Source organism: Mesorhizobium sp. RCC_202 (assembly GCF_041355295.1).
Lineage (GTDB): Bacteria > Pseudomonadota > Alphaproteobacteria > Rhizobiales > Rhizobiaceae > Mesorhizobium.
In genome coordinates this window covers 501927-556688 of the sequence record NZ_JBFUPO010000003.1, presented here as the reverse complement: position 1 = coordinate 556688, position 54762 = coordinate 501927, and the positions used below count along the sequence as shown (strand labels likewise).

Annotated in this window: 58 protein-coding genes (2 of these 58 running past the window's edge); 26 read left to right on the top strand and 32 right to left on the bottom strand. The window is 63.5% G+C overall.

Features of this window, described 5'->3' with window-relative positions; all coding sequences use genetic code 11:
- Nucleotides 1-1735, bottom strand: the 5' portion of a protein-coding gene (locus AB6802_RS10185) for a pseudouridine synthase (protein ID WP_371009942.1). It extends 341 nt beyond the left edge of the window; the window shows 1735 of its 2076 coding nt (coding positions 1-1735); its start codon is at nucleotides 1733-1735; the stop codon falls past the left edge of the window.
- A gap of 181 nt (nucleotides 1736-1916) precedes the next feature.
- On the opposite strand from AB6802_RS10185, the gene AB6802_RS10180 reads away from it, so the two are divergent.
- Both AB6802_RS10180 and AB6802_RS10175 read left to right on the top strand, forming a co-directional pair.
- Nucleotides 1917-2369, top strand: a complete 453-nt coding sequence (locus tag AB6802_RS10180) for a nucleoside deaminase (RefSeq protein ID WP_371009941.1) — start codon at nucleotides 1917-1919, stop codon at nucleotides 2367-2369.
- 93 nt (nucleotides 2370-2462) lie between these two features.
- Nucleotides 2463-2990, top strand: a complete 528-nt coding sequence (locus AB6802_RS10175) for a dihydrofolate reductase family protein (protein ID WP_371009940.1) — start codon at nucleotides 2463-2465, stop codon at nucleotides 2988-2990.
- 130 nt (nucleotides 2991-3120) lie between these two features.
- On the opposite strand, the gene AB6802_RS10170 is transcribed toward AB6802_RS10175, so the two are convergent.
- The 3 genes from AB6802_RS10170 to AB6802_RS10160 form a co-directional block, all read right to left on the bottom strand.
- A complete protein-coding gene (locus AB6802_RS10170) occupies nucleotides 3121-3795 on the bottom strand; it encodes a hypothetical protein (protein ID WP_371009939.1) in 675 nt (224 codons plus the stop codon).
- 204 nt (nucleotides 3796-3999) lie between these two features.
- Nucleotides 4000-7053, bottom strand: coding sequence for an isoleucine--tRNA ligase (gene ileS, locus AB6802_RS10165; protein WP_371009938.1), 3054 nt, complete (start codon nucleotides 7051-7053; stop codon nucleotides 4000-4002).
- 253 nt (nucleotides 7054-7306) lie between these two features.
- Entirely contained in the window at nucleotides 7307-8104 is a 798-nt protein-coding gene (locus tag AB6802_RS10160; RefSeq protein WP_371009937.1) for a MipA/OmpV family protein, read from the bottom strand.
- Nucleotides 8105-8310: 206 nt separating this feature from the next.
- Here AB6802_RS10160 and AB6802_RS10155 point away from each other — a divergent pair, with 206 nt between their 5' ends.
- Nucleotides 8311-8865, top strand: a complete 555-nt coding sequence (locus tag AB6802_RS10155) for an HdeD family acid-resistance protein (protein ID WP_371009936.1) — start codon at nucleotides 8311-8313, stop codon at nucleotides 8863-8865.
- 9 nt (nucleotides 8866-8874) lie between these two features.
- Here the strand turns inward: AB6802_RS10155 and AB6802_RS10150 are convergent, their stop codons facing one another.
- Both AB6802_RS10150 and AB6802_RS10145 read right to left on the bottom strand, forming a co-directional pair.
- On the bottom strand, nucleotides 8875-9858 hold the full coding sequence (locus tag AB6802_RS10150) for a bifunctional riboflavin kinase/FAD synthetase (protein WP_371009935.1): 984 nt from the start codon (nucleotides 9856-9858) through the stop codon (nucleotides 8875-8877).
- Nucleotides 9859-9957: 99 nt separating this feature from the next.
- Nucleotides 9958-10806 carry a TIGR01459 family HAD-type hydrolase gene (locus AB6802_RS10145; RefSeq protein WP_371009934.1) on the bottom strand — a complete coding sequence of 283 codons (849 nt, stop codon included), beginning with the start codon at nucleotides 10804-10806 and terminating at the stop codon, nucleotides 9958-9960.
- A 281-nt stretch (nucleotides 10807-11087) separates the two neighbouring features.
- Here AB6802_RS10145 and AB6802_RS10140 point away from each other — a divergent pair, with 281 nt between their 5' ends.
- The 3 genes from AB6802_RS10140 (at nucleotide 11088) to AB6802_RS10130 (ending at nucleotide 15840) form a co-directional block, all read left to right on the top strand.
- The gene (locus AB6802_RS10140) at nucleotides 11088-12959 is read left to right on the top strand and encodes a pilus assembly protein TadG-related protein (RefSeq protein WP_371009933.1); all 1872 of its coding nucleotides are present in this window, start codon (nucleotides 11088-11090) and stop codon (nucleotides 12957-12959) included.
- Between the two features lie 188 nt (nucleotides 12960-13147).
- Nucleotides 13148-15118 carry a pilus assembly protein TadG-related protein gene (locus AB6802_RS10135; RefSeq protein ID WP_371009932.1) on the top strand — a complete coding sequence of 657 codons (1971 nt, stop codon included), beginning with the start codon at nucleotides 13148-13150 and terminating at the stop codon, nucleotides 15116-15118.
- An 89-nt stretch (nucleotides 15119-15207) separates the two neighbouring features.
- Nucleotides 15208-15840: a LysE family translocator gene (locus AB6802_RS10130; protein ID WP_371009931.1), complete on the top strand. Its 633-nt coding sequence runs from the start codon at nucleotides 15208-15210 to the stop codon at nucleotides 15838-15840.
- Nucleotides 15841-15952: 112 nt separating this feature from the next.
- Here AB6802_RS10130 and AB6802_RS10125 read toward each other — a convergent pair whose 3' ends face one another.
- Both AB6802_RS10125 and AB6802_RS10120 read right to left on the bottom strand, forming a co-directional pair.
- A complete protein-coding gene (locus AB6802_RS10125; protein ID WP_371009930.1) occupies nucleotides 15953-16816 on the bottom strand; it encodes a dienelactone hydrolase family protein in 864 nt (287 codons plus the stop codon).
- Between the two features lie 35 nt (nucleotides 16817-16851).
- Nucleotides 16852-17676 (bottom strand): DUF2189 domain-containing protein, encoded by an 825-nt coding sequence (locus AB6802_RS10120; RefSeq protein WP_371009929.1) that lies wholly within the window; start codon nucleotides 17674-17676, stop codon nucleotides 16852-16854.
- A 226-nt stretch (nucleotides 17677-17902) separates the two neighbouring features.
- Here AB6802_RS10120 and AB6802_RS10115 point away from each other — a divergent pair, with 226 nt between their 5' ends.
- Nucleotides 17903-18409 (top strand): CAP domain-containing protein, encoded by a 507-nt coding sequence (locus AB6802_RS10115; RefSeq protein WP_371009928.1) that lies wholly within the window; start codon nucleotides 17903-17905, stop codon nucleotides 18407-18409.
- Between the two features lie 43 nt (nucleotides 18410-18452).
- Here AB6802_RS10115 and AB6802_RS10110 read toward each other — a convergent pair whose 3' ends face one another.
- The 3 genes from AB6802_RS10110 to AB6802_RS10100 form a co-directional block, all read right to left on the bottom strand.
- Nucleotides 18453-19985, bottom strand: coding sequence for a DHA2 family efflux MFS transporter permease subunit (locus AB6802_RS10110; protein WP_371009927.1), 1533 nt, complete (start codon nucleotides 19983-19985; stop codon nucleotides 18453-18455).
- Between the two features lie 292 nt (nucleotides 19986-20277).
- Entirely contained in the window at nucleotides 20278-21453 is a 1176-nt protein-coding gene (locus AB6802_RS10105; protein WP_371009926.1) for an HlyD family secretion protein, read from the bottom strand.
- On the bottom strand, nucleotides 21450-21923 hold the full coding sequence (locus AB6802_RS10100) for a MarR family winged helix-turn-helix transcriptional regulator (RefSeq protein ID WP_371009925.1): 474 nt from the start codon (nucleotides 21921-21923) through the stop codon (nucleotides 21450-21452). Before AB6802_RS10100 ends, AB6802_RS10105 begins: the two co-directional genes overlap by 4 nt.
- 186 nt (nucleotides 21924-22109) lie before the next feature.
- On the opposite strand from AB6802_RS10100, the gene AB6802_RS10095 reads away from it, so the two are divergent.
- Nucleotides 22110-22943 (top strand): GyrI-like domain-containing protein, encoded by an 834-nt coding sequence (locus tag AB6802_RS10095; RefSeq protein ID WP_371009924.1) that lies wholly within the window; start codon nucleotides 22110-22112, stop codon nucleotides 22941-22943.
- Nucleotides 22944-23082: 139 nt separating this feature from the next.
- Here AB6802_RS10095 and AB6802_RS10090 read toward each other — a convergent pair whose 3' ends face one another.
- From AB6802_RS10090 to AB6802_RS10075, 4 genes are all read right to left on the bottom strand, one after another.
- Nucleotides 23083-24018, bottom strand: a complete 936-nt coding sequence (locus tag AB6802_RS10090; protein WP_371009923.1) for a GNAT family N-acetyltransferase — start codon at nucleotides 24016-24018, stop codon at nucleotides 23083-23085.
- A 317-nt stretch (nucleotides 24019-24335) separates the two neighbouring features.
- A complete protein-coding gene (locus AB6802_RS10085; protein ID WP_371009922.1) occupies nucleotides 24336-25472 on the bottom strand; it encodes an alanine racemase in 1137 nt (378 codons plus the stop codon).
- A complete protein-coding gene (locus tag AB6802_RS10080; RefSeq protein WP_371009921.1) occupies nucleotides 25469-26749 on the bottom strand; it encodes a D-arabinono-1,4-lactone oxidase in 1281 nt (426 codons plus the stop codon). Before AB6802_RS10080 ends, AB6802_RS10085 begins: the two co-directional genes overlap by 4 nt.
- Nucleotides 26750-26762: 13 nt before the next feature.
- Nucleotides 26763-27950 (bottom strand): MFS transporter, encoded by a 1188-nt coding sequence (locus tag AB6802_RS10075; RefSeq protein WP_371009920.1) that lies wholly within the window; start codon nucleotides 27948-27950, stop codon nucleotides 26763-26765.
- Between the two features lie 122 nt (nucleotides 27951-28072).
- On the opposite strand from AB6802_RS10075, the gene AB6802_RS10070 reads away from it, so the two are divergent.
- Nucleotides 28073-28699 carry a TetR family transcriptional regulator gene (locus AB6802_RS10070; RefSeq protein ID WP_371009919.1) on the top strand — a complete coding sequence of 209 codons (627 nt, stop codon included), beginning with the start codon at nucleotides 28073-28075 and terminating at the stop codon, nucleotides 28697-28699.
- Between the two features lie 217 nt (nucleotides 28700-28916).
- On the opposite strand, the gene AB6802_RS10065 is transcribed toward AB6802_RS10070, so the two are convergent.
- Nucleotides 28917-29816, bottom strand: a complete 900-nt coding sequence (locus AB6802_RS10065; RefSeq protein ID WP_371009918.1) for a LysR family transcriptional regulator — start codon at nucleotides 29814-29816, stop codon at nucleotides 28917-28919.
- A gap of 107 nt (nucleotides 29817-29923) precedes the next feature.
- Between AB6802_RS10065 and AB6802_RS10060 the strand changes: the two genes are divergently transcribed.
- On the top strand, nucleotides 29924-30685 hold the full coding sequence (locus AB6802_RS10060) for an SDR family NAD(P)-dependent oxidoreductase (RefSeq protein ID WP_371009917.1): 762 nt from the start codon (nucleotides 29924-29926) through the stop codon (nucleotides 30683-30685).
- Between the two features lie 57 nt (nucleotides 30686-30742).
- On the opposite strand, the gene AB6802_RS10055 is transcribed toward AB6802_RS10060, so the two are convergent.
- Nucleotides 30743-31594, bottom strand: coding sequence for a hypothetical protein (locus tag AB6802_RS10055; protein ID WP_371009916.1), 852 nt, complete (start codon nucleotides 31592-31594; stop codon nucleotides 30743-30745).
- 73 nt (nucleotides 31595-31667) lie between these two features.
- Between AB6802_RS10055 and AB6802_RS10050 the strand changes: the two genes are divergently transcribed.
- The 3 genes from AB6802_RS10050 to groL all read left to right on the top strand — a co-directional run bounded on the left by AB6802_RS10050 (nucleotide 31668) and on the right by groL (nucleotide 34715).
- Nucleotides 31668-32465 carry a class I SAM-dependent methyltransferase gene (locus AB6802_RS10050; RefSeq protein WP_371009915.1) on the top strand — a complete coding sequence of 266 codons (798 nt, stop codon included), beginning with the start codon at nucleotides 31668-31670 and terminating at the stop codon, nucleotides 32463-32465.
- 233 nt (nucleotides 32466-32698) lie between these two features.
- A complete protein-coding gene (gene groES / locus AB6802_RS10045; RefSeq protein ID WP_006203049.1) occupies nucleotides 32699-32995 on the top strand; it encodes a co-chaperone GroES in 297 nt (98 codons plus the stop codon).
- A gap of 64 nt (nucleotides 32996-33059) precedes the next feature.
- Nucleotides 33060-34715: a chaperonin GroEL gene (gene groL / locus AB6802_RS10040; protein ID WP_371009914.1), complete on the top strand. Its 1656-nt coding sequence runs from the start codon at nucleotides 33060-33062 to the stop codon at nucleotides 34713-34715.
- 58 nt (nucleotides 34716-34773) lie between these two features.
- On the opposite strand, the gene AB6802_RS10035 is transcribed toward groL, so the two are convergent.
- A complete protein-coding gene (locus AB6802_RS10035; protein WP_371009913.1) occupies nucleotides 34774-35676 on the bottom strand; it encodes a LysR family transcriptional regulator in 903 nt (300 codons plus the stop codon).
- Between the two features lie 132 nt (nucleotides 35677-35808).
- On the opposite strand from AB6802_RS10035, the gene AB6802_RS10030 reads away from it, so the two are divergent.
- The gene (locus AB6802_RS10030; protein ID WP_371009912.1) at nucleotides 35809-36678 is read left to right on the top strand and encodes an EamA family transporter; all 870 of its coding nucleotides are present in this window, start codon (nucleotides 35809-35811) and stop codon (nucleotides 36676-36678) included.
- A gap of 127 nt (nucleotides 36679-36805) precedes the next feature.
- Here the strand turns inward: AB6802_RS10030 and AB6802_RS10025 are convergent, their stop codons facing one another.
- Nucleotides 36806-37414 (bottom strand): TetR/AcrR family transcriptional regulator, encoded by a 609-nt coding sequence (locus AB6802_RS10025; RefSeq protein ID WP_371009911.1) that lies wholly within the window; start codon nucleotides 37412-37414, stop codon nucleotides 36806-36808.
- 112 nt (nucleotides 37415-37526) lie between these two features.
- Between AB6802_RS10025 and AB6802_RS10020 the strand changes: the two genes are divergently transcribed.
- Genes AB6802_RS10020 through AB6802_RS10010 form a run of 3 tightly spaced genes read left to right on the top strand, consistent with a single transcriptional unit; the run spans nucleotide 37527 to nucleotide 39409 of the window.
- Complete coding sequence (locus AB6802_RS10020; protein ID WP_371009910.1) at nucleotides 37527-38537, top strand: NAD(P)-dependent alcohol dehydrogenase; 1011 nt, start codon at nucleotides 37527-37529, stop codon at nucleotides 38535-38537.
- 28 nt (nucleotides 38538-38565) lie between these two features.
- Nucleotides 38566-38994 carry an OsmC family protein gene (locus AB6802_RS10015; RefSeq protein WP_371009909.1) on the top strand — a complete coding sequence of 143 codons (429 nt, stop codon included), beginning with the start codon at nucleotides 38566-38568 and terminating at the stop codon, nucleotides 38992-38994.
- A gap of 34 nt (nucleotides 38995-39028) precedes the next feature.
- Complete coding sequence (locus AB6802_RS10010; RefSeq protein ID WP_371009908.1) at nucleotides 39029-39409, top strand: nuclear transport factor 2 family protein; 381 nt, start codon at nucleotides 39029-39031, stop codon at nucleotides 39407-39409.
- A gap of 79 nt (nucleotides 39410-39488) precedes the next feature.
- Here the strand turns inward: AB6802_RS10010 and AB6802_RS10005 are convergent, their stop codons facing one another.
- Both AB6802_RS10005 and AB6802_RS10000 read right to left on the bottom strand, forming a co-directional pair.
- A complete protein-coding gene (locus tag AB6802_RS10005; RefSeq protein ID WP_371009907.1) occupies nucleotides 39489-40004 on the bottom strand; it encodes an OsmC family protein in 516 nt (171 codons plus the stop codon).
- A 56-nt stretch (nucleotides 40005-40060) separates the two neighbouring features.
- Nucleotides 40061-40486, bottom strand: coding sequence for a GFA family protein (locus tag AB6802_RS10000; RefSeq protein WP_371009906.1), 426 nt, complete (start codon nucleotides 40484-40486; stop codon nucleotides 40061-40063).
- On the opposite strand from AB6802_RS10000, the gene AB6802_RS09995 reads away from it, so the two are divergent.
- Entirely contained in the window at nucleotides 40485-41690 is a 1206-nt protein-coding gene (locus AB6802_RS09995; protein WP_371009905.1) for a cupin domain-containing protein, read from the top strand. The two genes, AB6802_RS10000 and AB6802_RS09995, sit on opposite strands and share 2 nt — an antisense overlap.
- On the opposite strand, the gene AB6802_RS09990 is transcribed toward AB6802_RS09995, so the two are convergent.
- The 6 genes from AB6802_RS09990 to AB6802_RS09965 form a co-directional block, all read right to left on the bottom strand.
- Complete coding sequence (locus AB6802_RS09990; protein ID WP_371009904.1) at nucleotides 41687-42298, bottom strand: LysE family translocator; 612 nt, start codon at nucleotides 42296-42298, stop codon at nucleotides 41687-41689. The two genes, AB6802_RS09995 and AB6802_RS09990, sit on opposite strands and share 4 nt — an antisense overlap.
- A 75-nt stretch (nucleotides 42299-42373) precedes the next feature.
- Nucleotides 42374-42736 (bottom strand): YkgJ family cysteine cluster protein, encoded by a 363-nt coding sequence (locus AB6802_RS09985; RefSeq protein WP_371009977.1) that lies wholly within the window; start codon nucleotides 42734-42736, stop codon nucleotides 42374-42376.
- Nucleotides 42737-42788: 52 nt separating this feature from the next.
- A complete protein-coding gene (locus AB6802_RS09980; RefSeq protein WP_371009903.1) occupies nucleotides 42789-42956 on the bottom strand; it encodes a hypothetical protein in 168 nt (55 codons plus the stop codon).
- Nucleotide 42957: 1 nt separating this feature from the next.
- Nucleotides 42958-43365: a hypothetical protein gene (locus AB6802_RS09975; RefSeq protein WP_371009902.1), complete on the bottom strand. Its 408-nt coding sequence runs from the start codon at nucleotides 43363-43365 to the stop codon at nucleotides 42958-42960.
- On the bottom strand, nucleotides 43365-43592 hold the full coding sequence (locus AB6802_RS09970) for a hypothetical protein (RefSeq protein WP_371009976.1): 228 nt from the start codon (nucleotides 43590-43592) through the stop codon (nucleotides 43365-43367). Before AB6802_RS09970 ends, AB6802_RS09975 begins: the two co-directional genes overlap by 1 nt.
- A 338-nt stretch (nucleotides 43593-43930) precedes the next feature.
- Complete coding sequence (locus AB6802_RS09965) at nucleotides 43931-44140, bottom strand: cold-shock protein (RefSeq protein ID WP_371009901.1); 210 nt, start codon at nucleotides 44138-44140, stop codon at nucleotides 43931-43933.
- A 541-nt stretch (nucleotides 44141-44681) separates the two neighbouring features.
- Here AB6802_RS09965 and AB6802_RS09960 point away from each other — a divergent pair.
- Nucleotides 44682-45125 (top strand): hypothetical protein, encoded by a 444-nt coding sequence (locus tag AB6802_RS09960; protein ID WP_371009900.1) that lies wholly within the window; start codon nucleotides 44682-44684, stop codon nucleotides 45123-45125.
- A 123-nt stretch (nucleotides 45126-45248) separates the two neighbouring features.
- Here AB6802_RS09960 and AB6802_RS09955 read toward each other — a convergent pair whose 3' ends face one another.
- Complete coding sequence (locus AB6802_RS09955) at nucleotides 45249-45908, bottom strand: glutathione S-transferase family protein (protein ID WP_371009899.1); 660 nt, start codon at nucleotides 45906-45908, stop codon at nucleotides 45249-45251.
- A 167-nt stretch (nucleotides 45909-46075) separates the two neighbouring features.
- On the opposite strand from AB6802_RS09955, the gene AB6802_RS09950 reads away from it, so the two are divergent.
- Nucleotides 46076-46255, top strand: coding sequence for a CsbD family protein (locus tag AB6802_RS09950; RefSeq protein WP_371009898.1), 180 nt, complete (start codon nucleotides 46076-46078; stop codon nucleotides 46253-46255).
- Nucleotides 46256-46320: 65 nt separating this feature from the next.
- Here AB6802_RS09950 and AB6802_RS09945 read toward each other — a convergent pair whose 3' ends face one another.
- Nucleotides 46321-47451: a metallophosphoesterase gene (locus AB6802_RS09945; RefSeq protein WP_371009897.1), complete on the bottom strand. Its 1131-nt coding sequence runs from the start codon at nucleotides 47449-47451 to the stop codon at nucleotides 46321-46323.
- A 127-nt stretch (nucleotides 47452-47578) separates the two neighbouring features.
- On the opposite strand from AB6802_RS09945, the gene AB6802_RS09940 reads away from it, so the two are divergent.
- Nucleotides 47579-48172, top strand: a complete 594-nt coding sequence (locus AB6802_RS09940; RefSeq protein ID WP_371009896.1) for a hypothetical protein — start codon at nucleotides 47579-47581, stop codon at nucleotides 48170-48172.
- Nucleotides 48173-48376: 204 nt separating this feature from the next.
- Here AB6802_RS09940 and AB6802_RS09935 read toward each other — a convergent pair whose 3' ends face one another.
- The gene (locus AB6802_RS09935) at nucleotides 48377-48931 is read right to left on the bottom strand and encodes a TetR/AcrR family transcriptional regulator (RefSeq protein WP_371009895.1); all 555 of its coding nucleotides are present in this window, start codon (nucleotides 48929-48931) and stop codon (nucleotides 48377-48379) included.
- 129 nt (nucleotides 48932-49060) lie between these two features.
- On the opposite strand from AB6802_RS09935, the gene AB6802_RS09930 reads away from it, so the two are divergent.
- On the top strand, nucleotides 49061-49804 hold the full coding sequence (locus AB6802_RS09930; RefSeq protein WP_371009975.1) for an NIPSNAP family protein: 744 nt from the start codon (nucleotides 49061-49063) through the stop codon (nucleotides 49802-49804).
- Here the strand turns inward: AB6802_RS09930 and AB6802_RS09925 are convergent.
- Together AB6802_RS09925 and choX are read right to left on the bottom strand one after the other, a co-directional pair.
- The gene (locus tag AB6802_RS09925; RefSeq protein ID WP_371009894.1) at nucleotides 49790-50617 is read right to left on the bottom strand and encodes an alpha/beta fold hydrolase; all 828 of its coding nucleotides are present in this window, start codon (nucleotides 50615-50617) and stop codon (nucleotides 49790-49792) included. The two genes, AB6802_RS09930 and AB6802_RS09925, sit on opposite strands and share 15 nt — an antisense overlap.
- Nucleotides 50618-50634: 17 nt before the next feature.
- Entirely contained in the window at nucleotides 50635-51573 is a 939-nt protein-coding gene (gene choX / locus AB6802_RS09920) for a choline ABC transporter substrate-binding protein (RefSeq protein ID WP_371009893.1), read from the bottom strand.
- An 86-nt stretch (nucleotides 51574-51659) separates the two neighbouring features.
- On the opposite strand from choX, the gene betI reads away from it, so the two are divergent.
- From betI to AB6802_RS09900, 4 genes are all read left to right on the top strand, one after another.
- Complete coding sequence (gene betI / locus AB6802_RS09915) at nucleotides 51660-52310, top strand: transcriptional regulator BetI (protein ID WP_371009892.1); 651 nt, start codon at nucleotides 51660-51662, stop codon at nucleotides 52308-52310.
- A gap of 115 nt (nucleotides 52311-52425) precedes the next feature.
- Nucleotides 52426-53823 carry a class II fumarate hydratase gene (fumC, locus tag AB6802_RS09910; protein ID WP_371009891.1) on the top strand — a complete coding sequence of 466 codons (1398 nt, stop codon included), beginning with the start codon at nucleotides 52426-52428 and terminating at the stop codon, nucleotides 53821-53823.
- Between the two features lie 205 nt (nucleotides 53824-54028).
- A complete protein-coding gene (locus tag AB6802_RS09905) occupies nucleotides 54029-54448 on the top strand; it encodes a DoxX family protein (protein WP_371009890.1) in 420 nt (139 codons plus the stop codon).
- Nucleotides 54449-54541: 93 nt separating this feature from the next.
- Nucleotides 54542-54762: the 5' portion of a DoxX family protein gene (locus tag AB6802_RS09900; RefSeq protein ID WP_371009889.1), read on the top strand. It continues 181 nt past the right edge of the window; 221 of the gene's 402 nt are visible here — the first part of the coding sequence; the start codon lies at nucleotides 54542-54544; the stop codon falls past the right edge of the window.

Sequence of the window (54762 nt, the reverse complement as noted above, 5' to 3'; positions counted from 1 at the left end):
GCCTGTCGCCAAACCCGCCGCGTTCGGGTTTTTCACCGCGCTCGCCAAATGTCCGTTCGGGCTTCGTCGAGAGCTTGCTCAGCGCCTCGTCGCGGCTGCCTTCGCGGCGCTTGCGCGCCTTGATCAGCCCGCCCTCGCCGATCAGCCGGTGGTCGCCGTCGCGCGTGAATTTCGGCCTGTCGGCCTCTTCGTGGCGCGGCGGCGCGCTGCCGCGCACCGGCTTGTTGGAGAACGGTTTTTGGATCTCGGCATCGAAATTTGCGCCGGACTCCTCGATGAGGCGCTCGCCGAGCTGCTCGCGCAGCACGCGGCCCTTGATCTCCAGCACGTGCCCATCGGGCAGGTCGTCCAGTTGGAACGGTCCGTAGGAGATGCGGATCAGCCGCGTCACGTCGAGGCCGAGCGAGCCGAGGATGTTCTTCACCTCGCGGTTCTTGCCTTCACGCAGTCCGATCGTCAGCCAGGCATTGCTGCCCTGCTCGCGGTCGAGCGAAGCTTCGATCGAACCGTAGAAGACGCCGTCGACGGCGATGCCCTCGCGCAGGCCGGCCAAGGTGCTTTCCTCGACCTTGCCATGGACGCGGACGCGGTAGCGCCTGAGCCAGCCGGTGGCCGGCAGTTCGAGCACCCGCGACAGGCCGCCATCATTGGTGAGCAGCAGCAGGCCCTCGGTGTTGATGTCGAGCCGGCCGATGGTCATCAGCCTTGGCAGGTCGGCCGGCAGCACGTCGAACACCGTCTTGCGGCCTTCGGGGTCGCGATTGGTGGTGACGACACCAGCCGGCTTGTGGAACAGGAACAGCCGCGTGCGCTCGATCGGCGGGATTTCGGTACCGTCGAGATGGATGATATCGGCGGTGCTGACGTTGAAGGCCGGCGAATCCAGCACCTTGCCGTTGACCTTGACGCGGCCGGCGGCGATCAGATCCTCGGCGTCGCGACGCGAGGCGATGCCGGCGCGCGCCAGCCGCTTGGCGATGCGCTCGCCGGCTTCCGGTTCCGCGTCAGTGGGACGCGGGCGCGGCTTGAAACCGCCCGGCTTGCCCTGTGGCTTATCGCTGCTGAAGTCGCGCTTCGGACGATCGCTGAAGTCGCGCTTTGGCCGTTCGGCGAATGCAGGTCGATCATCACGTTTCGGCCTGTCGGCGAAATCGCGCTTCGGTCTATCTGAGAAATCGCGCTTGGGGCCGTCGAAGCGCCTCTCGCCGCGCGCGCCGTCGGCTGCCGCCGGGCGGCCACCGCGTGGTGCGAAGGGCTTGCCTTCACGCTTCTCGAAGGGCTTGCCTTCACGCTTCTCGAAGGGTTTGCCGTCGCGCGGCGGCGCTTTGCGGAAAGGTTTTTCGCCGCCATCAGCACCCACTTCGCGCGGCTTGTAGCTGCGCTGGGGCCGTTCGCCATCGGCCGCAGCCGGGCGATCGCCGCGCGGCGTGTAAGGCTTGCGCACGCCTTCGCGCTTCTCGAACGGCTTGCCCTCGCGTGGCGGCCCTTTGCGGAAAGGCTTCGCGCCGCCATCAGCTCCCGCTTCACGCGGCTTGTAGCTGCGCTTGAACTCGCTGCGCTCGCCAGCCGCGGCCATCGGGCGGTCGCCGCGCGGCGCGTAGGGTTTGCGCGGGCCTTCGCGCTTCTCGAACGGCTTGCCGTCGCGCGGCGGCCCCTTGCGGAACGGCTTTTCGCCGCGCGCCGCCGGTTTCGATCCGTCTTTGCGCGGTCCGCGCGGAGATTTCTTGTCGTCCATTTGGTCAGGCTCTTCTTAAGCTGCTACAGCGCCACGCGCCCTTTCGGACATCAACGAAGGCAGTGTCATTTGATTTTGCGCATCTTGTCTGCGCGGCAAAAACCGATTCCGGTTTTCAGGGTCTCGCGCTAGATAACAGGATCACCGCCGGGTGGCGAGGAGTAATCGAAATGGAAACCGCGTGAAACGGCCGGATTTCATGGCGTTGGCGCTTGAAGAGGCCGAAGCGGCCGCGAGGCGTGGTGAAGTGCCGGTCGGCGCGGTCATCGCCAATGGCAACACGCTCGTGGCCAAAGCCGGCAACCGCACGCGTGAGCTTGCCGACCCAACCGCGCATGCCGAGATGCTGGCGATCCGCGAAGCCTGCCAGAAACTTGCCAGCGAACGCCTGACCGGCCATGACCTCTATGTGACGCTGGAGCCCTGCGCGATGTGCGCCGGCGCAATCTCGTTCGCCCGGTTGCGGCGACTTTATTTTGGCGCGGCCGATGAGAAAGGCGGCGCAGCGGTGAACGGTGTGCGTTTCTTCGCCTCGCCCACCTGCCATCACACGCCCGATATCTATCCAGGCATCGGCGAAAGCGAAGCCGCTCTCATCCTCAAGGATTTTTTTCGCGAAAGACGCGAAAGCTAAGCAATTGCAATGAACTGTGAAACGTCGAGCGCGGCGATTTGGCCGAACTGCGACGGCGGCAATCGAACGGAGACCAATATGCGAAAAGTCGTCTTGATCATGACCATGTCGATCGATGGATATGTGGTGGCGCCGGAAGCAATGTCGACGGGTGGCTTTCCCGAACCGGCAGAGCTCAAGCGCTGGAAACTCGATCGCATTCGTCGCGCTGGCTCACACATCATGGGCCGCTTGAGCTACGAGGAAATGGGGCCGTACTGGCAAAAATCCGACGATGCCTATGCCGCGCCGATGAACGACATTCCCAAGGTCGTGTTTTCGAAAACGCTGAAGCAGGCGACCTGGCCAGAGTCCTCGATTGCGAAAGGCGATCTAAACGAGGAAATCTCCAAATTGAAGAACCAACCCGGCGGCGAAATCATTGCCTGGGGCGGCGCGGGCTTCGCCCAAGCATTGTCGAAGGCAGGGCTGATTGATGAATACGTCATCGTCACGCGGCCGATCGCCTATGGCGGTGGCAAACCCCTGTTCAGCGGTTTGGCGGAGGCGCTCAAGCTAAACGTTCTCGTGACAGCCGCTTACGACAATGGCACCATGCTTCGCATCTACGCCCCGCAATGAGCCACCGCGAATTCTGGCGGTGAAGGGCTCATGCTCCGGCGCATCGGCAACTGAGAGTTTTCAATCGGACTCTTAGTGCGTTGACGCAATTCCGGACGGAAAACCGCTACGCACTTTTCCTGGAACTGCTCTAAAGGCCCAGCCAGTCGAACCAGCCGCCCTTCTTGCCTTCCGCCTGCGCCTTGATGCGGCGCTGCTTCTTGTATTCGTCCTCGCCAAGCTCGTTCTGCGGCGCGTCGGCGGAAGCCTGGCGATAGGCAAGCGGCGGCTCGCTCAGATATTTGCGCTGGGTAGGATCGCCCTGCTTCTGTTCAGCCAGGCGGCGCTGGATTTCGGCGGCACGGCTGGGGCTGGAATCTGCAGGTGTCCAGGCCGGCGGGTGGCTGGAGCCCGATTCGGCCATGGCCTTCTTGACCGCCTCCGGATCGGTTTGCACGTCCTCGACCGCTTCCGGTTGATAGTTCGGATCGTTCTGGTGCGCGGTGGCGTCGGCGCGGATGCGGGCGCGGCGTGCCTCAGGCGATTCGGGCCAGTCGGCGCTCGCCGTCGCGATGCTCGGCTGCGGCGTCGGCAGGCTTCCCTTTTGGCCCGGGGCAGGCTTCACCAGCTCCGGACGCGGCTTGTAGTCGATCGGATCGCGGCGCTTCGGCGTGATCGCCGCGGCGCCGGAAACATCGTCGAACAGCTGCGCGGCGGCGGTTTTGTCGGTTCCGTAGGTCGGCGAGCTCATGCAGCCCGACAATGCGATGGCCGATACCACAAGCGGCGCCACCAGCGCGGCGCGCGCAAACGTTCTGTCGGTCATGCCAAAAAGTCCCACTCTAAAAGCCTTTCGGTCGCCACCGGCCTAGGGCACGGTCCCCATCTTCCCCGCACTTGCGACGGAAATCCGGCGATAATTTGTCTGCCGGAGTTTGGCGTGTTTACCTCAACCACTTATTAAGGGCAACGCGCGGGCGGATTTGCACCGCCCGGCGTGGCATTTGTGCATCGGCTTATAAACCCGTGCTTACAACCGCCCCAATGCCTTCAACTCATGCAAGACGGCGGCGTCACGGGCGGAAACGTCCGGAAATTCCGGATCCTGCCCGACATCGGCGGTGTAGCGCCAGGAACGCGCGCATTTGATGAGCCCGCGATCCTCGGCCTTTTCGACCACCACACCGACACCCTTGGTATCGTCCAGCGTGAACACGCCTTCAGGCGGCTTGCCATGCCTGACGACCAGGTCGCTGGTGATGGCGATCTCGGCCATGTCGACGTCGGCGATCGCTGCCTCCAGCGCCCCATCGTCGATGGTCACAACCGGAACGGCTTCCAGCGACGAACCGATCAGCTTTTCGGCGCGCGCAATCTCCAGCGCGCCGGTAACAACGCGGCGAACCTGGCGGACCTTGCGCCATTTCTCGGCCAGCGCCTCGTCGCGCCAGTTTTGCGGGATCGTCGGGAACTGGTCGAGATGCACCGACACGGCATCGGGATGACGGTCGAGCCAGGCCTCCTCCGTGGTGAAAGGCAGCATCGGCGCCAGCCACTTCACCAGGCATTCGAACAGATTGCGCACCACTTGCACTGCCGCCTTGCGGCGCAGGCTCGACGGCCCGTCGCAGTAAAGCGCGTCCTTGCGGATGTCGAAGTAGAAGGCCGACAGCTCGACCACCATGAAGTCGATCAGCGTGCGGGTGATGCGCTTGAACTCGAAGGCGTCGTAGCCCTGGCGCACCACCTCGTCGAGTTCCGACAGCCGGTGCAGCATCAGCCGCTCCAGCTCCGGCATCTTCTCCAGCGGCACCTCCTCGCCATCGTCATGGGCAAGCGTGCCCAGCATCCAGCGGATGGTGTTTCTGAGCTTGCGATAGGCGTCGATATTGGTCTGCAGCACGTTCTTGCCGAGCCGCTGGTCTTCCCAATAGTCGGTCGTCACCACCCAGAGCCGCAGGATATCGGCGCCCGACTGCTTGATGACGTCCTGCGGAACCACCGTGTTGCCGAGCGACTTCGACATCTTGCGGCCCTCCTCATCCATGGTGAAGCCATGGGTGATGACCGTTTCGTAAGGCGCCCTGCCCCTGGTGCCGCAGCTTTCGAGCAGCGAGGAGTGGAACCAGCCACGATGCTGGTCGGAGCCTTCGAGATAGACATCGGCCGGCCATTTGAGGTCGGGGCGGTCCTCCAGCGTGAAGACATGCGTCGAGCCGGAATCGAACCAGACGTCGAGGATGTCCCTCACCTGGTGCCATTTCGAAGCGTCGTGGTTGCCGAGGAAGCGTTCCTTGGCGCCAGCGGCGAACCAGGCGTCGGCGCCCTCATCCTCGAAGGCGTCCATGATGCGCTGGTTGACGGCATCGTCCTTCAGCACGTTGCCGTCGACATCGGCGAAGACGGCGATCGGCACGCCCCAGGCGCGCTGGCGCGACAGCACCCAGTCCGGGCGTTCCTCGATCATGGCGCGGATGCGGTTCTGGCCGGCCGCCGGCACAAAGCGCGTGTCGTCGATGGCCTTCAGCGCGCGGCTGCGCAGCGTCGAGCCGTCGCCGAGGTCCTTGTCCATATAGACAAACCATTGCGGCGTGTTGCGGAAGATGATCGGCTTCTTCGAGCGCCATGAATGCGGGTAAGAGTGCTTCAGCCGGCCGCGCGCGAACAGCGCGTTGCGCTTGATCAGCTCGTCGATGACGGCCTGGTTGGCGTTGCCCTTCTTGCCGTTGTCGTCGATGACGCGCGCCGGCCCACCCTCGCGATCCGGGCCGAAGCCAGGCGCGTCCTTGGTGAAGAAGCCGCCATCGTCGACCGTGAACGGGATCGTGGTGTCGACGCCACGTGCTCTCAGATCAGCGGCCGCATCCATCCAGGCGTCGAAGTCCTCACGGCCGTGGCCGGGCGCGGTGTGCACGAAGCCGGTGCCGGCATCGTCGGTGACATGATCCCCGGCGACCATCGGCACCGGGAACTCATAACCGCCGCCGAGGCCCTTGAAAGGATGCGAAAGTGTGAGGGGTCGCAGCGTGGATTCATCAACATCGAACCGCTTAACAAACTTCAGCTTAGCCTTCGCCCCCAGCTCGTCTTTCAGCCTATCGGCGAAGATCAACTCCTCACCTACCTGCGGTCCGAAATCATTGTCGGCAGCAACGACTTTATAAAGGCCGTAGCTAATGCGGGAAGAATATGAGACCGCACGATTTCCCGGGATGGTCCAAGGCGTGGTCGTCCAAATCACTACAGATGCCCGTAGCAAAGCGTTGTGTCTGTCAATGACATCCGCTGCTATGAAATCTGCCATTACGTTGTGGGAAGTCTCAGTGCTAACCGGATCTCCGTTCGCGTCGACGAGGTATTGGCCACCATTTGAATTGAGCCGGATTGAGGACTCCCAACCCGTACTCCTCACCGGGAATTTTACCCAGATCGTGTCTGACTCATAATCCTGGTATTCGACCTCGGCCTCGGCGAGCGCGGTGCGCTCGACGACGCTCCACATCACCGGCTTCGAGCCGCGATAGAGCTGGCCCGACATGGCGAATTTCAACAGCTCGCCGGCGATGCGCGACTCGGCATGAAAAGCCATGGTCGTATAGGGGTTCTTGAAATCGCCGATGACGCCGAGGCGCTGAAACTCGCCGCCCTGCTCCTTGATCCAGTGCGCGGCGAAGTCGCGACATTCCTTGCGAAACTCGTTGACCGGCACCTCGTCCTTGTTCTTGCCCTTGGCGCGATACTGCTCCTCGATCTTCCATTCGATCGGCAGGCCGTGGCAGTCCCAGCCCGGCACGTAATTGGCGTCGTAGCCGCGCATCTGGAAGGAACGGTTGATGACGTCCTTGAGGATCTTGTTCAGCGCGTGGCCGATATGGATGTTGCCGTTGGCGTAGGGCGGGCCGTCATGCAGCACGAATTTCTCACGGCCAGCGGCCTCCTCGCGCAGTTTGCGATAGAGATCCATATCCTGCCAGCGCTTGACCAGCACCGGCTCCTTCTCGGGCAGGCCGGCGCGCATCGGGAAATCCGTCTGCGGCAAATAAAGGGTTTTGGAATAGTCGATCGTTTCAGCGGTGTCGGTCATTGATCTGCCATCTGCGTAGCCCGTCAGCGAGAACGGCCCGGGCGTTTGAACTCGTCATGTTCTGGAAAAGGCGCGAGGGGGCGCGCAAAAACTCCCGGCGGCTCCGGCGGCGCTCAGGCCACCCGGAACACCGGGCCCGTAATTCGTATCACGATCGCAAAGGCGCGGAACAAGTGCGTCATCAGCGGGCTTTTAGCCGATGACGCGACAGGAATAAAGCGCGGATTTCGGCGCCGTCCGCCGGTCCAGGCGCCTACATCGTGAAATTGAAACGATAGGTGGTCGAGACACCGAACATCCACTGGTTGCGGTCGCCGCGCTGCTTGACCAGGCTGGAATCGGCCGCCGGCCCCATCAGGCGCGAATATTCGGTGAAGACGCTGGCCGTCATCGGCTCGGTCACCTTCCAGGTGATGGCGCCGCCGAGCCCAGTCGATTTCAGGCCGCCGCCCGGATGGTATTCGCTGAGGCCCGAGGCCGCCGCTTCCCTGGCGTTGACACCGTAATAGGCGTCGAAATAGTCGGCCGAGGCGAATGACACGCGCGGGCCGCCGGAAATGCGGATGTTCGGCGTGATGTCGTAGAAGGCGTCGGCCGAAATGTCGGCGACGAACCCGTTGTGCGAGCGGATGCCGTGTCTGAGCTCGGCGCGCGCCCGCACCCAATCCAACGGATAGAACTCGAAGAAGCCGCCGGCCTCGCCGCCGAAGCGCACCGGGTCGAGGCCTTTGAGCTCATCCTTGCTTTCGCGATGGAACAGGAACTTGCCGGTCAGGCCGGCGCGCACGGAGCCGTCGTCGATCAGCGCCAGCGAGATGTTGTCGTTGCGCGAGGTGAAGCGCGCCTCGGGGCCGGCCTTGCCGAGCGAGATGATCGGCTGGGCGCTGAACATATAGCGCTTGCCGCCCTCGAAATTCGGCGCGACCAGGCCGGTGGCGCCGAGCGTCAAATACCAGTCGCCCGAGATCCAGCTGCCCTCGCCCGCATGGGCTGTTGGCGTCATCAACAGGCCGGCTGCCAGCGCCAGCGGAATCGTCCGGACAATACGCATCCTTACCCCTTACGCGAAACACGTCGGCGAGACCACCCGCCGACATTCAAGCCATGGCTCGGACTCGGTAAAATTTGACTTAAAATCGGTAACATTGGCGATGGCAAAGCCGGCTGTTTCGAACGCATGCCTTGCTGGACGGCCGAAGCCATCGGGACTACCTTCGATCCACCCGCCGAGCGGGCTAATTCTGGAGGGAATAGGTCATGACTTTGCCAGGCGATGCCCTGAAAGGCGCGATCGGACAGACGCGCGACAAATGGGGGTGGTTCGTGGCGCTGGGCGTGCTGCTTTTGATCTTCGGCGGCATCGCCTTCGGCAATCTGTTCATCGCCACCGTCGCCTCGGTCTATGTCGTCGGCTGGCTGATGCTGATGGCCGGCATCATCGAGATCATCCATGCCTTCGGCGTCAAGACCTGGGGGCGCTTCTTCTATTGGCTCTTGAGCGGCCTGCTTTATGCCGTCGCCGGCTTCTTCGCCTTCGACAACCCGCTGCTTGCCTCGGCGGTGCTGACGCTGCTGCTTGCGATCGCGCTGGTCGCTTCCGGGCTGCTGAGAGCCTGGGTCGCCTTCGATCACCGGCCCGAGCAAGGCTGGGGATGGCTGCTTCTGGCGGGCATCATCAGCATCCTGCTCGGCCTGATGATCGCCATGGGCTGGCCGGTCAACAGCCTCTGGGTGCTCGGCATTTTCCTGGCCATCGACCTGGTCTTCCAGGGCTGGAGTTTCATTGCCATCGGACTGGCGCTGAAAAGGTAGGCGACCGGATCAAAAGGCGATCGCGGCATCCAACTCCGACAGCGGGCGCACGCCGGCGAGCAGCGCCCGCGCCTCCACCTCGTCCTGCTTGATCTGCGCCACAAGCGCATCCAGCCCATCGAACTTCAGCTCCGGCCGCAGGAAGCCGAAGAACGAGACCTGGCAGACCTCGTCATAGAGGTCGCCGGAAAAGTCGAAGACATAGGTTTCGAGCAGCGGCGCGCCATGGTCGTCGACGGTCGGACGGCGGCCGAAACTGGCGACGCCGTCATGAAGCGTGCCGTCGGCGCGGCGGAAGCGGACGGCGTAGATGCCCTCCTTCAGCGCCGCTTCCGGCGAAAGCCGCATGTTGGCGGTCGGGAAGCTCAGCGTGCGGCCAAGCTTTTGGCCGCCGATCACCTCGCTCTCGACGGTGAAGCGATAGCCGAGCAGGCCGGCCGCTTCCTCGACCTTGCCCTCGGCAAGCAAAGCGCGGATGCGGCTCGAGGAGACCACCTCGGCGCCCTCGTCGCGAAAGGCATCGACCAGGGTCACGCCGAAGCCATGACGCGCGCCGGCCGCCATCAGGAAGGCCGGACCGCCTTGGCGATCCTTGCCGAAATGGAAGTCGAAGCCGGTGACGGCATGGTGGATGCCGAGATTCTTCTCCAGCACGTCGGTGACGAAAGCCTCGGCCGAAAGTGCTGCAAAGTCGCGCGTGAACGGCTGCTCGACCAAAGCGGCAAAGCCGAGCTCGGCGAGCAGCCGCGCCTTCATCGGCGGCGGCGTCAGGACAAAGAGCGGCACGTCGGGCCTGAACACCTTGCGCGGATGCGGTTCGAAGCAGAGCACCAGGGCCGGCACGCCGTCGCTGCGGGCTTCCGCCAGCGCGCGCTCCAGCACCGACTGGTGGCCACGATGAACACCGTCGAAATTGCCGATCGCCACCACGCCGCCGCGCAGATGCGCCGGCAGCGGCGCGGTTGCGGATATGCGTTCGAAAGCTTGCGTCATGTCGAGGTGCCCGTCATGGCCCGGCTATAATCTGTTCCAGCAAAGCTGTGAACCTGTTGCGGCAAAAGCCGTCAACCTGTTGCGGCAAAAGCCGTCAACCTATTGCAGGCGCGCAATGACGGCGACCGGCCGGTAACCGTGCCTGTCGAGAAAGGCCTGAAGTTTCTCCGGGTCTTCGCCATGTTCACGCGCGTGAATGCCGCCCGAGACATAAAGAACGTCGAAGCCATTGTCGGCCGCGCCCTTGACGTCGGTCATCACGCCATCGCCGATGGCGAGCACCTCGCTGCGTTCGACGGCGCGGCCGAGCAGCCCCGCGACCTCCTTCATGGCGACATCGTAGATCGGCGCGAACGGCTTGCCGGCGATCAGCGTGCGGCCGCCGAGCTGCGCGTAGTCACGCGCCAGCGCGCCGGCGCACCAGATGGTGCGCTCGCCGCGCTCGACCAGTATGTCGGGATTGGCGCAGATAAAGGGCAAATTGCGGGCGCGCAGCCGCTGCAGGAGCTCTGCATAGTCGGCGGGCTTCTCCACCTCGTCGTCATAGAGGCCGGTGCAGACGACGCCGGAGGCCTCGAACTCCTCGACGAGATCGACATCGAGCCCGTCATAGAGGGTGAAGTCGCGCTCCGGACCGATGTGGAAAATCTTCCTTGGCCCCTCGGCAATCAGGTCACGGGTCACATCGCCGGAGGTGACGACGCGATCATAGGCGTCGGCGGGAACGCCGATGACCTTCATCTGCGCAACGACGTCGGCACTGCGGCGCGGCGAATTGGTGATCAGCACGACCGGCACATCGGCCGCGCGCGCCTTTGCCAGCGCCTCGGCGGCGGCGGGGAAATGCCATTCGCCATTGTGCACGACGCCCCAGACGTCGCACAGGATGGCGGCGTAGCGCGTCGACAGAGGGCCAAGCGAAGCGATGATGTCGGGCGAATCCGCCATTTCGTATCCTGATCCTTGATCTCGGGCAAAGCCGCGGCCGGCGTCCATCGCCGCGGCCGGCTCCGAATAACCGAAGCGCTTCATCCTGTCACCAGCTTTCCCGTGGCGCGCGAGCCTGGGGGCGGACATGCGGCATCGGCGTTCGACCGTGCACAGGCGGCACAAGGTTAACGGCTCGTCAAAAGACGACCCGATCTTGATGCTTTCGCCAAGCCTAAAATTTAACGTTTTATGACCATGTTGGGCTAGAAACTATAGGATCTTGGCGGGGGCTAAGGGCGTTGATCCGTAACTTTTTTCGCGACAGACGAGGCAACTATGCCTTGATGACGGCCATCACCATGGTGCCGTTGATGGGCGGCGTGGCGCTTGCGGTCGACTACACCGAGCTGGTGCGCCAGCGGCAGGAGACGCTGAATTCGCTGGATGCGGCCGGCCTTGCCACCGCGCAGCAAATCGTGCTCGGCGCCACCGACGACGACGCCAAGACCTACGCCAAGAATTTCTTCGAGGCCAATCTCCGCCACGTTTTGCCGGCCAACACGACGCTCAGCGTCACCTTGCCCAACAACAATGCGGGCGGCGGCACGCTGGTCCTCCAGGCGACGCTGAAATACCAGCCTTACTTCCTGCCGGCCGCCGTCGCGCTGCTTGGTGGAAGCGTGGGGCAGACCACCCTCAACTTCTCGGCCAGGTCGGAAATCCGCCTCAAGAACACCCTGGAAGTGTCGCTGGTGCTCGACAATTCCGGTTCGATGACCGAGCTCGGCCATGGGTCGAACCAGGTGCGGTTCACGCTGCTCAAAAACGCCGCCAAGCAACTGGTCGACCAGTTGGCCGGCCAGGCGCAGCTGATGAAGCAGGTCTCCAAGCCGGTCCAGTTCAGCCTCGTGCCTTTCGCCGGATCGGTCAATGTCGGCCCGGCAAACGCCGGTGCGGCCTGGATGGACACGACAGGCGTTTCGCCGCTTGACCAGGAGAACCTCGATTGGTCGACGCTTACCTCGACCAATTCCCCCAACCAATATGCGGTCAAGTCCGGCAGCAACTACTACGCGAAAGGGTCGGCGTGGGACCCGACGCAACTGGACCAGGTATTGACGCGCTTTTCGATCTACAAGTGGATGAAGCGCATCTCATCATGCACCAAAGACTGGAATAACAATTGCACATCCAACATTGTCTACGCGCCGGTCGCGACTTGGGGCGGTTGTGTCGAGTCCCGACCTTATCCGTACAACATCCAGGACACGGCCGCCTCGGTATCGACGCCTGCGACGATGTTCGTGCCGATGTTTGCCCCCGACGAAACCGATAACAGAGACAGCTCATCGCGCTCCGCCTACAGCAATTGGCGTGCCGACTCATCAAGCGGCACGGACGCGGAGCGGCAGCGCTACATGCCGAAATATTTCAATGCCGGCATCGGCACGAAGGTGACGTCTGCCTTAGGCATGGACGCGGGCCCCAACACCAGTTGCAGCACGACCGCGATCACACCGCTCACCGACGTGTCGGTCAGCGCAGGCGCGACGGCGGTGAAGGCGGCGATCGACGGTATGGCCGCCAGCGGCGCCACCAATGTACCGGAAGGCATGGCGTGGGGCTGGAGAACCCTTTCAAGCACGGCCCCGTTCACAGACGGCCGCCCTGAAAGTGAAAAAGGCAATGACAAGGTTGTGATCGTCCTGACGGACGGCGCCAATACCTACTACACGCCAAACTCGCTGGGATATAACGACCTGGCGGGTGCCAAATCTATCTATTCGGCGCTGGGTTATGTGACGCCGTACAACACCGCTTACAGCTATGGCCGCATATTCCTCGGCACCAGCACCAATGTCAGCAAGACCGATTACTCGAACTCCAACTACACCAAGGCGATGAGTGAGCATTTTGCCACGCTTTGCGCCAACGCGAAGGCTGCCAACGTCATCGTCATGACCATCGCGCTCGATCTCGATTCCAGCAACACCGACGAGGCGGCGCAAATGGCCGCGCTGAAGACCTGCTCGTCGGATTCGCGCTTCCGCAAGGACCCGACCGACCCGAGCAAGCCGGCGAAACTGTTCTGGAATTCGACCGGCGCCACGTTGTCCGACGACTTCAAGGCGATCGGCAACGAATTGTCGAACCTGCGCATCGTCAGCTGACCCGCAACGCCCGCAAGATCGGCCCTTTTCGGGGATGTTTTCGTGCTCGCCATGCCGCAAGCCTTGGTTTGGTTAGCGGTCGGTGAAGCCTGGAGCGCGCAATCGAGCGGTTTCCCAAACAGGTCTTTCAGCGTTTTGTGAAACTGTGGCTCAATTGCAAATCCGCCGGCGGGGGCCGCTTACCTGAAATGCGCAAATTCTGGCGTCAATTCTGCCGCGACCGCCGCGGCAACTATGCCCTGATGACGGCGATCGCGATGGTGCCCCTGATGGGCGCGGTGGCAATGGCGGTCGACTACAGCGAGCTCAGCCGCCAGAGGCAGATGGTGTTGAACGCGCTCGACGCGGCGAATTTTGCCGCGGCGCGGCGGCTGGCCGAGGGTGCTACCGACGATCAGATCAAGGCCTACGCGGTCGATTTTTTCAACGCCAACCTCAACAATATCGACCCCGCCAACATCTCGCTCAGCATCACCCTGCCCACCAACCAGGCCGGCGGCGGCCTAATGACGATGAGCGCGACGCTCAGCTATCACCCCTATTTCTATCCGGCATCGGCACTGCTCGTCGGCGTATCGTCAACCGACGCGAACAAGCCGATCAACGTCAGCGCGACGTCCCAGGTGCGGCTCAAAAACACGCTGGAAGTGGCGATGGTGCTCGACAATTCGGGTTCGATGACCTTGAACGGCACCGGCTCGGGCCAGAAGCGCATCGACCTGCTAAAGCAAGCCGCCAAGCAGTTGGTCGATACGCTGGCCCAGCAGGCCTCGCAGATCAAGCAGGTCGACAGGCCCGTGCAGTTCAGCCTGGTGCCCTTCGCCGCTTCCGTCAACGTCGGACCCGACAATGACAACGCCTCGTGGATGGACATTTACGGGCTGTCGCCGATCGCCAATGAAAACTTCGACTGGTCGACGCTGAACGCGTCCGACAAATACGCCCAGAAGATCAACGGCATCTGGTACAAGAAAGGCACTGGATGGGGCACCGAGGAAGGCGAGGTTCTCAGCCGCTTCGAGCTCTACCAGGATATGAAGGTGGTGACCAACCACGAGCGCGTCGCCGGCAGCGCGCGCACGGTCTGCGACACCTATCGTTCGAACCACACCTGCTCGCACAGCCACACGGAATATGATTACATCGATACCTACGGCCCGTTCGCCAGTTGGCAGGGTTGCGTCGAGGTCCGCCCCTATCCTTACAATGTCGACGACACGCCGGCCTCCGGCGGGCCTAACAACACCGGCATCGGCGTCGGCGATCCCGCCACGATGTTCGTGCCGATGTTCGCTCCCGACGAGCCTGGCAATCAGTGGAAGGTGACCCAGGATCCCAACGAGCCAAGCCCGGTGACATACGGCGCCGCCAACAGCTGGTGGAACGACGATCCGTCTAGCACCACGGGCAAGACCAGGCAGTCGAACATGGCCAAATATTTTCAGCCGCGGCCGATCGATGCGCCGTCGCTCGGCACAGGCGCCGGTCCGAACTACTCCTGCACGACGACGCCGATCACGCCGCTCACCGACGTCACCACCACGGACGGACTGGCCAAGATCAACGCCGCGATCGACCTGATGCAGCCAAACGGCAACACCAATGTGCCGGAAGGCCTGGCCTGGGGCTGGCGCACTGTGTCCAGCGGCCCGCCATTCACCGAGGGGCGGCCGGAGACCGAGCGCGGCAACGACAAGGTGGTCATCGTGCTGACCGACGGCGCAAACACCTATTCGACGGTCAATACGGACCCGGCCGGCAACAAGTCGACCTATGCCGCCTATGGCTATACCGGCGTCGGCTACAACGGCACGTCTGTGACGCGCCTGTTCGGCGGCACGTCGAGCGCCATCGGCCAGTTCAACTATTCGTCGAGCAACTACACCGCGGCGATGGACGAGCAGATGGCAAAGCTGTGCGCCAACGCCAAGGCGGGCAACATCATGGTGATGACGGTGGCGCTCGACTTGTCGACGAGCACAAGCGACCAGAAAGCAATGGCCGCGCTGAAATCCTGTTCGTCCGATTCCCGCTTCCGCAAGGACCCGATCGACCCCAGCAAGCCGGCAAAACTGTTCTGGAATGCGACGGGCGCGACGCTCTCGGTCAATTTCAAAGCGATTGCCGACGAGCTGTCGAACCTGCGCGTGGTTGGGTAAACGGCTGGCGCAACAGCTCGCGGCATGAAGCCCTTGCGTGCTCCCGCGATGCAGCGCACATCTGCCGCCGCGCTTTGCTGGAGCCATCGATGCCCGACGCCGCCAACCATCTGACCTTCGCGCTGATCTGTCTCGGCATGGTGCTGACGCCGGGGCCGAACATGATCTATTTGATCTCGCGCTCGCTGTCGCAAGGGCCGAAAGCCGGGCTGATCTCGCTCGGCGGCGTGGCGCTTGGCTTCCTGTTCTATGTCGTCTCGGCCGCCTTCGGCATCACCGCGCTGATCTTCGCCGTGCCTTACGCCTATGACGCGCTGCGCTTTGCCGGCGCGCTCTATCTGTTGTGGCTGGCCTGGCAGGCGCTCAAGCCCGGCGGGCGCTCGCCCTTCCAAGTCCGCGAATTGCCCAGGGACAGGCCGCGCAAACTGTTCGCGATGGGGCTGATGACCAATCTGCTCAACCCGAAGGTGGCGGTGCTCTATCTGTCGCTTCTGCCGCAGTTCATCAATCCGGCCACCGGCCATGTGCTGTCGCAACTGCTGGTGCTCGGCGTGACGCAGATCACGATCAGCCTGACCGTCAACGCCATCATCGCGGTGACCGCCGGATCGATCGCCACCTTCCTGGCCGGACGGCCGTTCTGGCTGGTCGTCCAGCGCTGGATGATGGGCACGGTGCTGACAGCGCTGGCGCTCAAGATGGCGACAGAGGCGCAGCGCTAAAGCCGCCGCTCCTAGAGCAATTCCAGGAAAAGCGTGAGCGGTTTTCCGCCCGGAATTGCGTAAAAACAAAGAGTTAGAGCGCTTCGCCGTTTCTATGAAACGGTGAAACGCTCTAGCCGCCAAAGGCTTGTTTCAGAAAGACCCGGGCATCCTTTTCGGATCGCTCAGTCGCGGCGGCATTGTACTCCACCCGGTGACCATAGTCCTCGGCGCCAATCTTGTTCCCCGGGGCGGTAAATGCATGACGAGCGCCGGGGTAGACATCGAGCTGCACTGGGCTTCCCTTGCCGCTGCGCCGCGCCATCATCTCTTGGCATTTCTTGGCGGGCGTCCAATCGTCGAGCTCTCCGATCAGGATCAAAGTCGGAACCGCCATGTCGCCATTTGCCGCCGAACAATTCGGATAGTAGGCAACCGCTGCCTTGAACTTGCGCTCCATAAGCTTCTCGGCGCCGCCAAGCCGCACAGCCTCGAGCGTTGTGCTCCCGCCAGCTGAGGACCCCAGCAACGCTATGCGCCGCGGGTCGACAAACTTTTGCTCCGACAGAAACGCCAAGGCGCCATAGGCATCATAGACGCGATCGGCAGGCATAACGCGATCACACGTCTCGCGAATGCCACGGGTGCTGAAGCTGTCGACCATAAGAACGACATACCCCCAGGACGACAGCAGCTCGGACCAGCTTTTCCTTGCACTTGAGGAGAGGCCGGTACAACCGTGGAGAACGACGACGGCCGGGAACGGCCCCTCGCCAGGCGGGCGCGTCAGATACCCATTCAACGGCGTGCCGGGAACAGTTTTGAGCACCTGGCCATTCTGCTGCGCAATGCGCCGCTGAAACGGCGTCGGTTGGACGGCCGCGCTTTCAAGCCGCACCGGCTGGTCGGCGCTTGCCTGCCCGCCGCAGAGCCCGCCGACAAGGCAGAAACAGACCGCACTGCCAGCTCTTCTGAGCAATCTCAGGAACTTGCTCATTGCGGTCTCTCCTGGCCTAGAGCCCGGACGCTCCTTTACATCGGCCGGCGGACAGGCCGGATCTGTTCCGGTTCGATCAGCTTGCGGTAGAGATGCCAGGTCGCGTGGCCGAGGATCGGCATGACGACGGCAAGGCCGGCGAACAGCGGGATCGAGCCGACCACCAGGAGCACGGCGACGGTCAGGCCCCACAGCGCCATCTGCAAGGGATTGGCCATGACCGCGCGTGCGGACGTCTCGATCGCCGAAACAGCGCCGACATCGCGATCGAGCAGCAGCGGGAAGGCAACGACCGTGGTGGCCAAAACCACGACGGCAAAGACGAAGCCGGCGGCGTTGCCGGCAAGGATCAGCGTCCAGCCCTTGCTGGTGGTCAGCACATCGCGCAGGAAGGCGCCGACCGAGGCCGGCGGCTCGGTCCCGAACAGGCTGGTGTAGATCGACTGGGCGGTGAACAGCCAGAGCAGGAACAGCGCGAAAAGCAGGATGCCGATGACCGCGATCGACGGCAGCGCCGGCGAGCGCCGCACATCGAGCGCATGGCGCCAGTCGGTGTTCATGCCAAGCTCGCGCCGGCGGCTGATCTCATAGAGGCCGATCGCGGCGAACGGGCCGATCAAGGCGAAGCCCGACATCAGCGGATAGACGAGCTGGATGGCGTTGGAGCCGGACGTCCACTGCGTCAGGATCAGGCCGACGATGGGATAGACCAGACACAGGAACACATAGTGCGAGGGCTTCGCCCAGAAATCCTCGGCGCCGAGCTTCAGCGAATCCCAAAGATCCGTGGTGGTGATATGGCGCACCGTGGGCTGCACATGCATCCCGCGCGCGTCCGCCATGACATGAAAACTGGCCATAATCGTCCTCCGTTTGCCAGCGCATGCCCCACGAAAACCGGGACGGTTTTCGTGAAAGGACCATGCGCCAGACCAAAGCGGGGCGGTCACCGCCTGATGATGGCCGCCCGTGGCTGCCACTTCAAGAACGAAGCGATCATAACCGATCTTCCGCGAAAAGTCGTCGCATCACGGGATTTTCATCGGCTGCCCGGCAAAAGCCATCATCGCCGGTATGAGAGGCCGGATGAGCACCCTCGAAATTCGCCCCGCCAATCTCAACCGTCGCTCGCTGCTCAAGGCAGCAGGCCTGGCAGCGCTTGCCGGTATCGCCGCCTGCAGCACCGTCTCGGTGCCGACCGGCGAAGGCGCCGGGGTTTCCTCCTCGGCCACAACGACGCTGGCCGGTATCCGCGGCTCGGCCGGGCTGCCGGCGCTGGTTCCGGACGCACAGCTAGAGCAAGCCGCGCTCCAGCAGGCCGGCTACATGGCCTCGCGCGAGCGCATGAGCCATACCACCGGCTGGGGCAAGGATTTCGCCTCGCGCATGAAGGACAATGGCGTGCGCGGCGCCGCGGCCGAGAACATCGCCGAGGGCCGCTTCGATCAGCAGAAACTGTTCGACATCTGGATGCACTCGACCGGCCATCGCCGCAACATGCTCGATCCCGATTTCAGCCGCTTCGGCCTCGCCTATGTGCGCGACGGCCGCGACCCGGCGCTGCGCTACTGGTCGCTGGTGCTCGGCCGCTAGCGTCGCTCCCAATCTCCCCTCAAGGGGAGATTACGCCGCTTCATCAATCCATATGCGCAGCCGGGGCCCCGCCGGCTGGCGCGGCCTTGGGCTTGCGCAGCAGGATCACGAACGGGATCGCGGCCAGCGTCATCACCATCAGGAGTTTGAAGTCGTTGATGTAGGAGATCATCATCGCCTGGAGGTTCACCGCACGGTCGACCTGCGAGAGTGCGGCGGGATCGCCGGCCGCCGCCGCCGGCGAGGCCGCCCACAGGTTCGGGTTAAACGGGTTGATGAAGGCCGACAACTCGGTGTGGTTTATCTGCGTGTTGCGCACCATCAGCGCCGCAACCACCGACACGCCGATCGAGGAGCCGAGATTGCGGACCAGGCTGAACAGCGATGTGGCGTCGGTGCGGTAGCGCGCGTCGAGCGTGGCGAAGGCGACCGTCGACAGCGGCACGAACACCATGCCCATGCCCAGGCCCTGGATGACACCCGAGGAGATGATCAGCCAATTGTCCATCTGCGGCGTGAAGCTCGCCATGGTGTAGAGCGATTGCGCCGTGAGCAGGAAGCCGATGGCGACGAGGATGCGCGCATCGATCCGATGCATGATGCGGCCCATGACCAGCATCGAAATCATCGTGCCGATGCCACGCGGTCCCAGAACGACGCCGATGGTCACGGTCGGATAGCCGAAGATGGTGGCGAGCATCGGCGGCAACAACGACATCGAGGCCAGGATCAGCACGCCCATGACGAAGATGAAGCCCAGCCCGGTCACGAAATTTCGGTCGAGGAATATCTTGGGATCGATGAAGGGGCGCTCGGCCGTCACCGTGTGGATGATGAACACCCAGAAGCCGGTGAGCGACAGAGCCAGCTCGATCCAGATCTCGGCTGAGTTGAACCAGTCGACCTCGCCGCCGCGGTCGAGCAGAAGCTGCAGCGCGCCGACGCCGAGCGAGAGCATGGCGAAGCCGAAGAAGTCGAAGCCGCGCACCCGCTTGGCGATGACAGGCAGATAGGCGGCCATGCCGAGGAAGGCGACGATGCCGACCGGCAGGTTGATGAAGAAAACCCAGCGCCAGTTGAAATTTTCCGTCAGCCAGCCGCCAAGCGTTGGCCCCAGGATCGGCCCCAGCATGATGCCGGCGCCCCAGATGGCCATGGCCTGGCCATGCCGCTCCTTGGGATTGATATCGAGCAGGAATGTCTGCGACAGCGGCACGATGGCCGCGCCGAACACGCCTTGTAGCAGGCGGAAGAGCACGATGGTCTCAAGGCTCCAGGCGAGCCCGCAGAGCATGGAGAAGATGGTGAAGCCGACGACGGAGACCAGGAACAATTCCTTGCGGCCGAGCCGGTCGGCAAGCCAGCCGGTGACCGGCGTCATGATCGCCGCGGCCACGATATAGGAGGTCAGCACCCAGTTGATGTTGTCGGGCGAGGCGCCGAGGTCGCCGGTCATGGTCGGCAGCGCGACGTTGGCGATGGTGGTGTCGAGCGCCTGCATGACCGTGGCCAGCATCAGCGCGACCGTGATCAGCCCGCGATGCGGCACTTCCTTGAAGGGTTCTGGCGTGCTCATGATGCTAAACTTCCAGCAGGTAACAAAACCGTGTATATTGGGTTTCCGGGCGGCGAGCCTTCCGTCGAGAGACCTTCATCGCGGTGGGACGCGACTATCGATGCGGGGGTTGCATCGACTGAAAGTCTCTCTGGTGGAGCGGATGCCTGCCGCCCGGAAACCTGAGGACCGACGGGTCCGTACCGAAGGTTCAGTCTTGATCAAGCCGCGTCGCGGCTCGCTCGAAATCTGATCCTTCACACCCTCCCATCAGACCAAACCCCTGCTTCACCTCGTTACTTGCTTCAACTCGTTACTGTGCGGCCTCGCCGGCCGTGGCGTGACCCAAGATCGACGGCCAGCCGCGCGCCACGCCGGTGTCGACCGTGACGCTCGCGCTCATGCCGGTGCGCAGCGCCATTTTGGCATCCGGATCGGTCAGTTCCAGGCGCACGGGAATTCGCTGCGTGACCTTGACCCAGTTGCCGGTGGCGTTCTGCGCGGGCAGCAGCGAGAACTCCGCGCCCGTGCCGGCGCCGATCGCCTTGACGGTCGCCTCGAAGGTTCTGCCCGGGTAAGTGTCGACGACGATCTCGGCCTTCTGGCCCGGCTTCATGTTGGTAAGCTGGGTTTCCTTGAAATTGGCGTCGATCCAGGTGTCGCCGATCTCGACCAGCGCAAACAGCGGCGTGCCGACCGAGACATACTGGCCGAGCTTGAAGGAGGCGGCCTGGTAGACGATGCCGTCGGCCGGCGCCTTCACCGTGGTCTGGGCAAGATCGTAGGCCGCCTTGTCGCGCGCGGCGAGTGCCGCCATCACCGTCGGATGCTTGTCGGTCTCGATGTCGGGATTGCCGCCAAGCGCCGCCTTGGCGCTGACGATGCCCTGCCCCGCGACGGCCAGCTGCTGCTTGGCCTTGTCGAGATCGTTGCGGGCCTCGTCGAGCGACGATTTGGCATTGATGCCCTTCTGCGCCAGATCGGCGGCGCGGTCATATTGCGACTGCGCGTAGTCGACCTCGCTGCTGGCCGACTTCTCCTGCGCCATCGACTGGCTATAGGCGGCGCGCAGCTGCTCGACATTGAGGCGCGCGCCGGCGACCGCAGCGTCGGCCTGGGCCAATGCGATGCGGTAGGGCTCGGGATCGATGATGAAAAGCAGATCGCCCTGCTTGACCGTCTGGTTGTCGGCAATGCCGACCTTGACGATGCGGCCGGCTGTATCGGAGACGACCGAAATCCTGGCCTGCTGCAGATTGGCGTTCTCGGTCTCCTGATAGCGGCCGCCGGTCACCCAGACATAAGCGCCACCGACAAGCAGCGCCAGCGGCAGAGCGACCATCAAAAGCATGCGGCCGATGCGGCGCTTCTTCCTAGGTGCTGCCGGCGTCGGCAGCGGCTCAGCCGCCACGGCGACGGGAGCGGCCGGCTGCGCCGGCGCTTCGAGCTTGGTGACGTTATCGTCTTCTCTCTTAGCTGCCGCGCTCATGCTGCCGCCCCTTCCTTGCCCGCTATCTCCAGGGATGCCTCGCCGTCGGTCAGGTTCTGCACGATCGTGTCCAGCACCCGGATCAGCACGCGCCGGTCTTCCGGCGATACGCCGGTAAGCGATTGCTCATAGACCTCGCCGGCGAGGCTCTTGACGTCGGCATAGGCCGCGCTCGCCTTCTCGGTCGGGAAGATCATGCGCACGCGACGATCGGCAGCGTCCTGGCGGCGCTCGATCCAGCCGCCCTCCTCCATCCGGTCGACCAGGCGGGAGACGCTGATCGGCTCGATTTCGAGCAGTTCAGCCAGCCGCGCCTGCGTGATGCCTTCTTCCTTGGCGACGCGCACCATCAGGCGCCACTGCGCCGACGACAGGCCAAGCCCGCTGGCGCGCGTCTCGAAACGCTTGCGCATCAGGCGTTGCACGTCGTGAATCAAAAATCCCAGTCTGTCGATGCCATCTGAAACCATGAGCGATAGATATAATAAGCGTGCTTACTATTCAAGTGGGATGCGTTGATCCAGCAGCCGGCACATCAAAGCCGGTTGCGCATCAAGACGCTGTTTTGCGAACTTGCACCTTCGCCAGTTGCGCAATTTCGATCAAACTGGCCCTCGGCGGGGTCGCTAGTGTCGGCCTGCCAAATGCGAGGAACCATGAACCCGACCGAAAAAGCGCTGTGGTTTGTCGAAAGCCATCTGCCGGATGCGATATCGCTCGACGATGTCGCGCAAAGCAGCGGCGTGTCGCGCTTCCATGTGACGCGCGCCTTCGGCGCCGCCACCGGGCGATCGGTGATGGGCTATATGCGGGCGCGGCGACTGAGCGAAGCGGCGCGCCGGCTTGCCGGCGGCGCGCGCGACATCCTCTCCGTCGCGCTCGATGCCGGCTATGGCTCGCATGAGGCTTTCACGCGGGCTTTTCGCGAGCAGTTCGGCACCACGCCTGAACTGGTGCGCGCGCAGGGCTCGACCCAGAACCTCGACCTCGTGGAGCCTATCTTGATGGACAGTTCCCTACTCACGACACTCGCGCCGCCGCGCTTCGAGACCAGCCGGCCCTTCCTCATCGCCGGGCTCGGCGAGCGCTACAGTTGCGAGTCCGCCGCCGCCATCCCGATGCAGTGGCAACGCTTCGCCCCCTATATCGGTCACATTCCCGGACAGGTGCCCGATGTCTTCTACGGCGTGTGCACCAATGGCGACGATGCCGGCAATTTCGATTACATCGTCGGCGTCGAGGTGACGGATTTCTCCGACCTGCCCAAGGATTTTTATCGTGTCCGGGTGCCGGCGCAGAAATACGCGGTGTTTTCGCATCGCGAGCACATCTCGACCATCCGCCGCACCATCAATACGATCTGGAACAGCTGGCTGCCGGCCTCCGGCCACGAGATCGCCGACGCGCCGGAATTCGAACGCTACGGACCGGAGTTCGACGCGCACACCGGCAATGGCGGGCTGGAGATCTGGTTGCCGGTGAAGGGGTGAGGTGAACGGACTCTGCCCCCCGATCCGGGTCAGGCCGAGCCGAAAATGGTGGCTTCCGAGAACCGGAGCGGAGCGTACTTTTCGTACGTGAGCACCGGAAGCGCAGGAGGCCGCCATTTGCAGGCCGGCCTCACCCGGATCACAGCCCCAGGTCCCAGGTCTGGCCGACCAAATCCTTGCCGAAGGAATGATGCTTTTCCTCATCGACCAGCTTGAAACCGGCCGCCTGGTAGATGCGGCGGGCCGAGCCCAGTATGTCGTTGGTCCACAGCGTCAGCGTCTTGTAGCCCTTGGCGCGGGAGAAGGCGATGCATTCGTCGACCAGCCGCGCGCCGATGCCAAGGCCGCGCGCGGAAGGCTCGACATAGAGCAGCCTGAGCTTCGCCACCTCGGGCGACTTGCGCACGATGAAGACGGAGCCGACAATCTCGCCCTCGCGCTCGGCGATCCAGGCGCGCTCCCAGTCCGGATCGAACTTCTTGACGAAGTCGCCGAGGATCTCCGCCACCAGCGCCTCGTAGGTTCCGTCCCAGCCATAGTCCTCAGTGTAAAGCATGCCCTGGCGGCGCGTGATCCAGCCGATGTCGCCGACCTGGAGCGAGCGCAGGATGTAGGGCACTTTGGGCTCGGCACGTTCGCCGAGCAGGTCCTCGACGGTGCGCATGGCCTTGACCAGGCGGTCCTGATCGCCGGGTGCCAGCTTGTCGAGCAAGGTCGCGACCTGGTCGTGCGAATCCTTGTTCAGCGGTGCGAAGGCATTCCTGCCGGCCGGCGTCAGCGCGATCGAGGCGCGCCGCGCGTCAGCCTCGGTGGCGGCGCGCTCGACCAGGCCGCGTTCCTCGAATTTCTTCAAGAGACGGCTGACATAACCGGGGTCGAGGCCGAGATCGCGCACCAGGTCGCTGGCGACCAACCCGTCGCGATGGGCAAGCTCGTAAAGCACCCGCGCCTCGGTCAGCGAGAACGGGCTCTTCAGCAGGCCCTCGTCGAGCAGGCCGATCTGTCGGGTGTAGAAGCGGTTGAAGGCGCGCACGGCGTCGATGCGTTCCTTGCCGGGGTGATTGTGGATGGTCATCGGGCGTCTCCTGTCATGGGCAGGATTGAGCATTTAGTTGACTGAGTCAACGAATACAATTCGCGAAACGCTACACAACTTCGTCATTCCAGGGCGGAGCAAGGAGCGAAGCGACGCGCGCAGACCCTAGAATCCATGCCGGGACCTATGAGCTATGCGGCGGTTCAATCTTTGGCAGCGAAACGCTGGCGTAGACGACCTCTCTTGCACCCTGCCGTCCTACGACAAACGTCACGGCATGGATTCTAGGGTCTGCACTCCGCTTCGCGTCGTTCCGCCCTAGAATGACGAAATCGTGTTGGGCAGGCGGCTAGCCCTCACCCCATTGGCAGCACCGGCCAGAACTCCATGATCCGCCCACCCGACAGCACTGCAATGGCGCCGAAATGTTGCAAGACCGCTTCGCTCTGCGTCGGCCGCAGGAAGGCATAATCCCCCGGCTTCACATGCGCTGTTGCGGGCAGGCCCATGAACTGCTGGTTTGAGGAAAACCCCATCAGCCCGTTCGGCTTCATGCCTTCCGGAAACGCCGGATCGGCCATCCATTTGCCGCCATAAAGGTAGCAACCCTTGCGCGGGAAGAGGCCGAGCGCCTGCAAGGTCTTTGACAGCCAGGCCGGGCCCGGCAGCGCCGCGGCGGCCACCTTGAGGATCGGCGTGGCGATGAAGGCAGCCGGCTGAAAGCCGTCGAGGCCGGGTTTGTCGAAATCGCTGGGCAGCACGAAGGCCGAGCCCATCGAGACCTCATTCGCCACGCCGCCATCATGCAGCAGCGCCGTCTTCGAGCCGCCGATGTTGAGGATGCGGCGCTGGTCTGGTTCGAGCGCCGCGACGAACGCCGCCGCCAACGCCGAGGCTTTCTCCAGAGCGTTGGCCGCACCGCCGAATATACTGGGAATTTCCGGCGCGTGCGCCTCATAGGCCATGATGCCTTCGCAGCGCAGGCCCTTGGGTATCGTCAGCGCCTTGATCTCGGACGGGCTGGCAAAGCCACCGCGATGCAGGCCGACATCGACCTCGAAGGCGAAGCGCAATTCGGTGCTGAGCTCGGCGGCCAAAGCGCCGTACTCCGACAGCCGCTCCGGCGTGTCGATCAGCCAGCAGACGCGCGACCACCAGCCGGCGCCGCCCCGCGTCAGCGCCGCCTTGGCCGCGCCCACCGGCATCGGCTTGCCGTAGAGCAGATCGCCCTCGGGAAAGGCGTCGAGCACGGCTTGCGTCACCGGCGGGTGGAAGGTCATGAAGCGGTCGGTGTCGAGCGCCTTGGCGATATAGGACAGCAGCGGCACGCAAGGCAGCGATTTGTCGACCAGCCGTACGGCAAGACCAGGCGCCAGTCTCTTTTTCACACTCGCGATGTTGGCGTCCAGCCGGTCGCGGTCGAGCACCAGGCAGGGCCGATGGATATCGGCCGCCGGCAGCGCCTTCGACATCTCGGCGAAATAGGCGCTCATCTTTCGATGCCGAACAGGCCGGCCGTATAGGGCGAAACGAAACGGTTGTCGGGATCGATGTCGCGGCGCACCGCCATCGCCTCGTCCCAGCGCGGATAGAGCTTTTTGAAGTCTGCCGCCTTCAGGCTGTGCATCTTGCCCCAATGCGGCCGGCCGCCATATTTGCGGAAGATCGGCTCGGCCGCGCGCATGAAGGGCAACGGGTCGTTCGCAGCATCGTGGTGGATGGCGATCGAGCAGGTCAGCCTTTTGTGGAAGGGCGAAAGCCAGAATTCATCGGGCGCCACCGAACGCACCTCCATCGGGAAATAGACTTCGGGAAAGTGCTTTTCCGTCAGCGCGATGATCTCAGCCAACGCCTTTGGACCTTCCTCGTAAGGCAGGTGGTACTCCATCTCGTTGAACTTGGTGCGACGGTCGCTGGCGTAGACGTTGAGCCAGTCCTGCACGTAATCCTCGGACGCGATCTTCTTCACCGCGCCCTTGATCAACGCGCCGCGCAGCGACGGCAGCCAGCGCAAAACGGTGCGCAGCTTGCGCAAGGTCGCCAGCCCTTCCTCGTCGTCCTCGGTCGGCCGCGGCGTGACGGCCGCGTCGGAAATATCGCTGGCGATGAACTGGGCGTAGCCGGAAAACGGGATGTAGTAGAATTCGGCCGAACGATGCCCGGCCATCATCGTTTCGAAGTCGCGCAGCATGTCGGCGATCGGCAGCACCCATTTGCGGCGTCGCAGGCGGTAGGTCGCGATGTTGTTCAGCGTCACCTCGGTGAGCACGCCGAAGCTGCCCAGCGCAACGCCGGTGGCATGAATCAGGTCCTGATCGTTCGTCCGGCTGAAGTCGCGCAGCTTGCCCTGCCCGTCGACGATCTGCACGGTTTCCAGTTGGGTGTGATAGGCGCCGAGCTTAGGGCCGGAGCCATGCGTGGCGGTGCCCAGCGCACCGCCGATCGCCTGCTTGTCGATATCGCCCATGTTGGGCAGGCCCTGGCCGATGCCCTCAAGAATGTGCATCAGGGACCCAAGCCGCGTGCCCGCCCTCACCCGCGCCCGATTGGTCGCTGCGTCATGCGAGACCAGCCCCGCGATCTTTTCCAGCGAGACGATGGTGCCTTCGGACTGCACCAGCGGCGTGAAGGAATGGCCGGCGCCGACAACACGTAGCGGACTGGGCGCGGTGCGCACCAAATCAGCAAGCGCGCCGACATCGGCGGGTGTGGCGATCTGTTTTGGCGAGGCCGTGACGAGACCCGACCAGTTGCTCCAGCTGTTCGACATGGCGCCCTCCGCTTCAGGCCTGGATACGCCGACGGCGCGCGACGAGAACGAAGAAGCCGAGCAATGCAACGCTGGCCAAGGCAGTGACGGCCGCGAATTCCGAAACCGGGCGGAAATCCGTGCCGTCGATGAGCAGCGATGCGGCGATCGGGCCGATGGCAAGGCCAAACAATTGGGCGGCCGGCACCAGGAGTGCGGCGTTGCGCGTCTCGTCGGCGGTGATGGCGAGGCGGATCTGGTACGGCACGATGAAGAGCAGGATGAAGCCCATCACCAGGGCGACGGCCCAGAACGCCGAAAGCCCTGGACCGGTGGCCAGCAACACCGAGCTGATCGCAGCGACAATTCCAATGATTGTGATGGCGAAGCGATAGTCGATGCGCGCTTCGAACACCGTCGCGGTCGTCGCGCCCAACACTTGCGCGGCCAGGCTTGCCGAGACCACCAACCCGACGGTGCGGCCGTCAATGCCGAACTGGGCGCCGATCGGCTCGAGAAAGGCCCAGACAGCGCCGAAGAACATGAAATAACAGAAGATCGACAGCAACGCCGTAATCGCCGGCACGGTGAGCACATTGGAAAAATGCTCGTCCTTCGGGAGGTCGGCATAATCGTCCGCAACCGTCCAGGCGACGACCAGCGACAGCAGGCAGACAATGGCCAGCACGATGAAGCCGCCGGCCGCGCCGGCTTTCGGCACCGCGTAAAGCGCCAGGATCAGCGCCAGCGCGCATTGCGCCAATGTCTGCAGCGTCACGAAATAGCCGCCGATGCGCTCGGCCCGGCGCGAGCGGGCGATCAGCTCCGTGGCCACTGCAACCAGGCCGCCCTCCGCCAGGCCGGCGAGCGCACGGGCGCCGATCAGGGAATTGGCGGTGACAGCGTAGGCGGTCCACAAATTGGCGAGCGCCAGCAGGATCAAGAGCAGCGTGCTCTTCCAGCGCATGTTACGGGCGGGGAGCAGCATCGCCACGATGGCCGAGCCGATGGCGATGGCGATCATCTCGGCGGTGGCGACCAGCGCCAGCTCGTCGCCGGTGACGTGGCCCTCGGTGTAGAGCGCGCCGAGCAGCACCGGCTGCAAGCCGAGGATGAGCAGGCCGACCGAGCCGATCCACAGCGCCGAGGCAAGCTGCAGCCCGCTCGGGTTGCCGACCAGCCAATCGCCGCTCTCGGCGTTTCCGGCATCGATGACAGTCACGAAGCGCTCTCCCTTGCAGCTCGATCGAAAAACTGACAGATTGTCAGCATTTGGCGAAACTGATACTTGATCATGTTTCTTGTCAACCGTGAATTTGCAGTTTTGCTGGGACGACATCGCGCATGACGGGAGCAAAGCGAACAGCGACGGAGCCAAGGCGCAAGCCCAAGCAGGAGCGCAGCCGCGAGCGCATCGACGCGATCCTGGCCACGACCATGCGGCTGATCGGCGAAAAGGGCATCGACGCGGTGACGATGAAGGAGGTGGGCGCGCTGGCCGGCGGGCCGATCGCCACCGTCTATCACTACTTTCCTTCCAAGTCGGCGATCCTGGCCATGCTCTATGAGCGTTTTTCCGAGGAAAGCCGCGCCCGCTTCGGCGCCATCATCGCCGACATCCGCGATCTCAGCGACGTCACGACAGCCGCCGACCGCATGCTCGACGACTACTATGCCCGCGTCGCCGCCGACCCGGCGATCCAGGACCTGCAAAACGCCATCCAGGCCGACAAGGCGCTGCAGCATCTCGACATCGCGGAGACGCGGCATCAGTCGAAGATGCTGTGCGACCATGTCGGGCCGATGCTGCAGGCGGAGCAGCGCGAACCCTTTGCCAGGCTGGTGTTCTTGATCTTCCAGCTCGCCGGCGGCCTGGTGCGGCTGGCGCTGACGCAGGACGAGGTGGAAAGCCGGCGCACGATAGAGGATTACCGGACGATCATTCATACGCAGCTGGAGATATTTCTGTAGGCGGCCCCATAAGGGTCGTCATCCTCGGGCTTGACCGGCTTGACCCGAGGATCCATGCCGTGACCTTCGACGCAAAGTGCATCGGCGCAGAATTATGCAAACATTGCAACGCCTTAGCGTCACGGCATGGATCCCAGGGTCTGCGCGCGTCGCTTCGCTCCTTGCTTCGCCCTAGGATGACGAACGCGTTGGTACGACCCCCCGCCGCGATGCCGCTTTACCCCGGATCCAGCTTCGGCCCCAGAATCTCCACCAGCCAGTCGACAAACACTCTTACCCGCGGCGAAAGCTGGCGGCTGCGCGGATAAAGCACCGAGATCGGCGTTGGCGTTGGCGGATGGTTGGGAAGCACCTCGACCAGCCGGCCGGCCTCGATATCGCCGGCGAAGCGGCGGCGCGGGGACTGGTAGAGGCCGAAACCCTGGCGCACCAGCGTGGCGGCGGTGTCGGAGTTGGAGACAGTCACGCGCGACGGCAGAACGATTTCGCGGATCTCGCCGTCGACGGTGAACTCCAGCGGCATCACTTGTCCGGTGCGCGACGAGACGAAGCCGATCATCATATGCCCGGCGAGCTCGTCCATGTCACGCGGCAGGCCATGGCGCTCGACGTAGTCGGCACTGGCGAGCGTCGCCTCGCGCGCCATGCCGATGCGACGTGCGATCATGTCGCTGTCGGGCAGCGTGCCGGCGCGCACCACGCAATCGACACCTTCGCGCACGAGATCGACGAAGCGGTCGCCCTCGCCGATATGCACGCTGAGCCCGGGATGGCGGGCGAACAGCGCCGGCAATTCCGGGATAACCAAGGTGCGGGCCAGGTGGCCGTTGATGTCGACGCTGAGCCGGCCGCGCACTTCATGCGCGCCGAAGCCGCCCTCGGCATCTTCTATGTCGGCCAGAATGCCGATGCAGCGCTGGTAGTAGGCCTCGCCATCGAGCGTGGTGGTGACGTGGCGCGTCGTGCGGCGCAGCAATTGCACGCCGAGCCGCTCCTCCAGCTGCTTGATCGCGGCGGTCGCGCTGGAGCGCGGCAGGCCAAGATCGGCGGCGGCCGCGGTGAAGCTGCGCCGTTCGACGACGCGGGTGAAGAGCCGCATGGAGTCCAGCCTGTCCATGACGCGATTGTTCTCATATCCTGAATAGTGTTGGCAATATCGCGCCGATTATATCCGCATCCTGGGCGAGTATATGCATCTCCATCGATCAAGAAGGAGATTTCGCCATGACCATCCGACCCATCGCCCTCATCACCGGCGGCAGCCGCGGCCTCGGCCGCAACACCGCGCTCAACCTTGCCCGCCGGGGTGTCGACGTCATCGTCACCTACCGTTCCCGCGTCGACGAGGCTGAAGCCGCAATCGCCGAGATCGAAGCCGCCGGTGGACGCGCCGCGGCGCTCGAACTCGATGCCGGCGCGGTCGCCAGCTTCCCAGCCTTCGTCGAGGCGCTGAAGACGACGCTGCGCGACACCTTCCAGCGCGACCGCTTCGACTATCTCGTCAACAATGCCGGCACCGGCCTGCGCAAGATGATCGCCGAGACAACCGAGGATGAATTCGACGCGCTGATGAACGTCCATCTCAAGGGCGTCTACTTCCTCACCCAGGCGCTGCTGCCACTGATCAACGACGGCGGCCGCATCATCAACGTCTCCAGCGGCCTCGCCCGCTTCGCAGCGCCCGGATCGTCGGCCTATGCGATGATGAAGGGCGGCATCGAGGTGTTCACGCGCTACCTCGCCAAGGAGCTCGGCCAGCGCGGCATCACCTCCAACACGGTCGCGCCAGGCGCGATTGCCACCGACTTCAACGGCGGCCATGTCCGCGACAACGCCGAGATCAACCGCATGGTGGCCGGCGTCACCGCGCTCGGCCGCGCCGGCGTGGCCGACGATATCGGCCCGATGATCGCCGCGCTGCTGTCGGACGACAACCGCTGGGTCAACGCCCAGCGCATCGAGGTCTCAGGTGGCATGAACATTTGATTTTTGTTGGAGCATGATCTTATCCGAAAACCGGTTCCCACTTTTCGGGATCACGCTCTAGGTCACCTTTCGGATCAGTCCCTCGAAGCCGTCGGCAAGGTTGGCATTGCCGGCGGCGAGGAAGGCAGACAGGTTGCCGACGCTGCCCGGCGTCTTGTTGGCGTCGAGCAGCACCGCCCTGCCCTCATGCATGACGAAATCGAACTTGCCATAGTCGAAGCCGAGTTCGCGCCGCAGCGCGCGAAGTTCGTCCGGCACCGGGACCGGCTCGCGGCGGATCGTGTCTTCGCCCTTGACCAGGCTTTGCGGCGAGACATGCCGCGTGCAGCGCTCGCGCTCGCCGCAGAACAGCCAGAAGCGGGCGCCAAAGCCGTCCGGATCCGGTTCGGGAACGAACTTTTCCACAACGAGATCCTGGCGGTCGAACACCGCCGGCGGAACATCGGCAAGCGAGGCATGGATGCGGTATCTGTCGAGAACCTCGGCGCCGGGAAATGGCTCCGGCTTGCCGGCGCGCCGCGATCGCCGGTTCAGCGTCCGCTCGCGCGTTCCAAGGTTGTTGAGATTGCTCTTGACGATGACCGGCCCCGGCCAGCCGTCGTCCCTGCCGATCACGGCGCCACTGACCCGGCGTTTGGAAATATCGGCGGCGCCGATGTTGAGGCAAAAGGGAAAGCCGCGCGCGTATTCGACATATTCAGGCGGCGTCACCGTCGCGTCGACATGCAGCACCGCGACGTCCGCTTCCGGCTTGGCCGAGGTGCCCTTGATGATTTGGACAGAATGGCCGCGGCGTTTCAGCTCCCCCATCAGGTCGAACAGCATATAGGGACTGCCGCGGCGCAGAAGCAGGCCGCCCCAGCCCAGGAACCGGTCGAATTCATGCGTGATGACCGCTATGCGTGCCATGCGCCCCCGCTTGGTTTCTTCAGCGTCCTCGACTATGCATTCAAATACAATGCGATGCGGGCGGGGGCTATGCATGACTGACCACTGGAATGCAATGCGAAAGCATTGGCGACTGCTCGGGTCGCCGCTCAGGCCGCCGCCAGAGGTGGTTGAAAGCTACGAGCGCGAGCTCGACCTTGCCCGATGGGATGTCGTGATGCTTGGCGTGACGCCGGAACTGGCCGGGCTGGGCGCCAGCATGACGGCGGTGGACGAGTCCCGCGACATGATCGCGAGCATCTGGCCGGGCGACGCGGAGCACCGCAAGGCCGTGCTCGGCGACTGGTTCGATCTGCCGTTCCCCGACGCAAGCGTCGATGCGCTGATCGGCGACGGGTGCCTCACAGTCATCGGCGGCGTCGACGCCCGGCGCGCGCTGTTTTCGGCGGTATCGCGCGTGCTCAAGACGGACGGGCGCGGCGGCATCAGGCTATATGCGTCCCCGGAGACACGCGACGACCCACAGGATGTCCGCGCCCTGGCCTTGGCCGGCGGCGTCTCGACCTTCCATGACCTCAAATGGCGTGTGGCCATGACCGCCATCGACGGCGCGCCGGGCTACACGATACCGGTTACGGGTATCCTCGAACAATTCGACATGCTTTTCCCCGATCGCGACGAATTGTCGGCGCGCACCGGGTGGGAATTGCCGGTCATCGGCACCATCGACATCTACAGGAACTCATCCGTGATCTATAATTTCGCGCCGGTGTCCGCGCTCGTCGAGGAGGCCAAGGTTTTCTTCAACGATGTCGAGGTGGCCTCGACCGGCAGCTATGGACTGGCCGAGCGGTGCCCGCTGCTGATGCTGCGATCGCCGAAACACCGATAGGAAAGTCTGCCGCCATATTTCGCCAATGTCGCAGGTGGTGAACGGCGCGTTTCTCGATCCAACGGCTTGCCGATAAAATTTCGCGCCATCGCGCCCTTGCGCGCGCCTTGACTCTGGCAAGTCACCGGCCTATCTCAGCGCCACGTTAGCACTCGCCTTTGGTGAGTGCTAACCCATATCCGGCACCGCCGGATGGAGGAACAGTTCTCACCGTTCTCATCGAGGAAGACAATATGGCAAAGTCCAAGTTCCGCCCGCTTCATGACCGCGTGGTCGTTCGCCGGGTCGAATCTGAATCCAAGACCGCCGGCGGGATCATCATCCCGGATACGGCAAAGGAAAAGCCGCAGGAAGGCGAGATCATCGCCGTCGGCTCCGGCGCGCGTGACGAAGCCGGCAAGCTGGTCCCGCTGGACGTCAAGGCTGGCGACCGCATCCTGTTCGGCAAGTGGTCGGGCACCGAAGTCAAGCTCAATGGCGAAGACCTTCTGATCATGAAGGAATCCGACATCATGGGCATCATCGGCTGAATATCGGCCTCACCGTCAACTGAAATTCCGGGCTTGATCCCAAGCCCCTGCCAGGAGCTAAAACATGGCTGCTAAAGACGTAAAATTCTCCCGCGATGCCCGCGAGCGCATGCTGCGCGGCGTCAACATCCTCGCCGACGCGGTGAAGGTCACGCTCGGCCCCAAGGGCCGCAACGTCGTCATCGACAAGTCGTTCGGCGCCCCGCGCATCACCAAGGACGGCGTCACCGTCGCCAAGGAAATCGAACTTGAGGACAAGTTCGAAAACATGGGCGCGCAGATGGTCCGCGAAGTTGCTTCGAAGACCAACGACATCGCCGGCGACGGCACCACGACCGCGACCGTTCTGGCGCAGTCGATCGTCCAGGAAGGCCACAAGGCGGTTGCCGCCGGCATGAACCCGATGGACCTGAAGCGCGGTATCGATCTGGCCGTGACCGAAGTCGTCGCGGCGCTCGGCAAGGCTGCCAAGAAGATCAAGACCTCCGAGGAAGTTGCCCAGGTCGGCACGATCTCGGCCAATGGCGACGAGTCGGTCGGCAAGATGATTGCCGAAGCGATGCAGAAGGTCGGCAACGAAGGCGTCATCACGGTTGAGGAAGCCAAGACCGCCGAGACCGAGCTCGAAGTCGTCGAAGGCATGCAGTTCGACCGCGGCTACCTCTCGCCCTACTTCGTCACCAACGCCGACAAGATGGTTGCCGAGCTCGAGGACGTCTACATCCTGCTGCACGAGAAGAAGCTGTCCAACCTGCAGGCCATGCTGCCGGTTCTCGAAGCCGTCGTGCAGACCTCCAAGCCGCTGCTCATCATCTCGGAAGACGTCGAAGGCGAGGCCCTGGCCACGCTGGTCGTCAACAAGCTGCGTGGCGGCCTGAAGATCGCCGCCGTCAAGGCGCCGGGCTTCGGTGATCGCCGTAAGGCCATGCTGGAAGACATCGCCATCCTCACCGGTGGCCAGGTCATCTCGGAAGACCTCGGCATCAAGCTCGAGAATGTCGGCCTCAACATGCTCGGCCGCGCCAAGAAGGTGTCGATCTCCAAGGAGAACACCACCATCGTCGACGGCGCCGGCAAGAAGGCCGAGATCCAGGGCCGCGTTGCCCAGATCAAGCAGCAGATCGAAGAGACCACGTCGGACTACGACAAGGAGAAGCTGCAGGAACGTCTGGCCAAGCTCGCCGGCGGCGTTGCGGTGATCCGCGTCGGCGGTGCGACGGAAGTCGAAGTCAAGGAAAAGAAGGACCGCGTTGACGATGCGCTGAACGCAACCCGCGCGGCCGTGGAAGAAGGCATCGTTGCAGGCGGCGGTGTCGCCCTGCTGCGCGCTTCGGCCAACATCAAGGCCGCCGGCGCCAATGCCGACCAGGCCGCTGGCATCAACATCGTGCGTCGCGCTCTGCAGGCTCCGGCCCGCCAGATCGCTGCCAACGCCGGTGCGGAAGCTTCGATCGTTGCCGGCAAGATCCTTGAGAACAAGGGCGCGACCTTCGGCTACAACGCCCAATCGGGCGAATATGGCGACATGATCGCCATGGGCATCGTCGACCCGGTCAAGGTCGTGCGCACGGCTCTCCAGGACGCGGCCTCGGTCGCCGGCCTGCTCGTCACCACCGAAGCCATGATCGCGGAGGCTCCGAAGAAGGAGTCGGCTGGCGGCGGCGGCATGCCTGGCGGCATGGGCGGCGGCATGGGCGGCATGGGCGGCATGGATTTCTAATCCAGCCAACCTGGCTTATGCATACCGAAAGGGCGCCGAGAGGCGCCCTTTTTCGTTGTCAGGCGCTGAGCGCCTCGGCGATCAGATCGCGCAGCTGCATCACCGTTGCCGATCGAACGGAATCGAACCGCCAGCTCACACCGAACGCGTAGCGCGGAAACGGCAGCGGACAGGCCGACATGGCAAAGGTGCCCTGCCCGCAGAGCGCGCGTGCAGCGTGGCTTGGAATGGTGGCCAGTGCGTCGGAATCCGACAGGATGAACGACAAAGCGGAAAAATGCGTGGTCGCGGCACGGATGGTTCGCCGCAGCCCGTGCTCGGCCAGCACATCGTCGGTGATACCGCTCAGGCCGGAATAGGCAACCAGCACATGGTCGCGTGCCAGGTATTCCTCCAGCGTGAACGGCTCCTGCGTACCTCTGACGCGGGGATCAAAAACGATGCTGTAGTCCGAGCTGCCGAGCGACATGTGCTTGAGCCGGCTGTCGGTGATGCCTCCGGAAGTGATGGCGAGGTCGATTTCCTTGTCGTTCAGCGCTTGCGGCGCCACAAAACTGTTGGTCTGGCGCAAGACGATCCGGACATTGGACAGCCTCTGCCTTGCCAACGCGATGATGCTGGCGCCGAAGGCCATTTCGAAATCGTCGGAAAGGCCTATCCGGACGATGACGATTTTTGCGCGATCCTCAGCCTGCGAGTTGGTGGCATCCAGGGTGCCACCGATGATGCCGAGCGCCTCGTCAATCAGCGGCCTCAGAACCACGGCACGTGGCGTCGGCAGCAGGCCACGCTGGGTCCGCGTGAACAGCGGATCGCCATAAAGCGCCCGCAAGCGCCGCAGCGATGCGCTGACCGCGGCCTGGCTGATCCCAAGGCGCGCGGCGGCCCTCGTTGCGTTCAATTCGCTCATGAGCATCTGGAACACGACGAGCAGATTGAGGTCGACCGCTCGGTCTTTCATCCTGTTTATATCTGTATTCCAGTCACGTTGTTTCAGTTATGTCACGGTGCGCGATATCCTGCCGGGATGGAAGACGAATAATCGTCACCCGTATCCTGTTCGTGGGACCGCAAGATCATGAAACTTCGGCATATGCTGGCGGCGCTGTTGGTGGCAGCGATCTGGGGCGTCAACTTCACCGTGATCAGCATCGGGCTCGGCAGCTTTCCGCCGCTGCTGCTGGTGGCGCTGCGATTTGTCGTTGCTTGCCTTCCTGTCGTGGCGCTGCCTCGCCCGAACGTTCCTTTGCGCCGTTTCCTCTGGATTGGCGCAACCTTGTTCCTGGGCCAGTTCGCGCTGCTTTTCATGGGAATGGCGGTCGGGCTGCCGGCCGGACTTGCTTCCGTCACGCTCCAGTCGCAGGCGTTTCTGACGATCCTGATCGCCGCGGTTGTGCTCGGCGAGAAGCCGACGTCGCGCCAGGTCGCCGGCTCGCTCGTGGCCATTGCGGGATTGGGCACGATCGCTGCAACGGTCGGCGGCGATTTCTCCCTGACCGGCCTTCTCCTCTGTCTTGCCTCGGCCCTGTGCTGGGCGATCGGCAACGTGCTGCTGCGGGGCGCGGGCAAGGTCGACATGCTGGCGATGGTGGCCTGGCTCAGCCTCGTCCCGCCGATCCCGCTCTTCGCGTTGTCGGCGCTGATCGAAGGGCCGGCGGCGATCAGCCACGCGCTGTCGACGGTGAACTGGAGCGGCGCCGGTGCGATCATCTACATATCGGTGCTCTCGACGATCGTCTGCTATGCGATCTGGGGGCATTTGCTCAAGCAGTATCCGGCCGCAACGGTCGCGCCATTTTCGCTTCTCGTGCCGATTTTCGGAGCGCTGTCGGCCCGGCTGGTGCTGGGCCAGCAATTTGGGACGAAACGGGTAGCCGGCATGATGCTCATCCTTGCCGGGCTGCTGGTCGTGGTGTCGCCGACAGTCTATCGAGCGAGCCGCCGGCTAAGGCCGGCGGCCTAAAGCGCGTCGCGTCGAAACGGATTCATGCGACGCGCTTTAGGTCTTTGTTTTTATGCATGTCGTCTTCCCAAAACCGAGGTCATTTTTGGGCGACATGCACTAGCCACCTTGCGACGATGCGATCCAGCTAGGTCGCAGTCCCGGCATATTCCGCCACCTTGCCGGCGAGCACCGCCTGCTCGACAAGTGCCGCCACCTCATCAGCCACGATAGCGAGCGCCGAGCGGTCGCGGGTGGCGCGGGCGATGACCATCAGGCCTTCGAGCGAAGATTCGACAAGCAGCGCCAGCGCCTGGGCGCGGCGCTCGGGCACCCCTGCCCGCATGAAGGCCTCGCGCAACAGGCCGATCCACTGCTCGAAGGCAGAGCGGCAAATCTCGGCCAGCTCCGGCACGTCGTTCGGCGCGTCGAGCACCACCGGGGCGATCGGACAGCCGAGCGAGAACTCGTTCTCCTCCAGCATGTGCCCGACCGACTGGTAGATATGGTGGACCGCGACCGCCGGATCGTGTTCGGCCGCCAGTGCCGCGCCTAATCGCTCCGTCACGCCGGCCACGCTGTCGCGCGTCACCTCGATGACCAATTGGTCCTTGCCGCCCGGAAAATGAAAGTAGAGCGAGCCGCGGGGTGCCGCGCTGGCGCTCAATATGTCGTTGAGCGATGTGCCGTGATAGCCGCGCCGCCGCAAAAGCAGCGCCGTTGCCTCGATCATCCGGGTGCGTGTGTCCGTCGCCATATCTGTCGCTTTGTCAGCCTCTGTCAGGAATACGCATTATAGGCCTTGCTCTGAATATGACAACCGGTCTACATAATATGCAGATCGGTCTACATATTATTGGAGACGACAAATGCAGAGCTACCGACTTGAGGGCTTCGGCGAAAGCGAAAATCTGATGCGGCGTGACGAGGCGACGCCACAGCCCGGACCGCATCAAATTCTGGTGCGGGTGCACGCCACCTCGCTCAACCGTCGCGACACGATGATCCTCAAGGGCGCCTACCCGCTGCCGCCGCGCGCGGGCATCGTCCCGCTCAGTGACGGCGCCGGCGAGGTGGTGGCGATCGGCGACGGCGTCACCCGCTTCGCGATCGGCGACCGCGTCACCGGCAGCTATTTCGCGCGCTGGATCGACGGCCGGCTTCATGCGGGCATTATCGACCAGCTCGGCTGCACGCTGGACGGCATGCTCGCCGAATACGCGCTGCTCGATGAACAATGGGCCGCGCGATTGCCCGAGCACCTCTCCTGGCAGGAAGCCGCGACCTTCACCTGCGCCGGGCTGACCGCCTGGAGCGCGTTGACCGGAGCGGAGATTCCGCAACCTGGACAATGGGTTTTGACGATAGGCTCAGGCGGCGTGGCCCTCTTTGCTCTGCAGTTCGCCAAGATGCTCGGCTGCCGCGTCGCCGCCGTCACTTCGCGCGCCGAAAAGACCGAACGGCTGCGCGCGCTTGGCGCCGACATCGTCATCGCCGCCGCCGAGACCCCGGAATGGGGCATGACGCTGCGCGAGGCGACCGGCGGCATCGATCTCGTCGTCGAGACCGGCGGTCCGCAGACCTTCACGCAGTCGCTGATCGCAAGCTCGCTTTACGGCCGCATCATTGTGCTCACCGTGCAGGACCCGAAGGGCAATTCGATCGAGATCCCGGGCGCCGTCTACCAGCGCAGCCTTGCCACGATCAGCCGCGTCTTCGTCGGCAACCGCAGTGGCCTGGAGGCGATGCTGGCCGCGGTCGGCAAGCACCAGTTGAAGCCCAACATCGACCGGATGTTTGCGTTTGCCGAGGCACGCGAGGCCTACCGCCATTTCCAGCAAGGCGACGTCTTCGGGAAAGTCGTCATCGACGGCGCCTGACATTCGAAAACGAATCGGGAGATATCCAATGACAATACGCGACGCTTCGGCCGAATGGCACGGCACACTCAAGGAAGGATCCGGCCACTTGAGGCTGGGCAGCGGCGTCTTCGAAGGCGCTTACTCGTTCCCGTCCCGCTTCGAGAACGGTCCCGGCACCAATCCGGAGGAGCTCATCGCGGCTGCCCATGCCGGCTGCTTCTCGATGGCGTTGAGCGCCATCCTCGGCGGCGAAGGCCATACGCCCGACAGCATCCGCACCATCGCCAAGGTGCATCTCGGCGCGACCGCCGCCGGACCGACGATCACGCGCATCGAACTGGAAACACAAGCCAGCATCGCCGGCATTACGGCCGAGGATTTCGAGCGGCTGGCGCAAAAGGCCAAGGCGGCCTGCCTGGTCTCGCGGGCGCTGGCCGGTGTCGCCAGCATCACGCTCAAGGCGGCGCTGGCCTGACCTCTCAACGATTGAAACGGAAAGGACAAATCCCATGGAACTGATCATCGACAGCACCGCTGCCGCGCGCTCCGGCGAGACGGCAGAGATCATGCGGCGCTTCAACGACGTCTTCCAGCACCACGACCCGTCGGCGCTTGCCGACCTGGTCGCCGACGGCTGCGTGATCGAAAACACCACGCCTGCGCCAGACGGCGCGCGCGCCGCCGGCAAGGCGGCTTGCATCGAACTATGGTCGGCGATCGCCACCGGACCCGGCACGCGCTTCGACCTCGAAGAGACCTTCGTCGCAGGCGAGCGCGCGACCATCCGCTGGCGCTTCTGGATGGCCGACGGCTCCTCGGTGCGCGGCGTCAACCTGATGCGGGTCGCGGACGGCCGCATCGTCGAAGCGATGGGCTATGTGAAGGGCTGAGGGCCTGGCGCGGAAATGCCGCGCTCAGGCCCAACCCGGAATCCGCCTCGCCAGACTTTGGCTCCCGGGCAAGTCGCAGTTACGAGACGACCCTGTTGAGCTTGACGGAAGTCCTGGGACTACGCTGGATCGTCTGGAAGATGACGCAATAGCGGTCCGTGAGCTCGAGCAGCTGGGTCAGCCGGCTCTGCTCGACATCGCTCTCGATGTCGAAGCGCAGGCGTATCTCCTTGAAGCCGACTGGCACCCCTGCCGTGACGCCGAGCGTGCCACGAAGATCGACATCGCCCTCGGCGGAGATCTCCGCCGACTTGATCGGGATATCGAGGACGGCCGCGGCCGCTCGCATCGAGACGCCGGCACAGGCGATCAACGCTTCCAGCAGCATATCGCCGGAACAAAGCTCCTGCCCGCTGCCGCCGGCCTGCGGATGGATGCCGGCAATGGCAAGTCCGCGTCCGGTCTCGACCTTGCAGGTCACCTTGGTGTCGTTGGCGCTGCCCCTGGCCTTCAAGGTAAGAAGCGCGGCTCGCGCGTCCTTGCGATAAAGATCCTTGATGGGCTCCTGCGTGGCGCGAAACGTCGCGATATCCATTGGCACTCTCCTGTCGCAAATTTTGGCTGCTCGAAATCGTCGACCATCGTCCGGACCTATTCCGGGATGGCGATGCCGGAGCCGCCGAGCTCGGCGGGGAAGTCCTTCAGCTTCGGCAGCCCGTCCTTCATCGGCAGGACGGTCTCGGCGTAGTTGACATGGACCCCCGGCGTGAATTCCACCGTCGGTATTGTTGCCGCGTAAACGTCTACAAGCCCGAGCGGCGGATGGTCCGTCATCAGATGACCTCCGCATTTCGTGCAAAACTGGCGATCGCTCATCTCGGACTTCTTGAAGCCGGATAGGAACTCTGAGCCCTTGGTGACCTTGACGTTCTCGGGCTTCCACAGCGTAAAGGCGTTCACAGGAGACGCCGACCACGAACGGCAGGAACTGCAATGGCAGTAGCCCATCGCCTCGGCGGTTCCGTGGACTTCGATTTCCACGGCGCCGCAAAAACACCCGCCCTTATGTACCGTCATGATTTTCGTCCTTATCCAAGTTTCGTTCGGCTGCGCCCAGCGCCACTTGAGACGACACCGCACAGCGCTGGCGGGTTTAAAGGTTCCGGCAGTGAACGGAATGATGGGGCGTCCGCCTTACTTGACAGCGCGTCCGGAACTCGAAAGGGATGCCGCGCAACTTGCGGGAAATGATGGAATGGCCGGGGATGCTCTGTCTGACCTTTTGAAAACGATCCGCCTAACGGGCGCGACCTTTTTCGACATAGAGGCACAGGATCCGTGGGCGATCCGGTCGCCAGCCCCCTCCTCGATATTGCCGAGGATACTTCCGGGCGCGGATCATCTGATTTCATACCATGTGGTGACCGACGGCCGTTGCTTTGCCCGCATCATCGGCAAGGAGGCCATCCCGGTGGAGGCCGGCGAAGTCGTGGTTTTCACCAACAGCGATCCGCATATCATGTCGAGCACACCTGACCTCGGGGCCGACCCGCCGACTGCGGATGTGCTGGAGATCGCGGCCGCCGGCCAGCAGCCGTTCCCGATCAACTTCGTCAAGGACGGAGCGCTGTCTGCTCGACTGGTGTGCGGCTATCTCGCTTGCCATGCCTTGCCTTTCAATCCCCTGCTCGAAGCACTGCCCCCGGTCATCAAGGCCGGAGACGCGAGGGGCGATGGCGGCTGGCTCGGCCAGTTCATCAGGCTGGCGGTGGCGGAGGTCGCGGAAAAGCGAGCCGGCAGCGAGACCGTGCTCACCAAGCTCAGCGAACTAATGTTTGTCGACGTGCTGCGCCGTTACGTGGAATCGCTGCCGCCACAACAGGCGGGCTGGCTAGCAGGCCTGCGCGATCCGCATCTGAGCAAGGCGCTGGCGCTGATGCACGACCACCCGGCTCACAATTGGACGGTGGAGGCGCTGGCCAAGGAATCTGCATTGTCGCGCACGGTGCTCGCGGAGCGCTTCAACAAAATCGTTGGAATGCCGCCGATGCATTATCTCGCCAAATGGCGCATGCAGATCGCCTCGGAACTGCTCGGCGCCGGTGGTAGCAATGTCGCCAGCATCGCTGCGCAAATCGGCTACGAGTCCGAGGCGGCGTTCAGCCGTGCCTTCAAGAAGATGATCGGCGTTCCGCCTTCGGCCTGGCGCGTTGGCGTTCGAGCTGCGGCCGGTTCGGAAAGCAAAGACGCTTCCGAAACCGAAGGCGGCCCGTCGGTTTAGCGATCCGCCAACGCCAGCTTGGCGCCGAGCATGACGAAGGCGGCGGCGAAGCTGCGCCGCATCCAGGTCAGCACTTTGGGCCGCGACACGATGTGGCTGCGCACCGAGGCGGCGAACACGCCGTAGACGGCAAAGACCACGAAGGTCATCAGCATGAAGACGCCGGAGAGCTCGAGCATCCTGGTAAAAGCATGCGGCTCGGTGGTGCTGACGAATTGCGGCAGGAAGGCAAAGAAGAAGATCGACAGCTTCGGGTTCAGCACGTTGATCAGAACGCCGGTGGTGATGGTCCTGGCGGTCGAGCGTGGCGCGGCATTCTCGTCGATGTTGAGGCCACCCTTCTCCTTCAGCGTGTTCCAGGCCATGTAGAGCAGATAGGCGACGCCGAGATATTTCAGCGTCTCGAAGGCGACGGCACTGGTGTGCAGCACCGCGGCAAGGCCGGTGATGGCGGCCGCCATGTGCGGGATGATGCCAAGCGTGCAGGCAAAAGCGGCGATGACCGAGGCGCGCGCGCCGCGCGAGAGCCCGGCGCTCAGCGTGTAGAGAACGCCGGTGCCGGGCGAAGCCACGATTATCAGCGACGTCAACAGGAATTCGATGCTCACGGATGGTTCCTCCACGGGCCCTGCCCGACGGCGAAGCTACCGGGAGGCGGGATGCGGAGCAAGCGGCGGAGCTTCTTAATCTCCGCCCTTGTGAGGGAGATTGGTAAGCGTCAACCCATGCGCCGCCCTTGCCATCACGCACTCGGGGTCGCCCGGCATGCAGGCGCGGCAGACATGCGGGCGCGCGTCATAGATGCCGCAGGCCGTGTGCTTGCCGACTTCGCCGCGAAGCGCTGCACAGCGACCACCTTCGAAACGCATGCCGGACAAATCCGTGGCGACCAGCGCTTCGGGGATGCGGTCGAGCTCGGCATCCTCCTCGGTCGAAAAGCGCGGCCAGTCCGCCGCATAGGCGCAGCAGGCGCCGCAGCTTTGGCAGTCGAAGATGGCGGCCGCCTCGACGTCCTCGCCCGCAGGCAAAACGGCCGGATCGGCCAGGCCGAACGGTCCCGACCCGAGGGCGGTGCGACCGGTGTCCTGCGGCAAGGTGCTATTTCTTCTTGCCAGCCTTGCGCGCCGGCGCTTCGCCCGGCGACTTGAACAGATCGGTCGCGGCTTCGGCCGACTCGCCGGCCTTCGGCGCGGCAACCGGCTTGACCGGTTTGGCGGCGGCGGGCGGCGTTGCCGGCTGGTCCTTGGCGGAGAATTTTATGGCCATGTCAGTCCTCGTCGGAAAAGCGCGATGATGGCGCATTCGGTTTGCGCAGGCGGCCGATCAGCGCCGAAACCGCCGTGATGTTCATTTCCTCGGGCGACCAGTTCCTGGCTTCCGCGATGTGGTGCGGGGCCAGCTCGCGATGCGTGCTGCCGCTATAGGCGGCATCCTGATACGTGACGCGCTGACGGGTCTTGGCGTCTTCGCGCGCATATTCGATCAGATAGTTCGGGGCTTCGGCGCGGCCGCGCACGCCGACGCGGACCTGGGCATCGCCATGCGCGCGCTTGCAGCGCTCGAGCTTTTCCAGGACGCGGCGAACATATTCGATCGGCTTGTCGAGCGTCTCGACCATGTCGGCGATAGTCGCGTCGGCGGCGATCGGCGTCGGCGGCACACGTTTGGTGGCCATCAGCGTTTTCCGGTTCGTTTCGGCAGCGCCGCGAGCGCGGCTGCCGCAGCCAACTCGTTGGCTTCCTTTTCCAGGCGCAGTTCGCGCAGGCGTGCCGTCTTGGCTTCACGCGCGTCGCTGACGGCATCGCGTTCCGAATTGATGCGGTCAAGCGACATGGACTGGGTTTTGGTCTTGCTGAACAGCGACACCGCCGGATTGGCAGCGGCCTTCGAATGAGCGGTCAAAATCTTTCTCCTGTCAGGAGCCTGGTGCCGGCAGGCTAGACCGGCTTCTTCGGTCACGACCATGCGCAAAGCAATATGGCGGCGGATTCAAATTGCTGGAGCGTCCCTTAGCACGTTCCGGCCAGCGTGCGGCGCACTTTCGGCGGCGACAAACACAAAATGAAAAAGGCCAGGCACCGCCTGACCTCCCCTAAAAGCGCTGTGCATCCAACCAGATGCGCTACGGCGCTTCGCATGGGCGCCATGCCGTGAGGACTCGAGGTCCGCGCGGCCACGCCAGAATTCGCCATTCACCGGTGCCAGTACATCCGTGGTCACCGGGAGGGCTGAATTCCTGTTTAGACCGCCTTCAACTGGTCGGCGGACATCTTGCCCGACTTCTTGTCGCGGACCATCTCGTAGCCGAGCTTCTGGCCCTCGGCGAGATCGCGCATGCCGGAGCGCTCCACGGCCGAGATGTGGACGAAAACGTCGGCCGAGCCGTCGTCAGGCTGGATGAAACCAAAACCCTTGGTGGCGTTGAACCATTTAACTGTGCCGGTGCTCATGACGAACCCTTTCCATTGGCAAATATTCGCTCGCCGTCATGCGGACGCACAACGTCGTCTGTCTCGATTTTTGAAGTGGGAGGTTCGTCAAATGCGCGCTCTGAGGCACGGATAACAGAAGCCGGTCAAACAAATATCGACGAGGCTCTTTTAGGGTTATTCCGCCACGATGTCAAAGGTCGCAGCGGTGAGCCGCAAGGGTCATGCGCTCAGGCCGCCATCCGATCCCCCGGCGTGGCGGCGCGACAAGGATGCTGCGCCGTCAATGCGTCGAAGATGTCGGGCTTAACGATCCGTTCCACCAAGGGCGAGTTGCAGGGTCCCAATGCGGTCAATCAACTTCTCTCAAACGCGGAGACACGGCCGGCGCGCCGACATGGCCTAGAAGCTTTTCCCGAAAGCGTTTTTCGTGTATTATTCAGGGCAAATCAAAAAATTGATTTGCATTGCTGCCGCGCCGGAAGCCGCGAGCTTTTTTGTCTGCGCGACAGCAATATCTCCACCGAAGACATCAAACTTAATCTGGCAAGAAAGAGCAGATATGAAAAATCTGATCAAGACCCTGTGCCTGGCATCAGCTGTTTTTGGCGCAGCGCAAGCAGCATCCGCAGCCGATATCAACGTTACGATCAACAACAATCGCACCAGCGGAAGCATCGGAATCCAGACGGCTCCAACATGCAACGGCGCCACGTGCACGTTCTCATCGACCATCGCCAATGGCGCGAACGGCAATTTCAGCGCCACTTTCAATTCGGGGGTCAGCAGCGTTCAGCTGATTTTCGAATATGGCACCTCCACCCGGCGATGCCGCGGCAGCATCCGGGTCAATGTTGATGCCAGCGGAAATGTGACCAGCATCGGCAGCCAATCCTGGATCGTCTCGGCAGGTCCCGCCGGCAGCCTTCCGACCTGTTCGACGCTTTCGGGGCCGACGATCACCGGCGGCGACGTCAACTGGGACGTCCGCTACACCGGCCTCTAGAGAGAGCCACCGCTTCCACAGAAACGGCGAACCTCTCTGCCTCGTTGTATTGACGCAATTCCGGACGGAGGGTTACGGCGAAGTCGCCGAACTTAACCGCTGCGCACTTTTCGTGGAACTGCTCTAATCCTGCTCGTGGGGCCCTGGCTCAGGCCAGGGCTCCTTTGCCGCTTCGGCATACCAGTGGCGCATCGCCGGCGTCGCCAGCACGGCATCGACATAGCCGCGGGTGACCGGCGCCAGCTCGCCGCCATAAGTGTCGAAGCGGGTGACGACCGGCGCATACATGGCGTCGGCCGCGGTGAAATGACCGAACAGGAACGGGCCGCCTTGGCCATATTGGTCGCGGCACTGGCGCCAGATCGCTTCGATCCGCACGCGCTGCAAATCGCCCTCCGCATCGAGCGGCTTGTGGCCTTTCGGCCGGCGCAGATTCATCGGCCAGCCGTAGCGCAGCTCGCGGAAACCGGAATGCATTTCGGTCGCCACCGAGCGCGCCAGCGCGCGGGCGGCAAGGTCTTGCGGCCAAAGCTTCTTCTCGGGAAACAGGTCGGCCAGATATTCAAGGATGGCAAGGGTTTCCCAGACGATCCTACCCTTATGATTCAAGACCGGTACAAGCCCGGTCGGCGACACTTTCGCCAGATTGGCAAAGGTCTCGGGCGTGCGCAGGCGCACGAAGCTTTCCTCGAACGGGATTTCCAGATGCTTCATCGCCACCCAGGGCCTCAGCGACCAGGACGAAAAGCATTTGTTGGCGATGATGAGCGTGAATTCGGCCAAGACAGTCCCCCAAAAATCTCCGCCATAGTAGTCATTCAACGTTATGGCGGCAAAGCATTGGGGCGACCATATCCGCGACCAATGCGACGATGATTTGCGGCTCAGGGAACCTAATCCAGTCAGTTCCGTTTGCCTGCCGCGACAGAAGAATTCCAGGAGGTGCGCAGATGGTGAACAAGGATCAGGTTGCCGGCGTGGCCAAGCAAGTCAAGGGCTCGGTCAAGCAGGCAGCCGGCAAGGCCACGGGAAACAGGCAGACCGAGGCGGCAGGTACGGCTGACAAGATCGCCGGCAAGGTGCAGAAGGCCTATGGCGACGTGAAGGACAAGGTCCGCAAAACGCTCTGATCCCTGGCGCAACCGCCAGACGAGGACCAAGTTTGGGAGAAGGCTGCCGCGAGGCGGCCTTTTTTTCACGTCTGGAGCTGTTTTGTGAAAGCGTTGGTGAAGACGATTTCGCCATGATCGCCGGCCGCCACGCCAAGCACGACATCCATCATGATGTTGGTCACCCTGGCCAGCGCGAAGCCGCCCATATAGGCGGCTTTCGGCTTGATGATATCGAGCCCGCCACGCTGATAGATCAGCGGCACCTCGTGCTGGTGGCCATGAAAGATGGCGATCACGTTGTAACCCTTCAGCGCGGCAAGCAGCGCCTGGCGGTCGGCCTCGCCCCACCAATGCGGCGCGCCGGAACCGTCGTCGTCATAGATGCGCTTGGCCGGATCCCAGCGCTCGGTCGAAAAAGTATCCCAGCCATAATGCTGGAAGATGACGACTGGACGGCCGTCACCGGCATAGGTAGCGAGGTCCTGCTTCAGCCAAGGCAGGCTGCTCGGCGCGCCATGGCTGACGTCGCCGGCGTAGCGATGCGTCTGCACCAGGTGCAGGCCGCCCCAATCCCAGGAATAGCAATCGGTGTCGACGTCATAGTCGGTCGCCGGCACCGGCGGCTTGAAGAACACGCCGGGGCGATGGTTGACCTCGACATAATCGCGCAATTCGCGGCGGTACCAGTCGACATGCGGCCGCGAACCGTTCTGGTCGAGATCGTGATTGCCGAGCCCGACATAGACCGGCATGTGGACACGGTCCGGCCCGACGCCCTGGCTGTAGCGCTGGGAAAACTGCAGAAGCTGCGTGCCTTCGCTGGGTTCGGTGACCTGGCCGCCGCCATCGTCGGTGATGTCGCCGCCGGTGACGAGGCCGAGCGGCGTGCCGATAAGGCTGCCGGCAGAATTGAGGCCGGTGGCGAGCCCGTTGATCTCGGCCGGCCATTCTTTATCGGCGATGGCATTCAGCGCCGCGACATTGCGCAAAAGCGCGGCGTCGGTCTTGCCCTCCTGCAGGCAATGGGGGCTGAGCCCGCTCGCCATGCGGCAGGCGTGAATGTCGGCGATGAACAAGAAGGTGGCGTCGATCGGCTGGGTGCGCTTTCCGGTCTGGGCGAATGCAGCGCGCGGCATGGCGCAGGCGGCGGCAAGTGCTCCCATGCGGGCAAGAAAGGTGCGACGCGGAACTGTTCGTGACGAAAGGCGATTCATTGTCGGGCGATTGAATACGGTCGGCGCCGGTTCGTCCAGCTTGGCCCGACGACGAGGTTTGTCCTTTCAGTCGACAGCATGGCAGCGGTCTGTCATTCCTTTGCGCGAGCATCCACGGGAGGAAGGTATGAAATCCGTTGCGACCGGCATGGGCCTGACCATGCTGATCCTTGCCGGTGCCGCGCAGGCCGCCGACTGCGTCGATGCCAAATCGGCCAAGGCGGGTTTCGTGCTGGAAAAACCCGGCATCCGCAGCGAGTTCCAGCCAGCGCCCGGCGGCATGGTTGCTGTCGCCAACAAGTACCAGTCGGACTCGCCGCAACTGCAATATCTCTATGCCGGGCTGATCGAGGTGTTCCGCGACAGCGACACCGGCAGGCTGTCGATGATTCCGCTTGCCGACATCAAGAAACTGTTTCCGCTGAAGGCCGGCGCCAAGAGCAAGATCGAGTTCGTGCGGCTATCGACGAAGACGCCGCCGAAGGGCGCCGAAACGCTGGCGCTGACGGTCAAAGGCAAGGAAAGCTACAGCCTGGGCGACTGCAAATACAACGTGCTGGCCGTGGACGAGACGATCACCGGCGACAATGGCAACGTCATCGATGCCTTCACCGCGCTCTACTCGCCGGACCTCCAGGCGGTGCTGGCGCGGCGCTACGATGAAGGCACCAGCGCGCAAAGCGAGGTCGGGTTCGAGACGATCAAGCCGCTCAAGGAGTGAAAAGCTTCCAGTGAAGACTGAGACGCTGGCGGGGCAGCGCCCCCCTCTGGCCTGCCGGCCATCTCCCCCACAAGGGGGAAATTGGCTGTGTCCGCGCCCCGCTTCTCCTGCAACGTTGGAAATTGGCGAAGCCGAGGCGACATCTGATCTCCCCAGATGTCCGGCAGGACAGAGGGGGCGCGAAGGGACTTGACCTCCGGCCCGTTAAAGCTTCTGCAGCCCGTTCAAACACTCCCGCAACACCCCCGCATCCTGCGAAGTTTTTGCCATCGACATAGCGCCAGAGTAGGTCGCAACCGCCAGCGCCGCGAAGCGTTCGGGATCGGTCCCGACCTCCCCGCCGTTCAACTGATCGTCCCGCACCTTATCGGCGATCGCCTGCCTCCACCCGGCAAAGATATCCACCAGCGCGACCCGGAACTCATCGCCGGCAAGCGACAATTCATGGGCGAGGTTGTTGAGCGGGCAGCCGCGCACATAGCCTTGCTGCTCGAGCTCGACTGCCACCGCCTCGAACACGGCGCGCACGCCTGCGCGGGCCGAAGGGGCGGCCTGTAAAGGCTCGATCCAGGTCTGTTGAATGGCATCCGCCACCCGCTCGGTGATCACCGCCAGCGCCAGCGCCTTCTTGGTCGGGAAATGGTGGTGCAGCGCGCCGCCGGTGACGCCGGCAGCGGCCATGAGGTCGCCAAGGCTCGACGCGTGATAGCCGCGCGCCTGGAAGGATTCTTCGGCCACATCGAGCACGCGGCGGCGCATGCCTTCGGGATCATTGGTGCGCTTTTTGCCTCTGTGTCGGGCCGGCGCTGGAATCTCTGCTGACATTCCACAACGATATCAGATTGACAAAACAGGACAACCGGTCTGTTTATAAACAGGTCGATCACCCTGTTTTTAGACTCAGCCATAAACCAGACCTTTCGCCTTGCCTCGTCCGTAGTGGAGCTGCGGCAATACACGCTGAAGCCCAACCGGCGTGAAACGCTGATCGCGCTCTTCGATCGCGAATTCGTCGAAACGCAGGAAGCGACCGGCATGACCGTCATCGGCCAGTTCCGCGACCTGGACCGTCCCGACATGTTTGTGTGGTTGCGCGGCTTCGAGGACATGGCGGCGCGGAGGCGGGCGTTGACCGCCTTCTATGAAGGGCCGGTCTGGGCGGCCCACAAGGATGCCGCCAACGCCACGATGATCGATTCCGACGATGTGCTGTTGTTGCGCCCCGCCTGGGCAGACGCCGGCTTCAACCTGACCGGACTGCAGCGCCCGGCGATAGCCGCGCCTGGAAAAGCGAGCAACGAGAACCCCCTGCCCGGGTTTGTTGAGATTTCGATTCATCATTTGCGCCGCGGAGCCGAGGCCGGCTTTGTCGAGGCTTTTCGGCGCGAAGCGGCAGCGCGACTCGCAGCGCATGGCGCGCGGTTGCTCGGCGCTTTCACAACGGAGCATGCCGAAAACACCTTTCCACGCCTGCCGGTGCGGGTTGATGAGAATGTCTTCATCACCGTAAGCCGCTTCGACGATGAAGCGGCGCACGCACGCCATGGGTCGGCGCCCGATGCGTGGCCGTACCTCGCCAAGCCAACGCAAACCTTGCGGCTTGCGCCAACATCACGGTCATTGCTGCGGTGATTGTCCGGTCTCGAAGGCGCCGAGGATGGCGCCGGCGACATAGGCCGGGTCTTCCCAGTGCGGATTATGACCGCAATCCCTCGCCTCGACCAAGCAGGAACCACCCAGTGCCTGAGCCAAGGCCTGCTGGTGTGGCGCGCCGAAAAGCGGATCGAGCTCTCCGGCGATGATCAGGGTCTTGGACCGCACGGCGCGCGCCGCGTCGGTGAGATCGGTGCGGCGGACTTCTTCGAGAATGGCGCGCCAGCGCGCCGCCGGCATGCCCGAAGCATCCTTCGCCAGGCCGGCAAGGAAGGTCTGCGGCACGCCGGGACCGCAGGCATGCCACCAATCGTAGAATGGATCGGCAGGCGAGATCGGGTCGCGCAATGCCTCGACGCCGGCGACCAAAGGATGGTCCGGCGCGAAATCGGGCCTCAGCGTGCCGGCCATCACCACCAGCCCGCCGACCAGTTGCGGATATCGCGCCGCCAGCATGATGGACACGATGGCGCCCAGCGAATGGCCGACGACAATCGGTCGTTCAAGCCGCAAGCGTTGGATCAGCCCGGCAATATCCTCGGCGAAGTCGGCGACGCGGTAGCCCTGCCCTGCCTGCGAGCCGCCGTGACCGCGCAAATCCGGCATGACCAGCCGGCGGCCGGCAAGGTGCGGCGCCAGCAGTGAGAAACCGCGGCTGGTATCGGTGAAGCCGTGGATGAGCAGCAGCGGCGGCTCCGATCCCGTGACCTCGACATAGGCAAGGTCGAGACCGCCGACATCGACGATTTGCTTGCGGCCGGCCCAGGCATCCTGCCCTGACGCCTCCACCACATCCAAGTCCCCCGGTCTCACAGTCCGAGCTTTTCCTTGACCGTGGCCAGGCCGGGCTTGCCGTCGAAAGTGGTGACGCCGGCCAGCCAGGCGTCGAGCCGGTCCTTGTGCAAGGCGATCGATTTCAGCGCCCCGTCCTCCGGCTTCATGCCGTCATTGATAAGGTAGCCCATGCCGACATTTTCCATGTCGATGTCGAAGGCAAGGTTCTTCAGGAATTGCGCCACGTTGGGGCATTCCTGCAGGAAACCCTTGCGCACCTGCGTCGTCACGGTGGCGGCGCCGAAATTCGGGCCGAAGAACTTGTCGCCACCGGTCAGATACTTGAAATCGTACATCGTGTTCATCGGATGTGGCGCCCAGCCCTGGAAGACGATGAACTGCTTCTCCTTGATCTCGTAGCCGACCTCAGAGAGCATCCCGGCCTCGCTCGACTCGACCACCTGCCAGCCGTCGAGGCCGAATTTGGGATCGGCGATGGCGTCCATCATCAGTTGGTTGGAACCGGGCTCGATGCCGTACATCTTCTTGCCGAACTTGTCGGCGAACTTGTGCAGGTCGGACAGGTCCTTGACGCCGGCCTCCCAGACATAGCTCGGCACGGCGAAGGTGTATTTGGCGCCGACCAGATTGACGCGCACATTCTCGACCGAGCCATCCTTCTTGTAGGGCTCGTAATAGGTGACCATCGCCGGGTCCCAATAGCCGAGGAACAGGTCGAGATCCTTGTTCTTCATGCCCTCGTAGATGACGTTGATGCCCAGCACCTCGCTCTGCGGTTCATAGCCCAGCGCCTGCAGCATCACCTTGGCCACCCCGGTGGTGAAGGCGAGATCGTTCCAGCCGGGTTCGGCCATGCGCACCGCCTTGCAGCTTTCAGGCTCGGCGGCGCGCGCCGCCTGCGAAACCAGCATCAAGGCAGCGACACAAACCCCATTCGCAAGCATGCGCAGCATTCCGGTTCTCCTCAGATCGACCATTGGTTTGACCAATTGGTCATTTTGTTGTCCAATTGGTCAATCATTGATCTGGGCGGGCGAAAATGTCAATGTGGATTCGCAATGCATGGATCGCCCCGGTGAAGCTCACGCGTCTCAGCGACATACGCCGCAAGGAGTTGCGGCAGGCGGCCTTCGCTGTGCTGGAGCGCGAAGGCATTGCCGGCGCTACGCTGGAAAAGGTGGCGGCCCAGGCCGGTGCGTCGAAGGGCATCGTGCTGCATTATTTCCGCAACAAGCAGGAATTGTTCGAGCACGCGATGCGCGAGGCCAACGCCGTGCTCTGCTATGCGGTGATCGCGAGGCTTAAGCGGGCGCGGACGCCGATGGAACGGGTCGATGCCGTGATCGAAGGCAATTTCGAGGAACACCTTTTCCTGCCGCCGCTCTGCCACGCCTGGCTGTCGCTGTGCGCCGAGGTGCCGCGCGACGAAAAGCTGGCGCGCATCCAGAAGGTCATCCACGCGCGCATGCGCTCGAACCTGTTGTCCGGGCTGCGCGGCCAGACATCGCCTGCCGTGGCGGACGAGATCGTGCTCGGCGTGACCGCGCTGATCGACGGGCTATGGCTGAGGCTCGGCCTGCAGCCGGGCAGCGTGACGCGTGACCAGGCGGTGCGCCAGGTCAAGGATTTCGTCGCCGGGCGGCTTGCCCTGCGTCAGCCGGCGCCCGCCGACATGGCTTCGGCCGGGTGAATACGCGGGATCACCCTTCAACCGATTTGCACCGCCCTCACCTTCAATCTCCGCTTGATGCGTTTTGTGCAACGCGATACGCCGTTGCGCAAAATCGACAGACCGGAGACCAGCCGTGAGCGCTCAAAAAACCAGAACCGAAACCGATACATTCGGTCCCATCGAGGTCGCCGCCGACCGCTATTGGGGGGCGCAGGCGCAGCGCTCGCTTGGCAATTTCAAGATCGGCTGGGAAAAGCAGCCGGCTTCGATCGTGCGCGCGCTCGGCATCGTCAAGCGCGCGGCGGCCGAAGTGAACATGGAGATGAAGCGGCTTGATCCGGCCGTCGGCAAGGCGGTCGTCGATGCCGCCCAGGAAGTGATCGACGGCAAGCTCAACGACCATTTCCCGCTGGTCGTCTGGCAGACGGGCTCGGGCACGCAGTCCAACATGAACGCCAATGAGGTGATCTCCAACCGGGCGATCGAAATGCTCGGCGGCGTGATGGGCTCGAAAAAGCCGGTGCACCCCAACGACCACGTCAACATGAGCCAGTCGTCGAACGACACCTATCCGACGGCCATGCACATCGCCTGCGCCGAGCAGGTCGTCCATCGCCTGATCCCGGCGCTGCACCATCTGCACAAGGCGCTGGTGGTCAAAGCCCAAGCTTTCAACCACATCATCAAGATCGGCCGCACGCACACGCAGGACGCCACGCCGCTGACGCTCGGCCAGGAATTTTCGGGCTATGCCGCGCAGGTCGCGTCGTCGATCAAGCGCATCGAGCTGACGCTGCCTGGCCTGCAGGAACTGGCGCAGGGCGGCACCGCCGTCGGCACCGGCTTGAACGCGCCGGTCGGCTTTGCGGAAAAGGTCGCGGACCGCATCGCCTCGATCACCGGCATTTCGTTCGTCACCGCGCCGAACAAGTTCGAGGCGCTGGCGGCGCATGATTCCATGGTGTTCTCGCATGGCGCGATCAACGCGGCGGCGGCGGCGCTGTTCAAGGTCGCCAACGACATCCGCTTCCTCGGCTCCGGCCCGCGTTCGGGTCTTGGTGAGCTGTCGCTGCCGGAGAACGAGCCTGGATCCTCGATCATGCCGGGCAAGGTCAACCCGACCCAGTGCGAGGCGATGACGCAGGTTTGCGTCCAGGTGTTCGGCAACAACGCAGCACTCACCTTCGCCGGCAGCCAGGGCCATTTCGAGCTCAACGTCTACAATCCGCTGATGGCCTATAATTTCCTGCAGTCGGTGCAGTTGCTTGCCGACGCTTCGGTCTCCTTCACCGACAATTGCGTCGTCGGCATCGAAGCCCGCGAGGACAACATCAAGGCCGCGCTCGACCGCTCGCTGATGCTCGTGACGGCACTCGCGCCGACCATCGGCTACGACAACGCCGCCAAGATCGCCAAGACCGCGCACAGGAACGGAACCACGCTGCGCGAGGAGGCTCTTGCCACCGGCCTGGTCAGCGAGGCCGACTACGACCGGCTGGTGCGGCCCGAGGACATGACACATCCGGGGTAAGGACATCCGGGGTAAGAACGGGGCCGCATTTGGCGGCGGGCGAATTTGCTCCCGCCTTGCCATTGCTCGACATGTTTTTCGCGCGCGTCCGCCAATCCCGGAAATGTATATTCTGTGAACAATGTGTCGCCGCATAAGCGACTTTAGTGAACAGTCGTGATCGTCTATCTCACCGAACATTCAACCCGTTCGGAGATTCACCGCCATGTCCATCAGTTCTTCCGCCGCCACCGGCACCGCGTCCAACACTTCGCTTACCATCCTCATCGGCCGCGTCCTGCTCGCCGTCATCTTCCTGCTTTCCGGCTTCGGCAAGCTGACCGCCATTTCCGGCACCGCCGCCTATTTCGGCGCGATGGGCCTGCCGGTGCCGACCGCAACGGCCGTTATCGTCGGCCTGATCGAACTGCTCGGCGGCCTTGCTGTCCTGCTCGGTTTCCAGACCCGTATCGCCGCCTGGGTGCTCGCGATCTTCACCATCGCCACCGCGCTGGTCGCCCACACCGGCTGGGCCGACCAGAACCAGATGATCCATTTCCTGAAGAACGTCGCCATCACCGGCGGCTTCCTGCTGCTCGCCTCCTCCGGCGCCGGCGCCTATTCGATCGACGCCAAGCGCGGCTGATCCCGCCTCCCAAGCTTTAGACAGAAGCGGCGCGGAATTTTCCGCGCCGCTTTTTCGTTGCAGGACTAAGCTACACCGACAAGGAAGGTGACCATGGCCCGCAACATATTGCTTCTCGTCGCACGACTGCTGCTCGCCGCGCTCTTCGTGCCGTCAGGCGTTCAAGCGCTGAGCGACATCGCCAGCACGAGCAGCTATTTCGCCGGTCTCGGCCTGCCCTTGCCCACCTTGGCCGCCTGGGGCACCGGCCTGTTCGAGGTGATCGCCGGATCGGCGATCCTGATCGGCTTCCAGACGCCGATCGTGGCGCTGCT

What these genes read in the sequence shown, in the direction of transcription:
- AB6802_RS09960 (WP_371009900.1), top strand. Translation starts at nt 44,682, where the DNA reads ATGAAAAATCTGATCAAGACCCTGTGCCTGGCATCAGCTGTTTTTGGC.
- AB6802_RS10015 (WP_371009909.1), top strand. Translation starts at nt 38,566, where the DNA reads ATGACAATACGCGACGCTTCGGCCGAATGGCACGGCACACTCAAGGAA.
- AB6802_RS09995 (WP_371009905.1), top strand. Translation starts at nt 40,485, where the DNA reads ATGATTTTCGTCCTTATCCAAGTTTCGTTCGGCTGCGCCCAGCGCCAC.
- AB6802_RS10160 (WP_371009937.1), bottom strand. Translation starts at nt 8,104, where the DNA reads ATGCGTATTGTCCGGACGATTCCGCTGGCGCTGGCAGCCGGCCTGTTG.
- AB6802_RS10105 (WP_371009926.1), bottom strand. Translation starts at nt 21,453, where the DNA reads ATGAGCGCGGCAGCTAAGAGAGAAGACGATAACGTCACCAAGCTCGAA.
- AB6802_RS10035 (WP_371009913.1), bottom strand. Translation starts at nt 35,676, where the DNA reads ATGAAAGACCGAGCGGTCGACCTCAATCTGCTCGTCGTGTTCCAGATG.
- AB6802_RS10085 (WP_371009922.1), bottom strand. Translation starts at nt 25,472, where the DNA reads ATGAGCGCCTATTTCGCCGAGATGTCGAAGGCGCTGCCGGCGGCCGAT.
- AB6802_RS10120 (WP_371009929.1), bottom strand. Translation starts at nt 17,676, where the DNA reads ATGGCCAGTTTTCATGTCATGGCGGACGCGCGCGGGATGCATGTGCAG.
- AB6802_RS10125 (WP_371009930.1), bottom strand. Translation starts at nt 16,816, where the DNA reads ATGAGCAAGTTCCTGAGATTGCTCAGAAGAGCTGGCAGTGCGGTCTGT.
- AB6802_RS10150 (WP_371009935.1), bottom strand. Translation starts at nt 9,858, where the DNA reads ATGACGCAAGCTTTCGAACGCATATCCGCAACCGCGCCGCTGCCGGCG.
- AB6802_RS10025 (WP_371009911.1), bottom strand. Translation starts at nt 37,414, where the DNA reads ATGGCGACGGACACACGCACCCGGATGATCGAGGCAACGGCGCTGCTT.
- AB6802_RS10005 (WP_371009907.1), bottom strand. Translation starts at nt 40,004, where the DNA reads ATGGATATCGCGACGTTTCGCGCCACGCAGGAGCCCATCAAGGATCTT.
- AB6802_RS09965 (WP_371009901.1), bottom strand. Translation starts at nt 44,140, where the DNA reads ATGAGCACCGGCACAGTTAAATGGTTCAACGCCACCAAGGGTTTTGGT.
- AB6802_RS10115 (WP_371009928.1), top strand. Translation starts at nt 17,903, where the DNA reads ATGAGCACCCTCGAAATTCGCCCCGCCAATCTCAACCGTCGCTCGCTG.
- AB6802_RS09945 (WP_371009897.1), bottom strand. Translation starts at nt 47,451, where the DNA reads ATGAATCGCCTTTCGTCACGAACAGTTCCGCGTCGCACCTTTCTTGCC.
- AB6802_RS10155 (WP_371009936.1), top strand. Translation starts at nt 8,311, where the DNA reads ATGACTTTGCCAGGCGATGCCCTGAAAGGCGCGATCGGACAGACGCGC.
- ileS (WP_371009938.1), bottom strand. Translation starts at nt 7,053, where the DNA reads ATGACCGACACCGCTGAAACGATCGACTATTCCAAAACCCTTTATTTG.
- AB6802_RS10080 (WP_371009921.1), bottom strand. Translation starts at nt 26,749, where the DNA reads ATGTCGAACAGCTGGAGCAACTGGTCGGGTCTCGTCACGGCCTCGCCA.
- AB6802_RS10090 (WP_371009923.1), bottom strand. Translation starts at nt 24,018, where the DNA reads ATGACCATCCACAATCACCCCGGCAAGGAACGCATCGACGCCGTGCGC.
- AB6802_RS10145 (WP_371009934.1), bottom strand. Translation starts at nt 10,806, where the DNA reads ATGGCGGATTCGCCCGACATCATCGCTTCGCTTGGCCCTCTGTCGACG.
- AB6802_RS10000 (WP_371009906.1), bottom strand. Translation starts at nt 40,486, where the DNA reads ATGACGGTACATAAGGGCGGGTGTTTTTGCGGCGCCGTGGAAATCGAA.
- AB6802_RS10055 (WP_371009916.1), bottom strand. Translation starts at nt 31,594, where the DNA reads ATGGCACGCATAGCGGTCATCACGCATGAATTCGACCGGTTCCTGGGC.
- AB6802_RS10010 (WP_371009908.1), top strand. Translation starts at nt 39,029, where the DNA reads ATGGAACTGATCATCGACAGCACCGCTGCCGCGCGCTCCGGCGAGACG.
- AB6802_RS10070 (WP_371009919.1), top strand. Translation starts at nt 28,073, where the DNA reads ATGACGGGAGCAAAGCGAACAGCGACGGAGCCAAGGCGCAAGCCCAAG.
- AB6802_RS10095 (WP_371009924.1), top strand. Translation starts at nt 22,110, where the DNA reads ATGAACCCGACCGAAAAAGCGCTGTGGTTTGTCGAAAGCCATCTGCCG.
- betI (WP_371009892.1), top strand. Translation starts at nt 51,660, where the DNA reads ATGTCAATGTGGATTCGCAATGCATGGATCGCCCCGGTGAAGCTCACG.
- AB6802_RS10050 (WP_371009915.1), top strand. Translation starts at nt 31,668, where the DNA reads ATGACTGACCACTGGAATGCAATGCGAAAGCATTGGCGACTGCTCGGG.
- AB6802_RS10170 (WP_371009939.1), bottom strand. Translation starts at nt 3,795, where the DNA reads ATGACCGACAGAACGTTTGCGCGCGCCGCGCTGGTGGCGCCGCTTGTG.
- AB6802_RS09935 (WP_371009895.1), bottom strand. Translation starts at nt 48,931, where the DNA reads ATGCGCCGCCGCGTGCTCGATGTGGCCGAAGAATCCTTCCAGGCGCGC.
- groL (WP_371009914.1), top strand. Translation starts at nt 33,060, where the DNA reads ATGGCTGCTAAAGACGTAAAATTCTCCCGCGATGCCCGCGAGCGCATG.
- AB6802_RS09950 (WP_371009898.1), top strand. Translation starts at nt 46,076, where the DNA reads ATGGTGAACAAGGATCAGGTTGCCGGCGTGGCCAAGCAAGTCAAGGGC.
- AB6802_RS10060 (WP_371009917.1), top strand. Translation starts at nt 29,924, where the DNA reads ATGACCATCCGACCCATCGCCCTCATCACCGGCGGCAGCCGCGGCCTC.
- AB6802_RS09940 (WP_371009896.1), top strand. Translation starts at nt 47,579, where the DNA reads ATGAAATCCGTTGCGACCGGCATGGGCCTGACCATGCTGATCCTTGCC.
- AB6802_RS10110 (WP_371009927.1), bottom strand. Translation starts at nt 19,985, where the DNA reads ATGAGCACGCCAGAACCCTTCAAGGAAGTGCCGCATCGCGGGCTGATC.
- choX (WP_371009893.1), bottom strand. Translation starts at nt 51,573, where the DNA reads ATGCTGCGCATGCTTGCGAATGGGGTTTGTGTCGCTGCCTTGATGCTG.
- AB6802_RS10020 (WP_371009910.1), top strand. Translation starts at nt 37,527, where the DNA reads ATGCAGAGCTACCGACTTGAGGGCTTCGGCGAAAGCGAAAATCTGATG.
- AB6802_RS10100 (WP_371009925.1), bottom strand. Translation starts at nt 21,923, where the DNA reads ATGGTTTCAGATGGCATCGACAGACTGGGATTTTTGATTCACGACGTG.
- AB6802_RS09975 (WP_371009902.1), bottom strand. Translation starts at nt 43,365, where the DNA reads ATGGCCACCAAACGTGTGCCGCCGACGCCGATCGCCGCCGACGCGACT.
- AB6802_RS10130 (WP_371009931.1), top strand. Translation starts at nt 15,208, where the DNA reads ATGCCCGACGCCGCCAACCATCTGACCTTCGCGCTGATCTGTCTCGGC.
- AB6802_RS10030 (WP_371009912.1), top strand. Translation starts at nt 35,809, where the DNA reads ATGCTGGCGGCGCTGTTGGTGGCAGCGATCTGGGGCGTCAACTTCACC.
- groES (WP_006203049.1), top strand. Translation starts at nt 32,699, where the DNA reads ATGGCAAAGTCCAAGTTCCGCCCGCTTCATGACCGCGTGGTCGTTCGC.
- AB6802_RS09980 (WP_371009903.1), bottom strand. Translation starts at nt 42,956, where the DNA reads ATGGCCATAAAATTCTCCGCCAAGGACCAGCCGGCAACGCCGCCCGCC.
- AB6802_RS10065 (WP_371009918.1), bottom strand. Translation starts at nt 29,816, where the DNA reads ATGGACAGGCTGGACTCCATGCGGCTCTTCACCCGCGTCGTCGAACGG.
- AB6802_RS09905 (WP_371009890.1), top strand. Translation starts at nt 54,029, where the DNA reads ATGTCCATCAGTTCTTCCGCCGCCACCGGCACCGCGTCCAACACTTCG.
- AB6802_RS10135 (WP_371009932.1), top strand. Translation starts at nt 13,148, where the DNA reads ATGCGCAAATTCTGGCGTCAATTCTGCCGCGACCGCCGCGGCAACTAT.